General features: G+C 41.6%; 63 protein-coding genes, 3 tRNA genes, 1 other RNA gene and 4 pseudogenes (2 of these 71 cut by a window edge). 43 read left to right on the top strand and 28 right to left on the bottom strand.

Annotated features, from left to right (window positions below):
* The 5 genes from F967_RS10450 to F967_RS10430 all read left to right on the top strand — a co-directional run.
* Positions 1-709, top strand: the 3' portion of a protein-coding gene (locus tag F967_RS10450; RefSeq protein ID WP_004799760.1) for an ABC transporter substrate-binding protein. It extends 1109 nt beyond the left edge of the window; only the last 709 of its 1818 coding nucleotides appear in the window; the start codon falls outside the window, past its left edge; its stop codon occupies positions 707-709.
* A gap of 316 nt (positions 710-1025) precedes the next feature.
* The gene (locus tag F967_RS10445) at positions 1026-2984 is read left to right on the top strand and encodes a M3 family metallopeptidase (RefSeq protein ID WP_228127281.1); all 1959 of its coding nucleotides are present in this window, start codon (positions 1026-1028) and stop codon (positions 2982-2984) included.
* A gap of 12 nt (positions 2985-2996) precedes the next feature.
* Complete coding sequence (locus F967_RS10440; protein ID WP_004682879.1) at positions 2997-3935, top strand: ABC transporter permease; 939 nt, start codon at positions 2997-2999, stop codon at positions 3933-3935.
* Positions 3936-3945: 10 nt separating this feature from the next.
* Complete coding sequence (locus tag F967_RS10435) at positions 3946-5088, top strand: ABC transporter permease (RefSeq protein WP_004799756.1); 1143 nt, start codon at positions 3946-3948, stop codon at positions 5086-5088.
* Positions 5089-5100: 12 nt separating this feature from the next.
* Positions 5101-6834 carry an ABC transporter ATP-binding protein gene (locus F967_RS10430; protein ID WP_004799753.1) on the top strand — a complete coding sequence of 578 codons (1734 nt, stop codon included), beginning with the start codon at positions 5101-5103 and terminating at the stop codon, positions 6832-6834.
* Positions 6835-6891: 57 nt separating this feature from the next.
* On the opposite strand, the gene rluB is transcribed toward F967_RS10430, so the two are convergent.
* The 3 genes from rluB to F967_RS10415 are packed head-to-tail and all read right to left on the bottom strand — an operon-like array spanning position 6892 to position 9267.
* Entirely contained in the window at positions 6892-7836 is a 945-nt protein-coding gene (gene rluB, locus F967_RS10425) for a 23S rRNA pseudouridine(2605) synthase RluB (RefSeq protein ID WP_004799752.1), read from the bottom strand.
* 40 nt (positions 7837-7876) lie between these two features.
* Entirely contained in the window at positions 7877-8476 is a 600-nt protein-coding gene (scpB, locus tag F967_RS10420; RefSeq protein ID WP_004682874.1) for an SMC-Scp complex subunit ScpB, read from the bottom strand.
* Complete coding sequence (locus F967_RS10415) at positions 8473-9267, bottom strand: segregation and condensation protein A (RefSeq protein ID WP_004682872.1); 795 nt, start codon at positions 9265-9267, stop codon at positions 8473-8475. The genes scpB and F967_RS10415 overlap by 4 nt, the downstream gene beginning before the upstream one ends.
* Before the next feature lie 243 nt (positions 9268-9510).
* Between F967_RS10415 and F967_RS10410 the strand changes: the two are divergent.
* A pseudogene (locus F967_RS10410) lies at positions 9511-9959 on the top strand (hypothetical protein).
* A 10-nt stretch (positions 9960-9969) separates the two neighbouring features.
* Here the strand turns inward: F967_RS10410 and F967_RS10405 are convergent.
* Both F967_RS10405 and F967_RS10400 read right to left on the bottom strand, forming a co-directional pair.
* Entirely contained in the window at positions 9970-10587 is a 618-nt protein-coding gene (locus tag F967_RS10405; RefSeq protein WP_004799748.1) for an L-threonylcarbamoyladenylate synthase, read from the bottom strand.
* Positions 10588-10678: 91 nt separating this feature from the next.
* Positions 10679-11341 carry an elongation factor P hydroxylase gene (locus F967_RS10400; protein WP_004799746.1) on the bottom strand — a complete coding sequence of 221 codons (663 nt, stop codon included), beginning with the start codon at positions 11339-11341 and terminating at the stop codon, positions 10679-10681.
* A gap of 95 nt (positions 11342-11436) precedes the next feature.
* Here F967_RS10400 and F967_RS10395 point away from each other — a divergent pair, with 95 nt between their 5' ends.
* The 8 genes from F967_RS10395 (at position 11437) to F967_RS10360 (ending at position 16225) form a co-directional block, all read left to right on the top strand.
* Positions 11437-11997, top strand: coding sequence for a YceD family protein (locus F967_RS10395; protein ID WP_004799744.1), 561 nt, complete (start codon positions 11437-11439; stop codon positions 11995-11997).
* A 78-nt stretch (positions 11998-12075) separates the two neighbouring features.
* Positions 12076-12261, top strand: coding sequence for a 50S ribosomal protein L32 (gene rpmF, locus F967_RS10390; protein WP_004638135.1), 186 nt, complete (start codon positions 12076-12078; stop codon positions 12259-12261).
* Between the two features lie 196 nt (positions 12262-12457).
* Complete coding sequence (fabD, locus tag F967_RS10385) at positions 12458-13444, top strand: ACP S-malonyltransferase (RefSeq protein ID WP_004799742.1); 987 nt, start codon at positions 12458-12460, stop codon at positions 13442-13444.
* On the top strand, positions 13441-14175 hold the full coding sequence (gene fabG / locus F967_RS10380) for a 3-oxoacyl-ACP reductase FabG (RefSeq protein WP_004799739.1): 735 nt from the start codon (positions 13441-13443) through the stop codon (positions 14173-14175). Before fabD ends, fabG begins: the two co-directional genes overlap by 4 nt.
* 86 nt (positions 14176-14261) lie before the next feature.
* Entirely contained in the window at positions 14262-14498 is a 237-nt protein-coding gene (gene acpP / locus F967_RS10375) for an acyl carrier protein (RefSeq protein WP_004655272.1), read from the top strand.
* A gap of 186 nt (positions 14499-14684) precedes the next feature.
* The gene (gene acpP / locus F967_RS10370) at positions 14685-14927 is read left to right on the top strand and encodes an acyl carrier protein (RefSeq protein ID WP_004799737.1); all 243 of its coding nucleotides are present in this window, start codon (positions 14685-14687) and stop codon (positions 14925-14927) included.
* A gap of 180 nt (positions 14928-15107) precedes the next feature.
* Positions 15108-15581 carry a peptidoglycan-binding protein LysM gene (lysM, locus tag F967_RS10365; RefSeq protein ID WP_004799735.1) on the top strand — a complete coding sequence of 158 codons (474 nt, stop codon included), beginning with the start codon at positions 15108-15110 and terminating at the stop codon, positions 15579-15581.
* A 95-nt stretch (positions 15582-15676) separates the two neighbouring features.
* Positions 15677-16225: a DUF5625 family protein gene (locus F967_RS10360; protein ID WP_004682861.1), complete on the top strand. Its 549-nt coding sequence runs from the start codon at positions 15677-15679 to the stop codon at positions 16223-16225.
* Between the two features lie 2 nt (positions 16226-16227).
* Here F967_RS10360 and F967_RS10355 read toward each other — a convergent pair whose 3' ends face one another.
* A complete protein-coding gene (locus tag F967_RS10355; RefSeq protein ID WP_004682858.1) occupies positions 16228-16770 on the bottom strand; it encodes a TetR/AcrR family transcriptional regulator in 543 nt (180 codons plus the stop codon).
* A gap of 76 nt (positions 16771-16846) precedes the next feature.
* Between F967_RS10355 and F967_RS10350 the strand changes: the two genes are divergently transcribed.
* Positions 16847-17443, top strand: a complete 597-nt coding sequence (locus F967_RS10350) for a glutathione S-transferase family protein (RefSeq protein ID WP_004682857.1) — start codon at positions 16847-16849, stop codon at positions 17441-17443.
* A 10-nt stretch (positions 17444-17453) separates the two neighbouring features.
* On the top strand, positions 17454-18146 hold the full coding sequence (locus F967_RS10345; RefSeq protein ID WP_004682856.1) for an SDR family oxidoreductase: 693 nt from the start codon (positions 17454-17456) through the stop codon (positions 18144-18146).
* A 57-nt stretch (positions 18147-18203) separates the two neighbouring features.
* Here F967_RS10345 and F967_RS10340 read toward each other — a convergent pair whose 3' ends face one another.
* On the bottom strand, positions 18204-18971 hold the full coding sequence (locus F967_RS10340) for a hydroxymethylpyrimidine/phosphomethylpyrimidine kinase (RefSeq protein ID WP_004799732.1): 768 nt from the start codon (positions 18969-18971) through the stop codon (positions 18204-18206).
* Between the two features lie 93 nt (positions 18972-19064).
* On the opposite strand from F967_RS10340, the gene F967_RS10335 reads away from it, so the two are divergent.
* Positions 19065-19739 (top strand): HAD-IA family hydrolase, encoded by a 675-nt coding sequence (locus F967_RS10335; RefSeq protein ID WP_004799731.1) that lies wholly within the window; start codon positions 19065-19067, stop codon positions 19737-19739.
* Positions 19740-19793: 54 nt separating this feature from the next.
* On the opposite strand, the gene panD is transcribed toward F967_RS10335, so the two are convergent.
* The 10 genes from panD to F967_RS10285 all read right to left on the bottom strand — a co-directional run bounded on the left by panD (position 19794) and on the right by F967_RS10285 (position 26488).
* Positions 19794-20174 carry an aspartate 1-decarboxylase gene (panD, locus tag F967_RS10330; protein ID WP_004655255.1) on the bottom strand — a complete coding sequence of 127 codons (381 nt, stop codon included), beginning with the start codon at positions 20172-20174 and terminating at the stop codon, positions 19794-19796.
* Between the two features lie 145 nt (positions 20175-20319).
* The gene (gene pth, locus F967_RS10325; RefSeq protein ID WP_004799728.1) at positions 20320-20901 is read right to left on the bottom strand and encodes an aminoacyl-tRNA hydrolase; all 582 of its coding nucleotides are present in this window, start codon (positions 20899-20901) and stop codon (positions 20320-20322) included.
* 19 nt (positions 20902-20920) lie between these two features.
* Complete coding sequence (rplY, locus tag F967_RS10320) at positions 20921-21217, bottom strand: 50S ribosomal protein L25 (RefSeq protein ID WP_004799726.1); 297 nt, start codon at positions 21215-21217, stop codon at positions 20921-20923.
* Between the two features lie 97 nt (positions 21218-21314).
* Complete coding sequence (locus F967_RS10315) at positions 21315-22268, bottom strand: ribose-phosphate pyrophosphokinase (protein WP_004676510.1); 954 nt, start codon at positions 22266-22268, stop codon at positions 21315-21317.
* A 281-nt stretch (positions 22269-22549) separates the two neighbouring features.
* Positions 22550-22624: transfer RNA gene (locus tag F967_RS10310), tRNA-Gln, on the bottom strand.
* Entirely contained in the window at positions 22623-23456 is an 834-nt protein-coding gene (gene ispE, locus F967_RS10305) for a 4-(cytidine 5'-diphospho)-2-C-methyl-D-erythritol kinase (protein WP_026040051.1), read from the bottom strand. The genes F967_RS10310 and ispE overlap by 2 nt, the downstream gene beginning before the upstream one ends.
* 23 nt (positions 23457-23479) lie before the next feature.
* Positions 23480-23875, bottom strand: coding sequence for a type II toxin-antitoxin system tRNA(fMet)-specific endonuclease VapC (gene vapC / locus F967_RS10300; RefSeq protein WP_004682848.1), 396 nt, complete (start codon positions 23873-23875; stop codon positions 23480-23482).
* A 14-nt stretch (positions 23876-23889) separates the two neighbouring features.
* Positions 23890-24123, bottom strand: a complete 234-nt coding sequence (gene vapB / locus F967_RS10295; protein ID WP_004676517.1) for a type II toxin-antitoxin system VapB family antitoxin — start codon at positions 24121-24123, stop codon at positions 23890-23892.
* Between the two features lie 60 nt (positions 24124-24183).
* Positions 24184-24765: a lipoprotein insertase outer membrane protein LolB gene (gene lolB / locus F967_RS10290; protein ID WP_004682846.1), complete on the bottom strand. Its 582-nt coding sequence runs from the start codon at positions 24763-24765 to the stop codon at positions 24184-24186.
* 4 nt (positions 24766-24769) lie between these two features.
* On the bottom strand, positions 24770-26488 hold the full coding sequence (locus F967_RS10285) for a tetratricopeptide repeat protein (RefSeq protein WP_004799723.1): 1719 nt from the start codon (positions 26486-26488) through the stop codon (positions 24770-24772).
* A gap of 79 nt (positions 26489-26567) precedes the next feature.
* Here F967_RS10285 and hemA point away from each other — a divergent pair, with 79 nt between their 5' ends.
* Positions 26568-27851: a glutamyl-tRNA reductase gene (gene hemA, locus F967_RS10280; protein WP_004799721.1), complete on the top strand. Its 1284-nt coding sequence runs from the start codon at positions 26568-26570 to the stop codon at positions 27849-27851.
* Here hemA and F967_RS10275 read toward each other — a convergent pair whose 3' ends face one another.
* Entirely contained in the window at positions 27852-29732 is a 1881-nt protein-coding gene (locus F967_RS10275; protein ID WP_004799720.1) for a DNA primase, read from the bottom strand.
* A gap of 119 nt (positions 29733-29851) precedes the next feature.
* Entirely contained in the window at positions 29852-30904 is a 1053-nt protein-coding gene (locus tag F967_RS10270; RefSeq protein WP_004799718.1) for an outer membrane protein assembly factor BamD, read from the bottom strand.
* 70 nt (positions 30905-30974) lie between these two features.
* Here F967_RS10270 and rluD point away from each other — a divergent pair, with 70 nt between their 5' ends.
* The 10 genes and pseudogenes from rluD (at position 30975) to F967_RS13925 (ending at position 37009) form a co-directional block, all read left to right on the top strand.
* Positions 30975-32024, top strand: coding sequence for a 23S rRNA pseudouridine(1911/1915/1917) synthase RluD (gene rluD / locus F967_RS10265; protein ID WP_034431261.1), 1050 nt, complete (start codon positions 30975-30977; stop codon positions 32022-32024).
* A gap of 286 nt (positions 32025-32310) precedes the next feature.
* The gene (pgeF, locus tag F967_RS10260) at positions 32311-33051 is read left to right on the top strand and encodes a peptidoglycan editing factor PgeF (RefSeq protein WP_004799715.1); all 741 of its coding nucleotides are present in this window, start codon (positions 32311-32313) and stop codon (positions 33049-33051) included.
* A gap of 83 nt (positions 33052-33134) precedes the next feature.
* Positions 33135-33701 carry a flavodoxin family protein gene (locus F967_RS10255; RefSeq protein WP_004799713.1) on the top strand — a complete coding sequence of 189 codons (567 nt, stop codon included), beginning with the start codon at positions 33135-33137 and terminating at the stop codon, positions 33699-33701.
* Positions 33702-33795: 94 nt separating this feature from the next.
* Positions 33796-34084, top strand: a pseudogene (locus F967_RS10250) (IS4 family transposase); the annotation flags it as partial.
* A gap of 5 nt (positions 34085-34089) precedes the next feature.
* A complete protein-coding gene (locus F967_RS10245; protein ID WP_004799712.1) occupies positions 34090-34335 on the top strand; it encodes a hypothetical protein in 246 nt (81 codons plus the stop codon).
* Positions 34336-34522: 187 nt separating this feature from the next.
* Positions 34523-34807, top strand: coding sequence for a hypothetical protein (locus tag F967_RS10240; RefSeq protein ID WP_004676536.1), 285 nt, complete (start codon positions 34523-34525; stop codon positions 34805-34807).
* Between the two features lie 7 nt (positions 34808-34814).
* Positions 34815-35189 (top strand): DUF4124 domain-containing protein, encoded by a 375-nt coding sequence (locus F967_RS13930; RefSeq protein ID WP_004682833.1) that lies wholly within the window; start codon positions 34815-34817, stop codon positions 35187-35189.
* An 8-nt stretch (positions 35190-35197) separates the two neighbouring features.
* Positions 35198-35545, top strand: a complete 348-nt coding sequence (locus F967_RS10235; RefSeq protein ID WP_004799710.1) for a hypothetical protein — start codon at positions 35198-35200, stop codon at positions 35543-35545.
* Between the two features lie 453 nt (positions 35546-35998).
* Positions 35999-36556: a hypothetical protein gene (locus tag F967_RS10230; protein ID WP_004799708.1), complete on the top strand. Its 558-nt coding sequence runs from the start codon at positions 35999-36001 to the stop codon at positions 36554-36556.
* A 135-nt stretch (positions 36557-36691) separates the two neighbouring features.
* Positions 36692-37009 (top strand): hypothetical protein, encoded by a 318-nt coding sequence (locus tag F967_RS13925; protein ID WP_004799707.1) that lies wholly within the window; start codon positions 36692-36694, stop codon positions 37007-37009.
* On the opposite strand, the gene smpB is transcribed toward F967_RS13925, so the two are convergent.
* Positions 36938-37414, bottom strand: coding sequence for an SsrA-binding protein SmpB (gene smpB / locus F967_RS10225; protein ID WP_004682825.1), 477 nt, complete (start codon positions 37412-37414; stop codon positions 36938-36940). The two genes, F967_RS13925 and smpB, sit on opposite strands and share 72 nt — an antisense overlap.
* 129 nt (positions 37415-37543) lie before the next feature.
* On the opposite strand from smpB, the gene coaD reads away from it, so the two are divergent.
* The 5 genes from coaD (at position 37544) to F967_RS10205 (ending at position 39149) form a co-directional block, all read left to right on the top strand.
* Entirely contained in the window at positions 37544-38035 is a 492-nt protein-coding gene (coaD, locus tag F967_RS10220) for a pantetheine-phosphate adenylyltransferase (protein ID WP_004799704.1), read from the top strand.
* Positions 38036-38299 (top strand): YfhL family 4Fe-4S dicluster ferredoxin, encoded by a 264-nt coding sequence (locus tag F967_RS10215; protein WP_004761816.1) that lies wholly within the window; start codon positions 38036-38038, stop codon positions 38297-38299.
* A gap of 26 nt (positions 38300-38325) precedes the next feature.
* Positions 38326-38682, top strand: an RNA gene (gene rnpB, locus F967_RS13350) — RNase P RNA component class A.
* A 62-nt stretch (positions 38683-38744) separates the two neighbouring features.
* A tRNA-Met gene (locus tag F967_RS10210) sits at positions 38745-38821 on the top strand.
* 251 nt (positions 38822-39072) lie between these two features.
* Positions 39073-39149 (top strand) — tRNA-Met (locus F967_RS10205).
* A gap of 102 nt (positions 39150-39251) precedes the next feature.
* Here the strand turns inward: F967_RS10205 and F967_RS10200 are convergent.
* Entirely contained in the window at positions 39252-40283 is a 1032-nt protein-coding gene (locus tag F967_RS10200) for a hypothetical protein (RefSeq protein WP_004799702.1), read from the bottom strand.
* Entirely contained in the window at positions 40276-41901 is a 1626-nt protein-coding gene (locus F967_RS10195) for an NAD+ synthase (RefSeq protein WP_004757370.1), read from the bottom strand. Before F967_RS10195 ends, F967_RS10200 begins: the two co-directional genes overlap by 8 nt.
* A gap of 717 nt (positions 41902-42618) precedes the next feature.
* On the opposite strand from F967_RS10195, the gene F967_RS14360 reads away from it, so the two are divergent.
* Positions 42619-42780, top strand: coding sequence for a hypothetical protein (locus F967_RS14360; RefSeq protein WP_004676555.1), 162 nt, complete (start codon positions 42619-42621; stop codon positions 42778-42780).
* Between the two features lie 55 nt (positions 42781-42835).
* Here the strand turns inward: F967_RS14360 and F967_RS10190 are convergent, their stop codons facing one another.
* The 3 genes from F967_RS10190 to F967_RS10180 all read right to left on the bottom strand — a co-directional run bounded on the left by F967_RS10190 (position 42836) and on the right by F967_RS10180 (position 45124).
* Complete coding sequence (locus F967_RS10190; RefSeq protein WP_004761813.1) at positions 42836-43357, bottom strand: hypothetical protein; 522 nt, start codon at positions 43355-43357, stop codon at positions 42836-42838.
* A gap of 66 nt (positions 43358-43423) precedes the next feature.
* Entirely contained in the window at positions 43424-43876 is a 453-nt protein-coding gene (gene hemJ, locus F967_RS10185; RefSeq protein WP_004676559.1) for a protoporphyrinogen oxidase HemJ, read from the bottom strand.
* Between the two features lie 18 nt (positions 43877-43894).
* A complete protein-coding gene (locus F967_RS10180) occupies positions 43895-45124 on the bottom strand; it encodes a beta-ketoacyl-ACP synthase II (RefSeq protein WP_004799698.1) in 1230 nt (409 codons plus the stop codon).
* A gap of 290 nt (positions 45125-45414) precedes the next feature.
* On the opposite strand from F967_RS10180, the gene F967_RS10175 reads away from it, so the two are divergent.
* From F967_RS10175 to rimI, 9 genes and pseudogenes are all read left to right on the top strand, one after another.
* The gene (locus tag F967_RS10175; protein ID WP_004799696.1) at positions 45415-46764 is read left to right on the top strand and encodes an EcsC family protein; all 1350 of its coding nucleotides are present in this window, start codon (positions 45415-45417) and stop codon (positions 46762-46764) included.
* A gap of 170 nt (positions 46765-46934) precedes the next feature.
* Complete coding sequence (gene rpsL / locus F967_RS10170; protein WP_004638184.1) at positions 46935-47309, top strand: 30S ribosomal protein S12; 375 nt, start codon at positions 46935-46937, stop codon at positions 47307-47309.
* Positions 47310-47469: 160 nt separating this feature from the next.
* Entirely contained in the window at positions 47470-47940 is a 471-nt protein-coding gene (gene rpsG / locus F967_RS10165; protein WP_004799694.1) for a 30S ribosomal protein S7, read from the top strand.
* A 177-nt stretch (positions 47941-48117) separates the two neighbouring features.
* Entirely contained in the window at positions 48118-50256 is a 2139-nt protein-coding gene (fusA, locus tag F967_RS10160; RefSeq protein WP_004761810.1) for an elongation factor G, read from the top strand.
* A gap of 93 nt (positions 50257-50349) precedes the next feature.
* On the top strand, positions 50350-51540 hold the full coding sequence (gene tuf, locus F967_RS10155) for an elongation factor Tu (protein WP_004762323.1): 1191 nt from the start codon (positions 50350-50352) through the stop codon (positions 51538-51540).
* Positions 51541-51820: 280 nt separating this feature from the next.
* A pseudogene (locus F967_RS10150) lies at positions 51821-52003 on the top strand (metal-dependent hydrolase); the annotation flags it as partial.
* 320 nt (positions 52004-52323) lie between these two features.
* A pseudogene (locus tag F967_RS10145) lies at positions 52324-53034 on the top strand (metal-dependent hydrolase); the annotation flags it as partial.
* Positions 53035-53255: 221 nt separating this feature from the next.
* Positions 53256-54140 carry a metal-dependent hydrolase gene (locus F967_RS10140; protein ID WP_004757375.1) on the top strand — a complete coding sequence of 295 codons (885 nt, stop codon included), beginning with the start codon at positions 53256-53258 and terminating at the stop codon, positions 54138-54140.
* 101 nt (positions 54141-54241) lie between these two features.
* Entirely contained in the window at positions 54242-54700 is a 459-nt protein-coding gene (gene rimI / locus F967_RS10135; protein WP_010589318.1) for a ribosomal protein S18-alanine N-acetyltransferase, read from the top strand.
* A gap of 2 nt (positions 54701-54702) precedes the next feature.
* Here rimI and F967_RS10130 read toward each other — a convergent pair whose 3' ends face one another.
* The 3 genes from F967_RS10130 to F967_RS10120 form a co-directional block, all read right to left on the bottom strand.
* The gene (locus F967_RS10130; protein ID WP_004682808.1) at positions 54703-55518 is read right to left on the bottom strand and encodes an arginyltransferase; all 816 of its coding nucleotides are present in this window, start codon (positions 55516-55518) and stop codon (positions 54703-54705) included.
* A gap of 28 nt (positions 55519-55546) precedes the next feature.
* Complete coding sequence (aat, locus tag F967_RS10125; protein ID WP_004682807.1) at positions 55547-56278, bottom strand: leucyl/phenylalanyl-tRNA--protein transferase; 732 nt, start codon at positions 56276-56278, stop codon at positions 55547-55549.
* Positions 56279-56368: 90 nt separating this feature from the next.
* On the bottom strand, positions 56369-56708 hold the end of the coding sequence (locus F967_RS10120; protein ID WP_004757377.1) for a methyltransferase regulatory domain-containing protein. 1217 nt of this gene lie beyond the right edge of the window; only the last 340 of its 1557 coding nucleotides appear in the window; the start codon falls outside the window, past its right edge — the gene reads right to left on this strand; it ends in the stop codon at positions 56369-56371.

Genomic DNA, 56708 nt, shown 5'->3' with positions numbered 1-56708 from the left:
GATGGCCATGGCACATTCACCTGAAAAAGATATTCAGATTTTAATGAAAGGGGATGCCAAGCGTTTACAGTTCCCGATTCCTTACGGCGTGGCAGGGCATGATCCCGATTATAAGGGCAGTGTGCCGTATTCGGTGAAAGCGGCCAATTTATTGCTGGATCGGTATCATTATAAAATTGGCACGGATGGCTGGCGTAGTTTACCGAATGGTAAACCCTTGCTGATAGAGTTTATGCCATCCAGTAATAGCGCACGAAGTATGCAAATGGCTGAATTATTAAAGAAAGATTTAGCCAGTATTAAAGTGAATATGGTGTCCAAACCTGTGCCCTTTGCTGAGGGTTTAAAAGCAGAAAAGCAATGTAAAACCATGTTTAAGGGTTCTGCATGGATTGCGGATTATCCTGATGGTGATAATTTTATGCAGTTGTTTTATGGCAAAAATGTCAATGCCACCAATAATTCCTGTTTTAAGTTAGCTGAGTATGACCGTTTATATGAGCAAACATTAAAATTGTCAGATGGGTCTGAACGAGATCAGCTTTATCGGAAGATGGCACGGTTATTAGAGTTTTATTCGCCTGTACAAATGATTTCCAGTCGTTATCGTAATGTTCTGATTCAGCCCCGTGTGATTGGCTATAAAAAGCATCCGATTTTGCCTGCGGAATGGATGTATATTGATATTGAGGAAAGGAAGAAAAAGTAAAAACATTGGTCTCGAATTGGTTTTGCTATCGTGGAGGCGGCGTGGATGCCGCCCGTTGGGCTGTGCTATCAGGGATGTAGCATCAGCCTAACAAAGGATTTTTGTTTACTTTTCATCCCTGAAAAGTAAGGCCTGCGGCAGGCTAATGATGAAATTGGATGAGAACTCGGCACGACACCGATGTGATAAATATAAAACGACTTATACTGACTTAAGTTTAGATTTTGAAAATTGAGTATGGAAATGAACTGGAGAAAAGCGTGTGGCAAAAAAGACATTAACGAACTTGGGGCTATGCTTTATTGGTCTTTGTGGGATGAATCAAACGGTATGGGCAGAACCAGCACGCGCTACCTTACCTATTTTAAAACTCGCTGATCAACCGCAATGGTGTGATGCCAGTATTCAAAAACTCCAGCAACAAATCACTGAACTCGAAAAAAAACCAGTCAAAGCGGAGTCCAATGCCGCACCTGTTTTAGCAGAATGGGATGCCTTTATGGCGATGTTTGAGGACTTGACTAATCCGATCAGCTTATATCGTAATGTCTATCCTGATGAAAAGTTTCGTCAGGCGGCAGATGACTGTATTGTGAAAATGGAACAGCTACAGACCGATTTATATCAGAATCCAAAACTCTATCAACGCATTAAAAACAGCAAGGCGACTGATCCAATTGATGTGAAATACCGTCAGGATATTTTAACTGACTTTGAAAATACGGGCGTGCAATTACCGCCTGCAAAAAGAATACGCTTAAAGGAAATCCGTAACCTGCAAACCCAACTTTCACAGCAATTTACCCGTAATATCAATGATAATCCTGAAAAACTGGAATTTACCCCAGATGAGTTAAAAGGCTTGCCAGAAAGCTATCTTGCCAATGCCAAGAAAAATGATAAGGGTAACTATTTGCTGGGATTTGATTATCCTGCCTATCAGCCGTTTATGGAACTTTCTGAGAGTGATGCAGCACGTAAACGCTACCAGACTGCTTTTACTCGACGGGGTACAGCAAAGAATCTGGACTTGCTCAAACAGATTATTGACCTCCGTTATGAACAGGCACAGTTATTCGGTGAGCCAAGCTATGCCGATCTCGCCTTAAAAAAACGCATGGCGAAAAATCCAAAAACAGTGAATGATTTCCTGAATAATATTTACCAGATTGTGACGCCACTTGAGCAAAAGGAAATGCAGGAATTAAGGGAATTTAAGGCAAAAACTCTAAATATTCCTTTAGAACAGGCAGAGATTACACGCTGGAACGTGGGTTATTGGACAGAGAAATTACGTAAGGACAAATACCAGATTGATCAGGAAAAAATGCGTGATTATTTCCCAACTTTAGCGGCACAGAAATGGTTGTTTGCGATTTCCTCAAATCTGTATGGCATCGAGTTTAAGCCTGCCAAAGTGGATATCTGGCAGGATGAAGTTGAATATTACGATGTGACCGACCAGAAAACAGGACAACTGCTTGGCGGTTTGTATATGGATAAATTCCCGCGTGAGGGCAAATATGGGCATGCTGCGGTATGGGGCGTGTATGGCGGCAGTAGTTTAACAGGGCGTAAACCAATTTCGGTTTTAGTGACCAATTTTAATCGTAAAGGTTTAAACAGCAATGAGCTGGAAACCTTTGTGCATGAGTTTGGACATGCCTTGCATGGCATTTTGTCCGATACCCGTTATGTGGGACAGTCAGGTACTTCGGTAGAGCGTGACTTTGTTGAAGCACCCTCGCAGATGTATGAAGAATGGGCGAGACGTAAGGAAACCTTGTCTAAAGTCGCGGACTATTGTGATCCAGCCTGTCCACGTATTGATGATGCGCTGATTGAACGTTTAAATGCGGTACATAATTATGGACGTGGCGCACGCTATGCCCGCCAAACCCTGTATGCGCAATATGATATGGCATTGCATGATAAAGATCCTCGCCAGCTACAGCCACTAGATGTCTGGAAAAAAATGGAGTCAGCAACCGCATTGGGCTATGTGGAAAATACTCAGTTCCCAGGGCAGTTCGGGCATTTAATGGGCTATCAGGCGGGCTACTACGGTTATATGTGGTCAGAAGTGCTGGCACTGGATATGTTGTCTGCCTTTGGGGATAACCTGAATAATCCAGAAATTGGGCAACGTTATCGTCAAACGGTTTTGTCACAAGGCAGCCAGAAAAAAGCGGCTGAATTGGTGAAAGATTTTCTGGGTAGGGCGCCTGACAACAAGGCATTTCTGGATGAAATTACAGGACAACGAGTCAAATAAGGATGTGCCAAGATGTTCGCTTATGTCGTGCGTAGACTCTGGCAAATGATTCCAACCATGTTGGGTGTCATTTTGCTGATTTTTTTCCTGTTTAACTGGGTTGGTGGTGACCCTGCCTATATTCTGGCAGGCAAAATGTCCAATCCAGAACAGATTGAAAATATCCGTAAACAGTTGGGGGTAGATCAGCCGTACTATATGCAGTTGTGGATTTTTATCAAGCAGATTCTGACTTTTGATTATGGCGCAAGCTGGAGTACAGGCGAATCAGTATCGCAGATTATCTTGACTCGTTTGGGGCCATCGCTGACCTTGCTGGTTCCATTGGTGATTTTACAAACTGTGATCTCGATTGTACTGGCCTTGGCGGTGGCATCGGTACGTGGTTCACTGACAGACCGTATGGTGATGATGCTATGCACTGTCGGCATGTCGATCAGTATTCTGGTCTATATCATCATCTTCCAATATGTCTTGGCCTATCAGTTGGGCTGGTTTCCTGTGCAGGGCTGGAGCGACAGCTTTAGCGAAAATCTATTCTATTATTCCTTATTACCCATCCTGATTATGCTGGTGGTGAGCATTGCACCAACCTTACGTCTGTATCGTAGTTTTGTGCTGGATGAAATTCATCAGGACTATGTGCGGACGGCCCGTGCTAAAGGTGTGCCTGAAACACGGGTTTTGGGCATTCATGTGTTGCGTAATGCCTCGATTCCGATTGTCACCGAAGTGATGGCAAGCTTGCCAGCTTTATTAATTGGTGCATTTTTGATTGAGCGTTTCTTTGGGATTCCAGGGATTGGACGGGAAATTATTATTGCGGTGGAACGTAGTGATTTTCCTGTGATTAAGGCGATTACTGTTTATGTGGCAGCCGTCACCATGATTTTTAATTTGATTGCTGATCTGATCTACAAAGCCATCGACCCTCGTGTTCAGTTGAAATAGGAGGATGACGATGCTCAGTACAATTTTTAAAGGCAAAACCTCCTCAAATGAATCATCTGCGTCAACAGGACTCTGGCATTTGGCCTTGAATCGATTGAAATCAGATCGTATTGCAGTTGTTTCGTTTGTGATCATACTGTTTTATTTCATTTTGCTGGCTTTATCCATGACAGGCGTGATTGCTTCTAATTGGAATAAAGAAGTGGCAGTCAGTTATGCACCACCGACATTTTTAGGTGCTGATACTGAATCAGATCAAATTAAGGCAATTACAGAAAGCACAGTAACTTTGCCTGAAAATCCTGTTGATCCACTCAAAGACGTGATTCAACAACTCAATGCAGAAATTCAGGCGGAACAGCACGGCAGTTCAGCCATAGACAACTATGGCATGCTTGATCCGTTGGCTGCGGATATGCAGGCAATTAATCAGCAGTTGGGCGGACATTTACTTGATCAACAACAGCAACTAAAAACCACTTTGCCTTTTGGGGCGGATAAGTGGGGACAAGATGTGTTGTTAAAAACCATTAAGGGCGCTGAAACCTCAATTCTGGTCGGTTTGTTATCAGCTTTATTGGCAGTGGTGATTGGTACTTTTCTTGGCGCGATTGCAGGTTATTTTGGCGGTTGGATTGACGATGTCTTGAACTGGTTCTATAACATTTTCACTTCGATTCCTTATCTGTTATTAGTGCTGGCGATCGCTGCGGTACTCCAACAAAAAGGAATTTTGTCGATTGTTTTAATCTTAGGCTTAACGGGTTGGACTGGGGTATTTCGTTTGGTTCGGGCTGAATATATGAAGCATAAATCGCGTGAATATGTATTGGCTGCCAAAGCCATTGGCGTGAGCAATATGCGCCGTATGTTTGTACATATTTTCCCGAATGTCAGTCATATTGCCTTGGTACAGATTTCGATTCTGGTGGTGTCATTCATTAAATCAGAAGTGATCCTTAGCTTTCTGGGTTTTGGGGTGCCTGTGGGGGTCGTGTCATGGGGCAGTATGCTCAATGAAGCGCAAAGTGAATTGATTTTGGGGAAATGGTGGCAACTGGCTGCGGCATCGATTGCGATGGCGGTTTTGGTCACGGCATTTTCAATGTTTACCGATGCATTGCGTGATGCACTTGATCCCAAACTAAAATAGCGGAGCAATAAGATGCAAAATTATCATGAAACGCCATTATTGGAAGTCGAAAATCTGCATATCAGTTTTAAGGGTGAAAATAAGCAGTGGATTGAAACGGTCAAGGGCATTTCATTTACCATTCCCAAAAATAAAACGGTGGCTTTGGTGGGTGAGTCGGGCAGTGGTAAATCCGTGACTTCACTGGCGATTATGGGCTTGCTACCGAAAGGACAAAGCCAAATTGCTAATCAAAGCAAGATCAGCTTTGAGGGAAAGGATTTACTCAATTTATCTGCAAAGGAAATCCGCCAAATTTGCGGCAAAGACATTGCCATGATTTTTCAGGAACCAATGTCTTCATTGAATCCTGTATTTACAGTCGGTGACCAGATTGCCGAAGTGCTCAGGATTCATTTAGGTATGGGACGCAAGCAGGCTAGAGTACGAGTGCTTGAGTTACTTCGAGAAGTCGGTATCCCTGCACCTGAAACAAAAATAGATGCGTATCCAAGTCAGCTTTCTGGTGGTCAGCAGCAAAGGGTTATGATTGCCATGGCAATTGCTTGTGAACCAAAGCTATTGATTGCAGATGAACCAACCACGGCATTAGATGTCACTATTCAAAAGCAGATCATTGATCTATTAGAATCTTTGAGACAACGCCATCAAATGTCGATGCTATTCATCACCCATGATTTAGCACTGGTTGGTGAAATTGCTGATGAAGTGATCGTCATGCGTCATGGTGAAATCCGCGAATGTGGCGCCGTTGAACAAGTACTGGAACAGCCGAAAGATGTGTATACCCGTGCCTTATTGCACTGTAGACCTCAACTTTCAACCCGACCATATCGTTTACCCGTGACCAGCGATTTTATGAAACAGGACGAAAATGGACAATTGGTCGAAGCAACCAATTTGTCCGAATTGAATCTGAAACAGCGGTCGCGAGGACTGACAGGTGAAGAACCGATTATTCTGGATGTCAAAGACCTGAAAAAATCATTTTATAGCCGTAAAGGATTATGGGGCAAAGATGAGTTTCAGGCGGTTAAGGGTGTTTCATTCCAGTTGGCGAAAGGTAAAACTTTAGGGCTGGTTGGAGAGTCGGGTTCTGGGAAAACCACCATTGGTCTATTATTAATGCGTTTGCATGAGGCGACAGGTGGGCAGGCTTTGATTGGTGGTAAAGATATTCTTGCCATGACTGAGAAAGAATTTTCACAGTATCAGCGTAAAATTCAAATTATTTTCCAGAATCCATACGCTTCACTCAATCCACGCTTTACCGTCGGGCAGATTTTATTGGAGCCGATGCGTATTCATGGCATTGGACAGAATGATGCTGAACGCAAGAAAATTGCACTCGAGCTATTGGAAAGGGTGAGCTTGCCAATACAAGCTTATGACCGTTATCCACATGAATTTTCTGGTGGACAACGCCAGCGAATCGCGATTGCCCGTTGCCTCACCTTAAAGCCAGAAATTCTGATTTGCGATGAATCAGTCTCCGCGCTGGATGTGTCGGTACAAGCGCAGGTGCTGAATTTACTGCAAGATTTACAGGATGAATTTGGTCTGAGTTATATCTTTATTTCGCATGATTTATCCGTAGTGAAATATATTTCAGATCAAGTCATGGTCATGAATCATGGTGAATTAGTTGAAATTGCTAACTCGGACGAACTGTATTTACATCCACAACATGAATATACCAAGAAACTGCTCAATGCCATTCCGCAGGGGGTAAACCATCATCATTAATATTCAGCCATAAAAAAATGCTCTAATCAGAGCATTTTTTTATTTCAAGGCAAAGGATTAAAACTTCTTAAAGCCTTTATTGAAACCAATAGTTTTACGACCATTGTTGCTATTATTACCGTTATTACTAGAACGCTGCTGGTCTTGTTGTTCATCATCACGACGCTGTTGACGTAGATAGCCACCACGGCGTGCAGCCAATGGCTTCTCCGCCATTTTTTCAGTACGGCGTTTTGCCATACCAAACAGACCAGTACCCTGACGTGGCTTCAACTCAACCGATTTCGCCAAGTTATCAATATCAGTTTTATCTAATTCCATCCAACGACCTGTACGTAATTCACGTGGCAAAATGACAGTGCCATAACGGGTACGTAACAAGCGACTCACTTTTAAGCTTTGTGATTCAAAGATACGACGTACTTCGCGATTACGACCTTCTTTAACCACAACTTGATACCAACGGTTGATACCTTCACCGCCAATTTCAGAGAATGATTCGAATTTGGCTGGACCATCTTCAAGCTCAACACCTTTAAGCATGTTATTGCGAATTTGTGGCGTGACTTCACCCATCACACGTACCGCATATTCACGTTCAACTTCGTTGGATGGGTGCATTAAACGGTTAGCAAGTTCACCATCATTCGTGAATAATAATAAACCAGTACTGTTAATATCCAGACGCCCTACCATTACCCAACGGTCATTTGCAATTTGAGGCAAATGATCAAATACGGTAGGACGCTTTTCAGGGTCATTGCGCGAGCAAATCTCACCTTCAGGCTTGTAGTAAATCAGCACACGACGACGAATTTCATCTTCAATCTGGAACTGCACCTTACGGCCGTCAATACGCAGTTCATCGGTTGGTTCGATACGCTCACCCACCTGGGCAATACGACCATTGATGCTGACACGGCCAGCAGCAATCACCTCTTCCATATAACGACGTGAGCCTAACCCGACTCTCGCCAACACCTTTTGTAATTTTTCACTCATGACAGCACAACCTTAGACATAATGATCAACAGTTCACCTCTCAAGACTTCGGTGCATGTGCATCGAGAGCCATGAATGCTTCCTTGGCGTTCTGTAGGGGAGGCAATTGATTTAATGACACTAAACCAAAAGCATTTAAAAATTGGGGCGTTGTAATCAACAACGCAGGTCTTCCAGGCAAATCCCTGAAACCAGCTTCTTTAATCCAGTTCCAGTCAAATAAATTTCTTAAAATCTGGCTATTATTAGATACACCACGAATCTGTTCAATATCCGCACGCGTGACAGGCTGATGATAGGCAATCACGGCGACTGTTTCAAGCAGCGATGGCGATAGCTTGGTTGGACGTTCTGGCCACACCTGGGCAATAATATTACGGTACTTTGCCCGCACCTGAAAACGAAAGCCCTGTGCCGTTTCAATCAGTTCAATGGAACGGCCATGCTGTAACATCGCAAGCTGTTGTAAAAACGTGCGTAATTGCTGCTTGGAGTATTGGTTCTGAAAGGCTTCTTTTAACCGTGCAAGTGAAACGGCTGAGTCACTGGCAAATATAATTGCTTCAATCTGCAATAAAACGTCGTGATGAATGTCTTCAAGTGACATTCCCTCATTGGCATTGAACTGGTCTAAACTCATGCGGCAATCCCCTGAACAGTCAGAGGCGCTTCAATACCTGTATGGATGATTTGAATTTTTTGCTGGCGCGTGAGTTCCAGCACTGCCATAAAAGTCACCACCATCCCCATACGACCCTGCTTGGGATTGAGCAGTTCAATAAAACTTAAGTTTTCACCAGATGCAAGCTGGCTTTCAATATAGGCCATACGCTCTTCAAGCAATACAGGTTCTTGTGCAACCACATGGGTGATGGGTTCAGGACGGTTAAAGATACAGAATAATGCGTCACGCAGGGCATCGACATCATAACCCTCATAAATTGGGGCAATATGACCAATACTGACATTGGTACTAAAGGTATCCCGCTCAAAAATTGGCATTTGCCCCAGACGTTCAGCCGCCTGTTTAATGCGTAAATAGGTTTCCAGACGGTCAATTAGTTCCTGTTTTGGGTCTTTCTCAAACTGATCCGCAACTTTTGCTTTAGGAAGTAATAAACGTGATTTTAAGTCGGCAAGTAGTGCTGCCATCACCATATAATCCGCAGTCAACTCAATATTCAGCGACTTCATATTGTCCATATAGGAAAGATATTGGGTCGCGATTGGGGAGATGTCGAGCTGCAATAAATCAAAGCCATTTTTTTGAATCAGGTAAATCAGAAAATCCAGGGGACCTTCGAATTGTTCGAGTAGGATTTCAAACGCAGCAGGCGGTATGTACAAATCTTCGGGTATAGTCTCCTGCCACTCGTCAAGCACACGAATGGATGGAGTAGACTCCAGAACTGAGGGGAGAGTTTGATTCATTACCGTTATAAGCCACGCGAATTTTCAAAAGCATGAAAGATATAATTTTGTGTGCAAGGACGACACAATGCTACCAAGAGCTTGGCTATTCTAATCGAAATAGCACATTTAATAAATTACTCACTTACAAAAACCTTAAAGTTCTCAGGGTATTTTTTATTGTGATGCAATTTCACATTGAACAGAGCTAAAGCTATGTTTAAATGGGTTTCCAAAAAGGCTTTAATTAAACGATAACAGCCAATGAGAAATTATTTAAAAACACAACAGAATCAGTTTGGGCAAATGACTGGTTCTTCACTTGATGAAAATGTGACTGCTTTTACTGTTCAGGACGATATGTCAAGCTGGTCGATGGGGCTCATGGCATAACAGATCAGGCGGTAGGGCAGTTATGGGAAGCGGTATCGACAGAACCTGATGAACGATGCTGGACCTATCTGCCATATTCCGCACCGCAGAGCCAGCAAAGCCTAAAAGATTCATTAAAAAATTTGGTGATGTTTCAATACGAGGGATTGTTTCGTCAGGATCGTATAGTAAAAGGGCACAATCGAAATACGGCATGGTTCTCGATGATTGATGATGAGTGGCCAGAATTAAAAAATGCTTATCAGCAATGGCTGAGTCCTGATAATTTTGATCAGCAGGGTGTTCAGAAACAGAAGTTGTCTGATTTTTTGATTGAATAAGGGTCAGTCCTTATACAAAAGCACTGACATCACCAACACCACGACGGATAATTTCAGGATTTTCTCCCGATAAATCCACGATACTGGTGGTGGATAAGGTGCCAAAGCCGCTGTCAATAAACACATCAATACGTTTACCTAGTTGGTTTTCAATATCATAAGGATCATCAAGCGGATCTTTTTGATCAGGCAAGATCAATGTACTGGTTAATAACGGTTCACCCAGTTCTTGTAATAAAGCTTGTGCAACAGGATTACTTGGAATGCGCAGACCAATTGTTTTTTTCTTCGGGTGCATTAAACGCTTTGGCACTTCACTGGTGGCAGGCAAGATAAAGGTGGTGACAGCAGGGGTATTATTTTTTAACAGCCGATACATGGCATTGTCCACTTTGGCATAGGTCGCAATGTCAGATAAGTCACAGCACATAATGGCATATTGATGTTTTGAACCTAGACCGCGAATCTGTGCAATTCGCTCCATCGCACTTTTATTCCCAATCTGACAGCCAATCGCATAGGCTGCATCAGTTGGATAAACCACCACATCACCCGCACGAATACGTTCAACGGCTTGTGTGATTAAGCGAGCCTGTGGATTTTCAGGATGAATATGTAAATGTAACATTATTATTGTAACTCCCTGATCTTTATGGCTAGATTAAGTATGAAACTTGTTCTAGTAAAGATGCAAGTCTTAGATGTGTTAATTTTGTCATTCAATCAAGTAATTCACGTTTAAATTCATTTAGTTGTAATGGTAAGCCATGACGGGTACAAACACAGATACAGTGAATAAAAAGTGCAGCATCTCGTGGCAAAGTGGCTTCACCTGAAAAATAACGTTGTACTTGAGCAAAAACATGATCTTTAAATTGTGTTCCATTGCCGCCATCACCTGTCAAATTATCTAAAGAGACCCGAAACTTTCGACCAAAGGCAGTCGCAAATAACCATTCAATGGCTTGAGGCTTAATTTCAACTTGTTCAAATAAAGCTTGCTGTTCTGCAGTACGACCATCGGGTGCATACCAATAACCTAAATCAGGTAAAAGGCGACGTTTTTCACCTGAAATACTCCAATGACTAATTTCATGTAAGGCACTGTTAAAGAAACCATGTGCAAATTGGATTTTTGCAGGCTGTTGATTTATCGCTGGGAAATATTCTGGTTCAAAATCACCTTTAACAAGCGTGACATTATGGTGGGAAAACCAGTGATTAAAGTGTAAAATAAGCCAATCAACCTGTTCTGGTTCTGTTGTTAACGTTTGCCAAGATGAGCGTTGCACTTGATCTGGTGTTAACATAGGAGCAGTGATTGAATGGGGGCTAACAAGTGATGAAGTTGTTACTTCAAGTTGCGGCTGCAACAGATACATTGCTGTGTTACCACGAGTTCTGTCTAAAGAAGTGCAAAATTGTATCTTAATCTTTGACAGAGTACCGATGAATTTGTAGAATTGCCGCCTTAATTATGTCAGCAAATACTTTTCCAAGCCAAATCGAGCCATTTAAATGGGCTGAACAGGGCTATACATGGTCAGGAATACTGCCATTGTCTCGCTTTGCTCGTATTGCTCGAGAAGCTGTTGGTTCAATTGGTGATCAATTGATCAACATAGACTGTAAGCTATCAATGGATGCCTATCATCGTATTGTATGGTTAGATGGATATATTGATACTAAAGTTCCAAGGGAATGCCAACGTTGTTTGGGATCTGTTGAAATTGAATTAGTGTCAGAATTTCATTTAGCTTTAATTGATGATGAGTCACTGATAGAGCGATTGGATGAGGATGCTGATTTCATCGTTTTAGGTGAAAGTGAATCGTCGAAAAAAGGGAGTATTGATACACCTGCTTCGATTGATTTATTCGCATTGCTAGAAGATGAATTGTTATTGTTGATGCCTTTGTCTCCCAAACATGATGTTTGTGAGCATAAACATCAACCTGTCGTTCAGGACGTTGTCGAAGAAAAGCGGGATAACCCGTTTGATGTTTTGGCAAGTTTGAAAGGCAAACTTAACTCATAACACAATTTGTGTTATCATGTTGAGTTAAGACAACTGAATTTGTTCTGATCCATTTTTCGATCTTTGTAAGGAGCCATCATGGCCGTTCAGCAAAACCGTAAAAGTCGCTCTCGCCGTGACATGCGCCGTTCACATGACGCTTTAACCGAGAATGCATTATCTGTAGACCAAACTACTGGTGAAACTCATCGTCGTCACCACGTGACTAAAGACGGTATTTACCGTGGTCGTCAATTATTCGCTAAAGCAGCTGATGCTGAATAATTGAGTTATATGCATTAAGCGTTAGCTTAAAGTATAGAAAAATGGGAGCGAAAGCTCCCTTTTTTGTTGTTTTTCGCAATTAAAAAACGATTTAATCAATGGTAAATTGCCGCATCGGGAAAGAGTCTGTTGCCATTCTCATGTAGAATCATGAGTGTTGATAAAACTGGCGATAGACCATTTTAAGGATTTTTATATGTCGACTAAGCGACTTGAGCAGGCTGCTCAAGCAACAAAAACAGCATTTGTTTTTCCTGGTCAGGGTTCACAAAAAGTAGGGATGCTGGCTGAACTCGCAGAGCAGTTTAGTGTCGTTCGAGATACATTCACAGAAGCTTCAGAAGCAGTTGACTTTGACCTTTGGCAGATTGCACAAAGTGGTGAGGGGCTGGATCAAACGGAAAATACCCAGCCTGTATTACTCACGGCCAGCATTGCCTTATGGCGTGTCTGGCTGGAACTGGGCGGTATTGCACCAAAATTCCTTGCTGGCCATTCTCTAGGCGAATATAGTGCACTGGTTGCGGCAGAAGCCATGACCCTTATCGATGCGGTGAAACTGGTCAATTTACGCGGGAAATTGATGCAGAGTGCAGTTCCTCAAGGTGAGGGGGCAATGGCGGCAATTTTAGGCTTAGCCGATGAGAAAGTGATTGAGCTTTGTAAAAATGCATCTGCCGCTGGTCAGGGTTCAGTTGAAGCGGCGAATTATAATGCGCAAGGTCAGGTGGTGATTGCAGGCAGTACAGCTTTGGTTCAGCAAGTCATGGCTGAAGCAAAAGAGCAATCAGGTAAAGCGATTGCATTGCCTGTTTCTGTACCATCACATTGTACCTTGATGAAACCAGCAGCAGAAAAGTTTGCTGAAGCTTTGGAACAAACTGCCATTGAGCTACCCCGCATTCCTGTAATACAAAATGTCAACGCGGAAATCGCAACGGATGTTGCCCAGTTACGTCAGGCGCTCACTGCCCAGTTGTACCAGTCAGTGCAATGGACACGTAGCATGCAATATCTACAGGATCAAGGTATCCAGTATGTGGTTGAATGTGGGCCAGGTACGGTGCTCAGCAATCTTGCCAAGCGATTACCGAACATAGAAAAAGCATTTGCAATTGATAGCAAAGCACGTATGGAAGATGCCCTAAGCGCGATCTTGGTGGTAGAAGGAAAAATTGCATGACACAACAACGAAAGATTGCGTTGGTGACAGGAGCAAGCCGAGGAATTGGCGCAGCAATTGCACAGCAACTCATTCAAGACGGTTTTTTTGTGGTAGGCACAGCAACTTCTGAATCAGGCGCGCAAAAACTGACAGAAAGCTTTGCTGAACATGGGGCAGGTGCTGTACTCGATGTTCGTGATGGTGCAGCGATTGATGCACTTGTATCAGATATTGAACAAAAATATGGTTCAGTACTGATCTTAGTGAACAACGCAGGCATTACCAAAGATAACTTGTTGCTTCGTATGTCGGAAGATGATTGGGACGATATTCTTAATATCCATCTGAAAGCCGTATACCGCTTGTCTAAGCGCGTATTGAAAGGTATGACCAAAGCGCGTTTTGGCCGCATTATCAACATTAGCTCAGTGGTTGCACACTTTGCCAATCCAGGACAGGCCAATTACTCCGCAGCGAAGGCAGGCATTGAGGCATTCAGCCGTAGCCTAGCCAAGGAGATGGGCAGCCGCCAGATTACGGTCAACAGTGTGGCGCCTGGTTTTATTGCAACAGAAATGACTGATCAGTTAAGCGAAGATGTTCGTAAAAAGATGAGTGATCAAGTAGCTTTAAATCGTCTGGGTGAACCACAAGATATTGCGAATGCCGTGAGTTTCCTTGCCAGCGACAAGGCTAGTTACATTACTGGTACAGTTTTACACGTAAATGGTGGTTTATACATGGCCTAACTGGCGATGTATAAACTTTTAAAAATTTTTATATTCAATTAAACTAGTGGCAAATTAAAACGCCACAAGCAATGAGGAGAATTCCTGTGAGCGATATCGAACAACGCATCAAACAAGCTGTAGCTGAACAATTAGGTATGCGTGCTGAAGAGATCAAGAATGAAGCATCTTTCATGGATGATTTAGGTGCTGACTCTTTGGATCTGGTTGAACTTGTAATGTCTTTTGAAAATGATTTTGACATCACCATTCCAGATGAAGATTCAAATGAAATTACAACAGTTCAATCTGCAATTGATTATGTAACCAAAAAACTGGGTTAATCATCTTGCATGATCGAAAGCCACCGCAAGGTGGCTTTTTTATGAGTCTAACTTTTCGCTGGAGAGAATATACACATATTTTTACAAGAAAAAATAAAGTTTGAATATGAAAAAACGATTTAAGTGTATAAAATTTATGCGATTTAAAATAACGAATTAAATCATATAAAATAAAGGAAGAATTGTATGGATATAGCACAACGTATTAAACAAATCATCATGGAACAATTTCGTGTGGATGAGCAAGAGCTGAAGCCTGATGCAACTTTTACAGAGGATTTGGGAGCCGATTCATTGGGTGTGGTTGAGTTCATTATGGCACTTGAAGGAGAATTTGGTATTCAAATTCCTTATGAACAGGCCGAAAAAATTACCACAGTTCAGGCCGCAATTGACTATATGGCGAATATTATAGGCGAAACTGCATAAATCGCATAACGCCTTGAGCTGATCGACAGCCACTGTAAGGTGGCTTTTTTGTGACTCACTTAAAAATATACATAGATTTACAAGACCACTTTAAATTGAAACCTGAAAGCAAAAAATTTTCAGTATAACTAGAAATAGGTCTATTTTGACCATGCATAAATAATGATAGAGGAAATAACGATGGGTCTTTTTGATTTTGTTAAAGGTATTGGTAAGAAAAATACGGCTCCAGCAGAACCTCAGCCAGCACCAGCAACGCCTGCTGAACCTTCAGCTCAGGAAATCGCAAACAAATTATTAGGCTTGATTAAAAGTTTAGGTCTTGGTGTTGATGGTTTATCAGTAACCTACAATGGAAATACCGATACAGCCATTATTAAAGGGCGAGTCAAAAGCCAAGCAGATAAAGAAAAGATAATTCTTGCGGTTGGAAATGTTGACCATGTGGCACGGGTTGATGACCAGATGACAGTTGAAGCACCTGAACCTGAAAGTAAATTCTATACCGTAAAATCAGGTGATAATTTATCTAAGATTTCTAAAGAGTATTATGGCGATCCAAACCGATACAATAAAATTTTTGAAGCGAATAGACCATTACTCAAAAATGCGGATGATATTTTTCCTGGACAAGTTTTACGTATCCCTGAATAAATTGTAATGTGACAGAAGAGGCGCGTATTGCGCCTTTTTTATTTCAAAATAAAAGATAAAATCTATAAAATTGAAATTACTAAAACATTAAAAAAATGAATCCATTTACTTATGCTTTATGTCAAAAGCCCGTTTTAAGTGTGGCAATGTGGATGACTGGTCTTTGTGCATTTCCTCCATTATTTTCAAATCTTCCGATTGATTTAACTCATACAGGTGCATTAGCAACTACTGAATTTAAGATAAATGTACCAAAGTCGTACCACTTAAGCCTAACTGTTGAATTTGAATCAGCACAAAAGCGAGTTGATGATCTTGTTGTTGGAAATACTTTTAACCAATATTGTGATGGGACTATAAAATATAACAACATTCCTATAGAGAAGAGAAAAGAATTAGGTCAACCAATAACCTTGCAAGTTATTGTAAGAAAATCAAAAAATCATGAAATTGTTTTTAATCAGCAATTTCAGTCTTTATGTTCAACAGGACATGATGGTAAAAATCAAAGTTACAGAAGTATTGGCTGGATTCCTTTATCTCAAGATCTTTATGTGATTGAAGTTGTTAATTTACAACCACATAATCACTTAAAAAATGTCAAAACAACTTTAAGCTTAAATGCAAGTAATGGTGGTAAATAATCTTAAGATAATAATTGTTTAGGAAGTTTATCCATTAATTGTAAAAAAGGTTTTGGGCTTTGTAATGCTCTAGATAAGATTAAAGATCCTTGAATACGTATCACAGTATCTTGTGCTCGCTCGAAAGCTTGTTCTTCTGATATTCCCGCATCTTGTAAAACGACAGAGATACTTTCAATCAGTCTTGTAAATACGGGTTGAATTTGAGGTAAAAAGGTTTGGTGCGCTTCACTTAAGGTTAAAACTGCCAAAATACACGCTACATGGCCATTTTCATAAACTTGCTTTAATGAATAGGTCAGAGCTTCTAAACGTTCAATAGGTGATGCGTTGCTTTGTAGGTGAATAAAAATATGATCTTCGCGCCATTGTTCTAAATAGCTCAAAACATCTTGTGCCATTTGTTGTTTTCCATTTGGAAAGTGATGATACAAACTGGCTTTACCTAGACCTGTTCGTTCAGAAATTTTGGATAAAGAAGCACCTTCATAGCCATATTCTCTGAAAATACTTAATAAAGATCGAATTAAAGTCGGTTTATCCATAAAATTACTCATACCACTTGATTTTGTACCGATCGTTCGGTACATTAAAATTATATAACCACAAAAGAAGATGACAATGAAACTTTATAATACTGTAATCTCAGGAAATTGTTACAAAATCAGATTATTACTTTCATTTCTGAATTTAGACTACGAAAAAGTCTCTATAAATTTAGGTGACCAAGAGCAAAAGACAGAACATTTTCTAAAACTGAATCCTTTAGGGCAGATTCCTGTGCTAGAAGATCAGGGGAGGCATATCCATGATTCTCAAGCAATCTTGTGCTATCTCGCTAGAACATATGATGCTCATCAGCTTTGGTTTCCTCAAGAAACAATTGCAATGACACATGTTTTAGAGTGGTTATTTTTTGCCAATCAAAGAATTGCTTCTACTTTATCGGCAGCACGAGCATTTCATCTGATTAAAAAACCAAATATTGATATCGAAAATGCGACTGCAATGTCACATGTATCATTAGCAGTTGTAAATCAACATTTAAAAACAAGAAATTGGTTGGTTGGTGAATCAGCCACGATTGCAGATATTGCTTGTTATCCCTACATCGCTTTAGCGCATCAAGGAAAAATAGAATTAGACCTATATCCAGATGTTCAGGCTTGGTTAACACGTTTTCAACAATTGCCTCGTTTTATTGAATTAGATGAATAATAGGTTAGGCATGAAAAAAGTATTGATTACTGGAGCCAGTCAAGGAATTGGGCAAGCGATTGCCCAAAAATTCTTGGATGAGAATTATGAGGTGCATAATATTTCTCGACATACTCCACAATATTCACATCTTCATTTGCATCATTGGCAAGCGGATATGTTGCAATATGATCAAATTGAAAAGGTGATTCTGCAGATTGGGCAGTTTGATGTGCTGATTAATAATGCAGGTTATATGAATACACTTACAGCCGCTTCATATACGTGGGAAGAAATGCAAAAAATTATGAATGTAAATCTGATTCATACGATGCAGTTGAGTATTGATGTGGCTGAAAATATTTTTAAAAAACAGAAATTTGGACGCATTATTAGTATGGCATCCATTGCTGGACAAATTGGTCATCCTGATATCTGGTATGGTATCTCAAAAGCGGGGCTAATTAATGGGATGCGTAGTTTGGCTCGTAGTCATGCCCAGCATAATATTCAAACCTTTAGTCTCGCACCTGGCCCTGTTGAAACACGGATGATGCAAAAGATTCCTATTGAAAGACAAAAGCGGTTAAAAGAAGCGACGTTAAATCAGCAATTTTGCCAAACACAAGAAATTGCAGAAACAGCTTTTTGGCTGGCGCAAGTAGCTCCAAATTGTTTAAGTGGTGAGGTATTTGATTTGAATAATGGTGTGAATTGTCGTTAGATCATGTTGAATAAATGAATAGAAATATATGTATTTCTATTCATTATTATTTAAGTTTTAAAACCGCTTAGGAATTTTTTGCCCATTGGGTACAGGGGTCTCAGCTTGTTTTAATACACCAAATAACCACGTTTCAGCATGTTGGACAGCAGTTTTGAGTGAATCACCTAAGGCTAAACGTCCTGCAATAAAACTTGCCAAAGAACAGCCAGAACCATGATATTGTCCTTCTAAACGAGGGCAATGACTTTCAGCAATCATTTTGCCGTCAGCATAAAGTACATTACGAATATGATCAGGTGTATCTTCATGACCACCTTTAACGAGTACAGCCTTTGCGCCCATTTCAAATAGCTTTTGCGTGGCTTGTTCAAGGTCGTCAATACCTGTTAAAGCCCTTAATTCAACCGTATTTGGTGTGATCACTGTTGCCAAAGGAATCAGCTCAACAAAGGCTTTGACCAGTGTCGCCTGATCGCCAAGAGAACCACCGCTATTGGCAACCAGTACAGGGTCAAGTACGTATAAATAATCAGGATGCTCACGTAAAAACTCAGCCAAAGCAGCAATATTATCCGTTGTACCAAGCATGCCTGATTTAACGCATTTAATTGGTAAATCACCCACTACTGCATTTGCTTGAGCAAGTAGTAACTCTTTTGAAGTAGCTTCAAAACCAAACACTTGCTGTGAGTTTTGAATGGTGAGAGCGGTACACGCAATCGCGGCATGTGCGCCACTTTGCCCAATCGCTTCAATATCTGCCTGTAAACCTGCACCACCCGATGGGTCTAAACCTGAAAAACAAAGTACGGTTGGACGCACTGCAATTTCCTTTTATGTTCTCATTTAGGCTAGTATAGGGGAGTTTTGAGAAACTCTCGATACTGTGTTGTAAGGCTTTAAGAGATTGAACGAATGACGATCAAAAATATTCTGATAGATTTGGATGGAACATTAACAGACCCAAAAGTGGGGATTCATCGTTCAATTCGTTATGCTTTGGAAAAACTGGATCAACCTTTGGCCGATGAGGTTGATCTGGACTGGACCATTGGTCCGCCGCTGAAAGCATCATTGGCAAAATTATTGAATACTCAGGATGATGACTTGGCTGAGCAGGCATTGCTCGCTTATCGTGAACGTTTTTCGGTGACGGGTTTATTTGAAAATGAAGTCTATCCAACAGTTGCCGACACCTTGCAGCAATTAAAGGCTCAAGGTTATCAATTATTTTTAGCGACAGCGAAGCCTACGATTTTTGCCAAACAAATCCTTGTACATTTTCAACTCGACCAATATTTTACCGAAATGTATGGTAGTGAACTGACAGGTGAACGTACCCATAAGGCAGACCTGATTGCTTATATCCTTGAACAGGAAAATCTGGACGCTGCGGAATGTATCATGGTCGGTGACCGTCAATATGACATTATGGGCGCGCGTGCCAATGGCATTGAAACCATTGCCGTGAATTATGGTTATGGAACAGCAAGGGAATTGGTGCAAGCGCAACCAATTGTGCAAATTTCCCAGTTCCATGAATTAATTGCATGTATACATACGCTCAATGCAGAACGTAAGGTATCGTAAAAATTTGAGCAAATAAAAAGCCAGTCAGACTGGCTTTTAGGAATCTTTTAGAGCTTATGCAATTTGTACAGGAATACAGTTTGCTGTGTGATTTACTGTATTGTCTGGGTTTGCATAGACCAAACGTGGTTTGTGCAGGTTTGCCTCGACTTCGGTGAAATCACCAAAAGTTGCAATAATCACTAAATCACCAACATCAGCCTGATGAGCTGCGCCACCATTTACTGAAATAATACCTGAGTCATCTTCACCACGAATTGCGTAGGTTGTGAAACGTTTGCCGTTGGTTACGTTCCATACGTGGATTTCTTCGTATTCACGAATCCCTGCCAAGTCCATTAACACACCATCAATTGCACAGGAACCTTCATAATGAAGCTCTGCATGGGTCACAACTGCACGGTGAATTTTACATTTTAATAAACGAGATAGCATGGCTAGCGTCTCCTGAGTAAGACCTAAGACGGATATCTTATGGTTGACTTGTCACGTTTCCGCAGGCTGTAGGCGGTTTGATGCGCATTTTGCGCCTAAAACGACAATATGGCAAGCGTGATTGATCAACAATTTCAGTTTAAGTTTAAGCGGGTTTGTATGCATTAATGTGGTTCATGGCCTGTGGAACCTGTCCACTCACAAGCATCTTGACTTGTGATAAGGCATGAGCAATAGCTGCATCCATTAAAGCTTGTTCACTGCTAGGCGCTTTGCCAAGCACATGACCAGAAACGCGTTCTTTAGCGCCTGGATGCCCTATTCCAATTCTTAAACGGTGAAAGTTTGCGCCGATATGAGGAACGATATCACGAAGACCATTGTGTCCACCATGTCCGCCACCCGTTTTCAAGCGAATCACGCCAGGGTCCATATCGAGTTCATCATGGGCAATCAGGATTGACTCAGGTGCAACTTGATAGAATTTGGCGAAAGGAGCAACACTTAGACCAGAACGGTTCATAAAAGTGGTGGGGAGGAGTAAACGTACGTCATGGCCCTCAACTTGACCACGACCACTGTATCCATGAAACCTGGGATCAGCTTTTAAATTGATGCCATAACGATCTGCAAGCTGTTCAACAAACCAGAAACCTGCATTATGGCGAGTTTGGGCATATTCCTTTCCAGGATTGCCCAAACCAACAATTAGCGAAATATTTGACACTAATTTACGCCTTTAACACTTATGCGCGTTTGAAGTCGGCGTGCATAGGAGTGTTTTTAGCTGGGTGACGTTGTAATGCCTGGATTTTAACGTTTTCAACTTTGTCACCGATTTTAATTTCGATCACTTCTTCGAAGAAAGCGTTGTTTTCTAAAGCTTTAACAATTTCACGAAGCTCTAAGGTAACAGTTACAGGCTCAGCACTACCACCGTAGATAATCGCTGGAATTTGCGCTGCGTGACGAAGGCGGCGGCTCGCACCTTTCCCTTGTTGAGCAGCTTCACGTGCTTGAGCATTTAATACGAAGTTTGCCATGGGCATATCCTCATTGAGAGTTAAGAAACTAAACTTGCGACCAGTTTAGTGATAGAAAGCCCCACCATAAGGCAGGGCTTGAAAAAAAGCTGGGGTATTATAGATAACTATCGAACATTGCGCTAATGGATTCTTCGTTATTAATACGACGAATTGTTTCAGCAACCATGCTGGCAACAGAAACCTGACGAACTTTACCTAAGGTTAATGCCTCATCTGAAAGAGGAATGGTGTCAGTCACCACAAGTTCATCAATCACAGAATTACGCAGGTTATCAAGTGCCTTGCCAGATAAAACAGGGTGGGTTGCATAGGCAATCACACGGCGGGCACCAAACTGTTTCAATGCATCAGCCGCCTTGCAAAGCGTACCTGCTGTATCCACCATGTCATCAACAATCACACAGTCACGGTCCTTGACATCGCCAATCAAATGCATCACTTGGGATTCATTGGCTTTTTGACGGCGTTTGTCAATGATAGCCAGGTCGATGTCACCCAATTGCTTTGCAACAGCACGGGCACGAACAACGCCACCCACGTCAGGTGAAACCACCATGAGGTTGTCATGTTGCTGCTGACGCAGGTCAGCCAATAACGCTGGTGTACCGTAGATGTTGTCCACTGGAATATCGAAGAAACCCTGAATCTGGTCTGCATGCAGGTCAATCATAACCACGCGGTCAATTCCCACAGTGGTCAGCATGTCTGCAACAACCTTGGCGGTAATTGGCACACGAGCAGAACGTGGACGACGGTCTTGGCGTGCATAACCGAAGTAAGGGATGACAGCGGTGATGCGACCAGCACTTGCGCGACGCAAAGCATCTGCCATTACCAGGATTTCCATCAGGTTATCATTGGTTGGGGCACAAGTGGACTGAACGATGAATACGTCTTTACCACGTACATTTTCAGTGATTTCAACTGAAATTTCACCATCAGAGAACTTGCTTACAGCAGCGGCACCCAGAGGGATATGCAAATGGCTTACGACTTTTTGGGCGAACTGTGGATGAGCACTTCCACTAAAAACGACGAGATTGGGCATGAAGCACCTGAGCGAGGATTACGTGAAGCAACGCTTCACCCGAGCGCAAGTGAAAAATCTATGATTTTTCTAAAGAGGATTACGTGAAGCAACGCTTTGCCAAAATATAAAGGAAAAATTTATAATTCTTCAAAATGAAATCAAGTGAAACAACGCTTGATTCAAGTATGGAAAATCTATAACTCTTCCTCATAGAGGTTAAGCGAAACAACACCTCACCCAAGCGCAAAGAGGAAACTAAAAATTTCCCCAACGGGTAGTTTAAAGAATAATCTATTATATGGCAGGGGCGGCTGGATTCGAACCAACGGATGGCGGGATCAAAACCCGCTGCCTTACCACTTGGCGACGCCCCTAATCGGTAACCTTGAAATGCCGTAATGGCGATTCTGCCAAACCATTCACCAAGTATGCTTTACAAGGCGCATTTTGCAAAATTTGCTTTACATTCATTTCCTGAATTACTTCAGTGAAAACACAGGCACCTGTACCTGTAAGCTTTGCCTGACCAAACTGATCCAGATATTGCATTGCTTCCTCAACTTCAGGGTATAACTGTCGAGCCAGAGGTTCAAAGTTATTTCCGAAAAGAGAAGGTTCTAACTGATAGGCGCAAAATGTAGTGGGCTTGGTATCTCTTGTCAATGTTTTTTGTGAAAAAAGCAGTTGAGTGCTGATAAAACAGTCAGGTTTTAAAACAATGAATTGTTTTTGAGCTAAGTCTATGAATGATAAATGTTCACCCACTCCTTCAGCCCATGCATTTTGCCCAAAAATAAAAATTGGAACATCAGCGCCAAGCTGTACGCCATAGGCTGCAAGTTGCTCATCATTTAACCCACACTGCCATAATTGGTTCAGTACAATCAATGTGGTTGCGGCATTGGATGAGCCACCACCCAGACCCGCCCCCATCGGGATATTTTTTTCCACTGAGATCTTTAATCCGCAGGGTGTCTTGGCATGTGGACGCAGGTATTGTGCAGCCCGATAAATCAGGTTTTGTTCCAGTTTTACTTCGGCTAATCCCTCAATCTGAATCTGATTTTCTTCAATGGCCTCAAAACTGATCCAGTCATAAAGATCAATCAGTTGGAAAATACTCTGCAATTCATGGTAGCCATTGTCACGGCGACCCACGATATGCAGGAATAAATTAAGCTTGGCAGGGGATGGGACACGTAAAATGGTCATATTTGCTTCCGTAACATTTAAGACTGCACCCACCAATTCTCTAGACGTAATCCAGCCACACGTTCAAACTCACGTATGTTATTGGTGACACAAATGAATCCCTGACTACGGGCATGCCCTGCAATCATGGCATCATAACTGCCAATAGTTTTGCCTGTTTTTGATAGTTCAGCCCGAATTTGTGCGGTATGTGCTGCGGCATAATTGTCATAATCAAGGACGATCAGATTTGCCACAAATTTTTCAATTTCAGTCAGATTGGTTTGGGGATTGGATGATTTTTCTGCACCGTAATACAACTCCATTAAGGTGGTCGAGCTGATACAAAGATAATCCTGATACTTGGAAAACTGTTGGATGACTTCAATCGGCTTTTTCTTAATCGCATAGATGCAGATGTTGGTATCCAGCATGTATTTCAACATGATTAGAAACTTTCTCGTTCTTGCACAATCGGTTGCTCACGTTCCTGAAAACAATCTTCGGTCAGTTGTGATGGCGTATTCATCCATAATTCCCAGCGTTTTCCAATAGGGGTTAAAATTCGTGTATCTCCAATACTAATCACTTCTACCTGTTTGATATGTTCAGGAAAAGCAACCGCTTTGGGCAAACGTACCGCTTGGTTGCGATTATTTTTAAAGATCGTTGCTTTTTCCATCGTGATACACCTATTTGGAAGTATATGTTTTTAGTATATCCCAAAATGTTGAATGAAACACTATCTGTTCTGAATAACCATTGTAATACGGTTTTCTTGATCTTCCGCAAGTGCCTGCTTCAACAAAAGCTTGTTGGGCAAGGTCTGGGTGTCGTTATAACTAAAATCAACCGTCCAGCCATCTTCAATCAGTTGTTTTAAACGGTTGTTTTGATCTTTGGTGATCTGGGCGTTTGTTGTGGCTGGTTTGGCTTGAATCCAGTAGGTTAAATGCATAATCGGCGCTTGCCAACCTGTGGCTTTTTCCAGCAATTCTTCAGGAGAGGCTGCGGTAATTAAGCCCGTTTTGGCGCTATTCAATGTCACTTCGCCAGGCTTACCCTGAATCTGGGTTTTACCCACTCCCAAAATGCCTGTGAGTTCAATGTCGAACTGATCCTGTTGCTGTAGCCATGTAAAGAATGCACTACCTGACTGCTGTGGGGTGCGCACTCCAATTTTGCCCTGTAAGTTAAAATTTTTTTCATCTTGTAGCTGTGGTGAGGCAATCACTTTATTCGGTTGACTTAAATGTTGACACCCACTGAGAAACAACACACTACTGCTACACATGGCCAGACATATTTTTGCAAACAAACGCATGGGGTTAACTCTTTTTTACGGTTACAGGTAAGATTAAGCCATCAAGTTGTTGTAATTGTGGGGCATTTGCATGTTTTTGTTTCAGTTGCTGTAACACATCGCTAAATTGGGCGAGTGAACCCTGCATATACAGCGCCTTGGCATAGCGAATCCCAATATTCACATTCTGACTAATACTATAGGCTTGTTGTAGCGCCTGAACTGCGGTATCAAAATCATTTTGTAAAAAGGCAATATAACCAAGTGTATCCAGAATAGAGGCTTGTTCTGGTGCGTATTCCAGTGCCAGTTCAGCATATTTGCGCGCTTCCTTTAAGCGGCGATTCTGCAATGCCAAGGTATAGGCATAGGCATTCAGATAGGTTGGACTGTTTGGTTCGATTGCCAATAGCTGTTTGAGTGTTTTATCCAGTTTATCCCGATCTGTATATGGGTCGAGCAATAACACCTCAGCATAGATCAGCTCTGGGTCATCTGGAATGTTCTTGATCGCTTCATCCAGCAGGGTCAGGGCCGCTTTTTTATTGTCCATTTTCTTTAAAATGTCGGCTTGGGCCTGATAAAGAAAACTGGCGTGCTGAGGATAGTTGACCCGTTCCTGAGTCAGGAAACGCAATGCATCATTTAGTTGTTCCTGCTTCTCAAAAATCGCAATCATGTTTCGGCGGGACACGATATACAAGCTGCCATCAACAAGACGATAATAGGCCTTTGCCGTTTCATAATGCTGTTTGCGCTGTGCATTAATCGCAAGATAATAATAGGCTTCATTCTGGTATTTTGCCGAAGAGCGTAAATCAATCAGATATTGTTCCGCTTTCTCATATTGCTTGAGGTCAATACTGGTTAAGCCTGCAATAAACAGAGCCTCCTCAGCCTGAGGATGGTCTTTAATAATATTTTCAAGCTTGTCTAAAGCTTCCTGTTGCTGGTTGATTTGGATGTAGTAACGTGCTTCAGCCAAGCGGACATCAAGGTTATTCTTATTTTTACGGCTGGCCCGGGCAAACCATTTTTTTGTGGCGGTATCATCGCGTAAAGCCATGAGTAAGTTGGCTTTCATCAGGATAAAGCTGGTGGATTTTGAACGTTTGCGTAAGGCGCGGTTAATATTGCTCAGTGCTTGTTCATATAAGCCATCTTGTGCCTCTAATCCTGCGATTAACGCTAAAATAGAGGGGTTGTCCTTTTCCTTGCTTGCGCGTAAGGCATTGAGCAGGACTTCGCGATCTTGCGCCTGTTCAGGTGCAATACCTGCGAGAATTTGTTCCAAATCGGCGGTTGGGTCAATATTTAAAATCTTGTCCAGTGTCTTGGCCGCAAGTTCATATTCATGTGTTTTCAGGGCAATATGCGATAAATAGAACAAAGCAGGCACATCTTTAGGTTCCTGCTCAACCCAGTGGGTGGCAATGTCCAGGGCTGCCTGTAGATCATTATATTCCAGTGCAATATCTAAGGCACGTTGCTTAATGATGGTGGAATTGCTGCGAATGGCAAGCACGGTATAGTTGTGCAGGGCTGTTGCAATATCGTCATAGGCAAGGGAAAATTCGGCAACCATGCTCTGTTGTAGGGCATGTTCAAAGCTTTGGTCAGCATACATATCATGTATTGCTTGTGCGGAGACATAAGCGTTCATACTACCTAACAACAAGATTGTGGTAGAATACCGTCTAATCGTCTTGCCGTTAAAATAGGTACGGCGATGTAGCTGACGCAATTTTTATTGATCCAAAGTAATGCTTTTTATGACACCGATGTTGCACAATAACATAAATTTAGCGAAATGATGATCTGATATGTCTTTCTTTGCATTGGGTGTCAACCATCAGACAGCTTCTGTTGAGCTTCGCGAACAAATTGCTTTCAATGCAGAGCGATTAGCCCAGCTATTGCTTAAACAACGCCAGCATTCTTCACTGAAAGATATGGTGGTGGTCTCCACATGCAACCGAACCGAAGTGTATGCCATGACGGAAGATGCGGATAGCGTCCTGAATTGGCTGGCCCAGGTGAATAATATTGATGTAAAACAGTTAATTCATCATGTTTATCGTTACGAGAATGCCCAGGCGGTTACACATCTCATGCGTGTTGCCAGTGGTCTGGACTCACTGATGTTGGGTGAACCACAGATTTTAGGGCAGGTTAAAAGTGCATTGGCATTGTCCAAAGATGCGGAAACGGTATCGCCTGAGCTGAATAGTGTTTTTGAATATGCCTTTTATGCGGCAAAGCGGGTTCGCTCGGAAACTTCTGTAGGAAGCCATGCGGTTTCCATGGGCTATGCGGTTGCGCAATTGGCTTCACAAGTGTTTAGCCATCCAGAAAATCTCACCGTTATGGTGGTTGCGGCAGGGGAAATAAATAGTCTGGTTGCCAAGCATTTGGCGGAAATGGGGGTGGCCAAGATTATCATTTGTAACCGTAGTCGTGAACGCGCTGATTTGCTCGCGCAGGATATTGCGCATCAGGTGGATGTTGAAATTATATCTTTTACAGAACTTGCACAGAACCTGCATCGGGCCGATGTAGTTTCAAGCTGTACGGGCAGTTTGCATCAAGTGATTGGTTATGCGGATGTTAAGATAGCATTAAAAAAACGTCGTTATCAGCAAATGCTCATGGTTGATTTGGCTGTTCCGCGTGATATTGATCCAAAGGTTGAATCACTGGACAACGTTTATTTATATGGCGTTGATGACCTGCAAAGCGTGATTGATGAGAATCTGGCACAACGCCGTCAAGCGGCGGTAGAAGCTGAGATTATGGTCAATCAGTTGGCAACCCAATTGATGACCCAGCAAAAGGTCAAGGAGGCGAGTGGCACCATTCAGGCCTATCGCCAGCACAGTGAGGAAGTAAGCCAAAAAGAATTGCTGCATGCCTTGGAGTCGTTAAAGCATGGACATGATGCAGAGCAGGTACTACAGGAATTTGCGCATCGCTTAACACAAAAGCTCATGCATCCAACCTCTATCTTATTAAGAGAGGCTGCCAAGGCTGAAAATCCAGATTATTTTGAGTGGTTACAGCAACATCTACAGTATGTGTTTGAACATGAGCGTAAGCCGAGACAGTAGTTAAGACAACAACCTTAAACCAATCTGCTTGGTTAACTCATTGAGTTGCTGGCGTAAATTTCGGGACTCAATGAGAGAAATTGGTGATTTGAGTTTTAAGCGCAAATATTTTTCCTGAAGCCCTAAAGCGTATTCTTTCGCCAGTTTATCTGCAATTTCAGGTGCCTGTGTAAGTGACTGAATATCGGTACGCTGCATAATATCGGCAATTTCATGGCTGTAGTTGCTACAGGCACCCAGTACATAATAGGTTGCCAATTCCTGATCATCGGGTAAATCATCAAACACAATATTTAATGAGGCTAGAATTTTAGCCAACAGTTCAGTGTGGTCAATGACTGCACGTAATTCTTCAAAGTGAATATATAAAAATGGATGGTGCATTAAGATCGCAATGGCAAAATCCTCATCCTTGGTATGAATGTTAAAAGACAGGGATGCATCATGGCTGATTTGAGGCGTAAAACGTTTACCCAAACCCAGTTTTTCACGGAAAGATTGGGTCAGCAAATAACGAAATGAGCCATGTTTAGGTAACAGTTCGGTTAATTCACGCAGTTCACCCATCACCAGACTTTTACCCTCGGGAGAACTAACATCATGTTGCCCTGTTAAATGCGCAAACACAAAGTCTGACAATAAAGGAGCCTGTTGCAGTAGCTTTTGAAAGTTTTCCAAACCCTCCCGACGGATGAGTGAGTCTGGATCATGTTCATTCGGCAGTACAAAGAACTTTAATTCACGGCCATCGTTAAGCAGGGGCAGGGCAATTTCCAAAGTACGGCGTGCCGCTTTTTGCCCTGCTGCATCACCATCAAATGCAATGGTGATTCGTGAGTTTTGTTTAAATAGGGTAGTTAAATGATCGGCATTGCTGGCTGTTCCCAGGGTTGCCACCGCACCAGAGATGCCATATTGCTGTAGCGCAATCACATCCATATAACCTTCCACCATCAGCCAGTCATTGGCCTTAAGTTTACGCCCTTCATATAAACCATAAAGGAGCTGGTTTTTGTGGAACACTTCCGAGTCAGGTGAGTTGATATATTTGGGCTTGATTTCATCATTTAAGGCACGGCCACCAAAACCCACCACACGACCTTTATGGTCACGGATTGGGAAAATCACGCGGTCACGCAGTAAATCAAAATCCCGACCACTGTCACTGGAACGAATCAAGCCAAGTTGTTTTAACCCCTCAATATCTTGAGGAAAAGCTTTTTCCAGATGCTGCCAATCTTCTGGTGCATAACCCAAGCGCCAAAACTGAATGGTTTGGGCAGATAAGCCTCGTTGCCTGAAATAATTCTGTGCTTTCTGGCTGTTGGGAAGTTGGCGTTCGTAAAATAGTGCAATATTTTCCAGAAGATCATAGAGATTGCCTTCCTGCACCTGTTCATCCATCGTAAATGATGGGTCAAACTGTGCAAAAGGATCATCCATATAAAGATCTATATCCACAAAATGATTGTCGATGGATTCAGAGATGACTGTTGATGTTGGACTATTATTCTGCGCTGGTACGGGTTGTGGTGCAGCAACCTGTTGCGGACTACGCTTATAGGATAGTTTTTTATTGTCCTGATTGTCTTTGGGGAGGTCGATGCCTGTCTTGTTGGACAGTTCTTTGATCACATCAACAAAATTTCGACCATCAATATCCATCAGGAAACGAATGGCATTGCCATTGGCCTGACAGCCGAAGCAATGATAATACTGCTTGTCTCGGTAGACGTGGAATGAAGGTGATTTTTCCTGATGGAAAGGACAGCAGCCTGAATAAGTACGCCCAGTCTTTTTTAACTTCACACGTTGACCAATCAAATCGACAATGTCGGTTCGATCCAGAATTTGATCAATCGTATGCTGTGGAATTGCCATAGGGTTTAACCGTTTAAAACTGGGGGGACATCTTTATGATTTGTCAGCATCATTGTTGCATAAAATGAAAAACAGGCAAGGGTTGGCTTGCCTGTTTGGTGCATTCAGATGACTGCAAATTAATTTGCGGCATCTTCCTCGCTTGGATTGTTGTCAATAACAGCAGGTGCAGGATTGCTTGCAGGTGCAGGCACTGCCGATTCAACGGGCACTGATGTTTCAGGCTTATCCAGTAAACCAAAACTCAGACGGTTGGTGAGGCTGCGTTTTTCAGTCTCGGTACTGGCTTCTATATTTTTGCTATCCGAAGTTTTCGATTGACGACCCAATAAGCCCAAAGTTGCACGGTTGACCCAACTACTGTCTTTACGTGCCGCACGTAAATTAACTTCACCATTCGATTTAACTAAATTTGGATAGTTAAGCTTCAGGATGTCAACATATTGTTGGGAGGTCGCTTTATCACCAAGCTTTTGGTAACTATAGGCTAGGGTTGCCAAAGCTTCAGGTGTCTGTGGAGTTTGTGGATAATGCTCAACCACCCACTGCGCACGCTCAGCAGCAGCCAGCCAGGCTTTGCGTTGAATGTTGAAACGCGCCGCGTTCATCTCACTCTCAGCCAATTCCTGACCAATATATTTCATGCGTTGTGCCGCATCGACAGAATATTGGCTACTTGGGAAACGGCGGATCAAATCCACAAAGTTTTGATAGGCAACTTTGATGTAGCTGACATCACGGTGTGACTGTTGCAGTGAGGTATAACGAATCAGGCTATCGTAGTTCATTTCCATGTTGGCGACACCACGAACATAATAGGCATAATCAACATTTGGATGTTGTGGATTTAAACGAATGAAACGTTCCGCCAGTGCAATCGTGCCCTCATAATCTTTTTGTTTGAATTTGGCATAAAGAAGTTCAAGCTGTGCCTGCTGTGTATATTGCCCAGTTGGATAATAGGTATCTAGGGCTTCAAGCGACTTTACCGCATCGGTATATTGATTGCGCTCAAGTGATTTCTGTGCTTTTTCAAAATAAACCTGTTCACTGGATTGTGGCCCTTTATCAACCACATCTTTCTTGCTTGGATTGCTGCTACAGCCCACAAATGCAGACGCTACGCCTAAAGATAGTGCCAGTATCGTAATTTTATAATGGGGTAGCGACATAAAAATTCCTCTGTTTTTGGGACAATAAGCTACAATGGTGCTATTAAACCATTTTTGTACCGATCATCAAATGACTTCAGCACAATCTTCCAATTCAAATTTCTCTGAAACAGATTTCTTACTCGAAGATTCTGTCGATGCAGATAATCATAATTCTGATTCAACTGCAACACGTTTATCGTTGCAAATTCAACTTGATGAAACCTATTTAGGCCAACGTATCGATCAGGTTGCAGCGATGGTCTGGAGCGAGTTTTCCCGTGAAAAACTCAAGCAATGGATGAAAGATGGTCATCTGTTGGTAAATGGTAACATCGTAAAGCCGAAGTACCGTTGTGAGGGCAATGAACTGCTTACCCTTGAGGTTGAGCTTGAGGCACAAACTTCAAGCCAGCCTGAAAATATTCCACTCAATATTGTCTATGAAGATGACGATATTATCGTCATTAATAAAGAAGTGGGCATGGTGGTTCATCCAGGTGCAGGCAATCCAACAGGCACTTTAGTGAATGCCTTGCTTTACCATGCACCGAAACTGGCGGAACTGTCCCGCGCTGGCTTGGTACATCGTATTGATAAAGATACCAGTGGTTTGCTGGTGGTTGCCAAAAATCTTGAGGCCCAGTTTTCATTGAGTAAACAACTGGCAAAGAAAACCGTTTACCGTGTTTATGATCTGGTGGTATATGGCAATATTATTGCGGGTGGCACCATTGATGAGCCAATCAAGCGCCATCCTGTAGACCGTGTCAAAATGGCGATCTTGCCAGGTGGGCGTGATGCGGTAACACATTATAATGTCAAAGAACGCTTCCGTGACTTCACCCGTATTCAGGCACAACTGGAAACAGGGCGTACCCACCAGATTCGGGTGCACTTTAGTTACCTCGGACATGGTTTGATTGGGGACCCTGTTTATGTCAATCGTGTACGTTTTCCAGCAGGTGCATCGGAAGCATTAATTGATATGCTGCGCAGCTTTAAACGTCAGGCATTGCACGCAGCCAAACTTGGTCTGGTTCACCCACGTACAGGTGAGGAGATGATGTTTGAAGCACCGTGGCCAGAAGATTTCACTCAGTTGATTGAAGTATTACGTCGTGAAAATGAAGCTTACTAAGTAAACTGAATTCGACGTAAATATTAATTAACTTATTGAAAAATATATTAACGGAGTCTTGCTGAGTTCTCATTGAGTTTCAGGATAAGCTTTCCGCTGGACTTACTTTTGTTTTGGCAAAAGTAAGCAAACCCATTGTCATTCGCAAAACTCGTTCACGACTAGCAGCTAGTTTAATAGATCGCAGAAACAACATCTTATTCATGAAGTCCTGTCTCGAACAATTGCGAATGACGTTTCCGAATATCATATTTTTGTCAAAATCACGTTAAGCAAGGAATCATTGATGGAATTTGTACAAGGTTTGCCTAAAGGTGTGTATGTGGGGCAAACGCGTATTGAACATGCTCAGGCAATTGCGACCAGTAACCAAAACCTGACTGGCTTTAACTTGGCTTTGCATGTCAATGATGATCCGCAACGGGTTCAGCAGCATCGTATGATCTTGCTAAATGAATTATCTGCATATGGTGTTGATAAAATTACCTGGATGACGCAAACCCACAGCACCATTTGCCATACCGTGAATGAACAGATTTCATTTGTTGCGCTTGAGGGCGATGGTCTGGTCACCCAGCGCAGAGGTCATGCCTTAATGATGATGACTGCGGATTGTCTTCCTGTGGTCTTGGGCAATGCCGATGGCACCGAAGTTGCCAATCTTCATGCTGGTTGGCGTGGTTTGGCCAGTGGCATTATTGAAAATACGATTGCTGAAATGAAGTCTCAACCCGCTTGGGCATGGTTGGGTGCAGCCATTAGCCAGCCTTGTTTTGAGGTGGGAGCAGAAGTAAAAGTGGCTTTCTGTGAAAAATATCCTGAACTGGAAAGCGCTTTTATTTCAGGTCAAACTGAAGGTAAATATCAGGCTGATTTGTATGCAATTGCCCGATTTATTTTAAACAGTTTAGGGGTGGAGATAGTTCTTGGTGGTGATCAATGCTCGTATCAACAAGACCAAGATTACTTTTCTTATCGCCGTGATGCAAAAACTGGACGGATGGCAACGTTTGTATTTATGCAATAAATTGCATCCTTTGCGTGGTTGATTCGCCTTGACGTGTTTAAAAATGTTAAACTTGATCTAATTCATTGGTTTTTAAATTTCCCATGTCTGTTATTGAGCAAATTACTCCCCAAATCAAAGTTTGTGTGATCTACCATAGTCCTTATGGACATACAGCCAAAGTTGCACAATACATCGCTCAGGGTGCCGAGCAGGTAGGTGCAGAAGTGCATCTGCTTTCTGTGGCTGCGCCGCAGTGGGATTTATTAGACCAGGCTGATGTGATCGTGATGGGTTGTCCAACCTATATGGGAAGCTTAACTTCTGCCTTGAAACAGTTCATGGAAGATTCTTCTAAACGCTGGTTGGCTCGTACATGGCAGGGGAAATTGGCTGCTGGTTTTACTAACGGTGGTGGTCTCAGCGGAGACAAATTGGCGGTATTACAGCAAATTAATTTGTTTGCGATGCAACATGGCATGTTATGGGCAGGCTTGCCTTTTATGCCAACGGGACGAAGTCCACTGGATATTAACCGCATGTCGAGTTTCTTGGGCTTGATGACGCAATCTGATAATGCCAGTGTGGAAATCACACCGCCAGAAGGTGACCTGGAAACAGCGAGAAAGTTTGGGAAATATTTGGCGGAACTAAAAGTTAAAAGTAAGTAAAATCAATAGAGTATAAGAATAGTCGCTGTACACGACAAAAATAGATAACTCATTGAAATAATGTCACAATAATTGTTTTCTAACGACGAATACTATGACACATCTCAATGAGTTATATCTTAAACAAATCTCTAAAATGGAACAAGGCAGATTTAAAGTGCTTTGCGCTCATCATGCTTGCGATCATTTTAAAGCAAACATGCAATCTTTCTTCTGCATCTAAAGCCTTGCTCATCAAGTGCTCACCACAATCATTTTATCGACGTATGCAGCGCTTCTTTGCAGGTCAGTATTTTGATTATCGTCAAATTTCTCAGTTGATTTTCAATATGTTTTCATTCGACAAAGTGCAACTGACTTTAGATAGAACCAATTGGAAATGGAGAAGATGCTGACTTCACTTGATCCAGAAACTTTCTCAAAACATATTGCAAATCAGGATGCCATTGCTGAACTTGTTTTAAAAATCATTCAAGTGAATGAAGCATTTTTTAAGAAAGAGAAGCAACAAAGTAGAGCAAAAAATGAGGTCAATGAGTCCACCTGGTTTGATTCGATTCAATACTTGATTGGTTGCGGTCATAGACCAGATGATATTTTAACGATGTCATGGCGCATTTTTGAAATACATTGAAGCAGCTCAAAAAAATTAAAGACAAAATATTAAAACTACGGCTATAGCGGTGCGTATTGCGATGCAATTAAGTAAGCAAGAATGGGATAAGAGCATTAAACAATTAGAGAAATAATGAAAATCTGTTAATGACTTAATTTCGATCATTTGTTAAATTGTGTGAGATTAATAACAATCGGATAACACAATGAAAAAGTTTTTATTATTAGGGGTTGTTTCCTTTTTATTATCTACAAGTGTATTTGCGCGTGAAACTAATTCAATGCGTTCATCTACCGAACTTGTGACAGTTGGTGATAGTGAAGAAAGTTTGCTGCAAAAGATGGGCAAACCTAGACCAAGATTTTTTGTCTATGAAGATGGACGTTTTTCTTGTGCTGCTACAGAATATAAGTACGATATTGATATGCAAGCCTACACGGTTTGGGTGTGTAAAGGTCAGATATTTAAAATTGATGTGAAGAATAAGTGAGAAGAAGATGAAAAAACTAATAATTGGTTTTTCTTTAATCTTATTTTCTGCCACTTCTAATGCTCAAGTTTATCAATGCAAAGTTAATGGGAATTCAGTTTTTCAGGATAAGCCGTGTAAGGACATAAAAGCAAAACAAAAGGTTTCCTGTTTGAACTATGGGCAAGAAGTTAATTTTAAGGATAAATTAAAGGAAGAATGTATAGAATCATCATCGAATTATAGTGGTTATGGTTCTTCTGCTTCGAGTTATAGAACAAATTACACTGGCGCATCCTCAAGTTATAGCGGTGATAGTCGAAGTAAAAATCAGTATGTTTCTGGTTATTCAAGAAAAGATGGCACCTATGTACAGCCATATCATCGCGCATCAAAAAGGTAAATTATAAGATGTCAAATTGTCCTAGCTGTGATTCTAAAAATACTAAAACTTTAGCTATGATTTGGGCAGGTGGAAGTAGAACTGGTCAAAGTGGCTTCGGCGGTGTTAGTGTTTCTACAAGCGGTCGAATATCTGTTGGAGGTGGTCGTGGGCGATCTGCATCACAATCACATCTGGCTGCTGGGTGTGCGCCACCAAAAAATAGCTCAATGCCAAAGATTGTGGTTGTGGTATTATTTTTAATGTTCGCCATGCCATTACTAAAAGGGGCTTTAAGTGTTTTTTCAGAGCCTAAATTAATGGATGGTATTTTAAATTTTATTATCTGTGCTCCGCTGTTGGGTTTATCCGAATAGCCGTAAAACCTCGGGGTTTAGCCCGAGGATATAAGGCTGCAATCCGCTAGTCCCCCTTGTGGGGATTGGCTAGGATTGCTAAAAACATTTGAATCTAGTAATCCATGTGCTATGATAATTACGTTGTATATTTTTAGTCAGCAGACTGATACAACACGAAAAAAAACAGTTTTCCCCATTGTAATCCGTGCACTCTTTGCAATCCGAAAGGTAGGACTACATTGGAATAAGAAGCAGAGAACTATAGTATCTGTTTCGTGGCAGGACATTGCCATCTAGCAGTAGGAATCCCCGTCCTTTAGGTCGGGGAGGATGTCAATAATCTGGGGCTTAATTAAGCTTTATGCAAAAATGGAATCTCAAAACAAAACAGCACTATCCAACTATTCCAAAACATGGATGTGTTTGCGTTGTGGAACTCAGTTTAAGCCTTATGACTAATGATGCGGTGTTATGAATAGAATTTATATTATTTTGGGTGTTGTTGTACTGGTAATGATTGGTGTAGTTTGGAAATCAAATAGTGATCGAAAAGCTAGAGAAGAAGCTTTAGCTCAGCAAACACAGCAACATAATCAAAAAATGGCACAGATTGAAGCTGAAAATCAAGCAAGATTAGCTCAAGAGGCTAGGGATAAAGCCCAAAAAGAGCAAGCTCGTATTGAGAGCAACAAACAAGCAAAGATCGAACAGGCGAATTTTAATAAAGATCATCAAGTTGTTAGTAATCAAGCTACTGTTGAGAAGAAAGCTGAAGATGATAAGCCTGATAAGATTAAAGAAATTGAGAACAAGGTTAAAGAGTTAGCTTTTGATCCTGATTCAGCTAAGTTTAGAAATCAAAAGGGCAATTGTGGTGAAGTGAATGCAAAAAATAGGTTTGGTGGATATACAGGTTATAGACGTTTTATCTACAACTCAGAGACCGACACCGTATCTATTGAAGATGAAGATGATGGTCTTTATAACCCCAAAATGATGAATATTTTATGGCAAAAGAAATGCCCGTAATGTAATTTTGAAGTTATTGAATCAAGCCCGACCAATAGTCGGGTTTTTAATACCTAATTTACCCAACAAATCACATTACGTTTTAAACGAACCTGTCAGCAATGGCAGGTTTTTTTATGCCTAAAGGAAAGTTGTATGGCTACAAATAGCTTAGATTTCTTATTGAACTTACGAGCCAACACAACAGGCTTTGACCAAGGAATTAACGGCGCAAAGTTTGCTGTTAATGCGCTTGTGGGCGCTATGGCTGCGCTTGGTGTTGGTTTGGGCGTAAAGGAACTAGCAGAAGCAGCAGATAGCTACGCAATGCTCTCCGCAAAGATTCAACAATCAACAAAAGATAGTGGAAACTTAGAGGTGGTCCCACTTTTTTTTAGAAAATTACTTATGCAACATCCTTGCCTTATCCCTTTGCCAGTCACGATCTTTTTCGGTGGCACGCTTGTCATGTAACTGCTTACCTTTCACTAGCGCAATTTCCAGCTTAACCAAATGACCTTTCCAATAACAGGCAAGCGGCACACATGAATAACCTTTTTGATTCACTGCACCCAAAAGCTTTTCCAGCTCACGACGAGACAAAAGCAATTTACGGGTACGTGTTGATTCAGGAACCACATGCGTTGATGCAGACAATAACGGCTGAATTTGTGAACCAAATAAAAAGGCCTCACCATTTTTAAAGATGACATAGCTTTCGGAAAGTGTCATACGTCCAGCACGCAAGGACTTTACTTCCCAGCCTTGGAGAGACATACCTGCCTCAAATTTTTCTTCAATAAAGTAATCGTGGCGTGCTCTTTTATTTTGAGCAATCGTGCCACCACTATGTTTTTTTACGACTGTTGCTTTAACCATAATTCAAACTTCCACAATTGCATCTATTGTGCCGTAAAACGCAATCTTTTTCCATCGTTTAGGAATTTCGCGTTTAGCCCGAACATTTGTTAAAATACACCCCTTATCTCATTCACTAGAGTACAACGCATGTCTAAAACACGTGTGATTTATCCAGGGACTTTCGATCCAATTACCAATGGACATGTTGATTTGGTTGCAAGGGCATCAAAAATGTTTGATGAAGTTGTGGTGGCTATTGCAATTGGACATCATAAAAATCCAGTGTTTAGTTTAGAAGAGCGCGTAGAATTAGCAAAAGCTTCATTAAGCCATTTGTCTAATGTAGAGTTTGTGGGTTTTGATGGTTTGTTGGTCAATTTCTTTCGAGAACAACGTGCAACAGCGGTACTGCGTGGTTTAAGAGCAATTTCAGATTTTGAATATGAGTTCCAGTTGGCCAATATGAACCGTCAGCTCGATCCACATTTTGAATCTGTATTTTTAACACCCTCAGAGCAATTCTCATTTATTTCATCGACATTGGTGAGAGAGATTGCCCGTTTAAAAGGTGATGTGAACAAGTTTGTGCCTGCCGTTGTGGTTGAGGCATTTGAACGAAAACATCAACAAGGTTGGTAAATGTCCTTATATATTACAGATGAATGCATTAACTGTGATGTCTGTGAACCTGTATGTCCGAATGAAGCCATTTATATGGGTGAGCTGATTTATGAGATTAACCCTGCACTATGTACAGAGTGCGTAGGTCATCATGATCAGCCACAGTGCCAGTTGTTTTGCCCAGTCGATTGTATTCCCCTTGACCCTCAGCATGCTGAATCCCATGATGAGCTCATGGATAAATATAAGAAGCTGACTGCACAAAAAAATGCGAGCAATTAATTGCTAACTTTGATAAGATGCGCCACGAAGTGGGCTGGACGGTCGCCGCTGTGGAGGTCTTCGTGACTGAAGCAGGGGAGGAAAGTCTGGGCTTCAAAGGGTAAGGTGCTAGGTAACGCCTAGGCAGCGTGAGCTGACGACAAGTGCAGCAGAGAGTAGACCGCCTCATTCGTGAGGTAAGGGTGAAAGGGTGCGGTAAGAGCGCACCGCATGGCTGGCAACAGTTCATGGCATGGTAAACTCCACCTGAAGCAAGACCAAATAGGAATCCATTAGGTGTGACCCGCATCGGATTCGGGTAGGTCGCTTGAGCGTATGAGTGATTGTACGCCTAGAGGAATGATCGTCTTCGACAGAACCCAGCTTATAGGCCCACTTCCAAGATTTTTTGAAAAATACGCTTGACGTATGTAGTGAAAGTTAAGATAATGCGCCCACAGTTTTTGGCTATGTAGCTCAGTTGGTTAGAGCACCGCACTCATAATGCGGGGGTCACAGGTTCAAGTCCCGTCATAGCCACCATTTTATAGACCACGCTCCTGCGTGGTCTCTTTTTGTCTGTTGTTTTTAAAATATGCTGTGCTGTTCAGGATATCAATTTTCTCACTGTATAAAAGACATGCTTTCCCTGGATTTTTACGCTGATTTAAATGTTTGTTGAAATTTGATCAGTTGAAAATTAAAAGAATAAAAACTGCGCATATGTTTCGTATTTTCAAAACCATAGACTTGACCAGCTATACGGAACACTAGATAATGCGCTCACAGTTTATGGCTATGTAGCTCAGTTGGTTAGAGCACCGCACTCATAATGCGGGGGTCACAGGTTCAAGTCCCGTCATAGCCACCATTTTTAAAAACCACGCTCCTGCGTGGTTTCTTTTTATCTATATGATGCTGCCTGTTATTGTCGTTTCAAACCAAAACAGCGTTGTTCTGGTTTATGTACAGGCTATAAATGTTTTTCGATGGTCGCCAAGGTCTGTGGACTTTCGTAGAACGGTTTTAGAATTAATGTAATGATTGGCTCTAATACACCATGCTCGTCTAAAGCGGCTACAATTTTTGGATAAAAACGTACAGCCTCATTGAGTAAATCTGTGTCTTCCAGACCAATTGCTGCAAAAATATCTTCCAGACTTTCATCTTTATAGAAATCATAAAAGACTTTTACACCGTACAGGATCAGCTCTTGTATGAAAGAGGACTGGCGTAATTCTTTCCAGTATTCATAGATCATCACAAAGAATTCTTCAACATCCAATGGAGTCACCTGTTTGGTGTATTCTGATAGCGGCTTGGCCTTGTTATCATCCCAAACATTGCGGGCAAGACTTTCCAGGTCATCATTAGACAGTAGGCTTAAATCAGCCAGTTGCTCCTGAATAAATTTGCCTATGCTTTCTTCCAGTTTCTGCTCAATTCGTTGTTGCTGGCGGTATGAAAAGCTTTTTAGTTTTTGCTGCCATTCATACTTGCTTTCAGATATTCTGTCTTCATCAGCCTGTGAAAACAGTTTTGGCAACTTGTTCTGCAAGGTTGTGGTGGCAATGTACTGGCACAATTGCTCAATAGATGGACTTTCTTTAAGGAAGTGGTTGAGATAGTGGCGGATATTTTCCAGTTCCAGAAATTTGGAAAGCCATATTTCAAACTGCTGATCTGAAAATAAGTCTTGTAATTCTGCTGAAGACTGTAAAGAAAAAACATGCAGCCGTTGAGCAATCTCACCAATAAATTCCAGTAACCCTGCACCAAGCTGCATTTCAAAGGCATAACGCTTAACGACAGCCTGAATTTGCTCCAGTTCAACAACTTCCCTGAGTTGGATGTCTGGCGCATGTTGTATAAAAAGCTGGATAAACTGTTGAAAAAACTCAGCAGAAAGCTGGGTAGTCAGTTGGTTTTTATAAAATGCCACCTGCTCAAGCAAAAGTGCTTGAGCAAGGTGTTGTGACTTTTCAGAAACAATCTGTTCAGTCATTCGCAGTCCATCCATTGACGATAGGGTAACGGCGTTCACGACTGAACGCACGCGAGCTGATACGTGGTCCAATTGCCCCTTGGCGACGCTTGTATTCGTTACGGTCAACCAAACGAATAACTTTCTCGACCACTTCAGCTTCATAGCCTTTGGCAATGATGTCTGCCTGACTCAGGTCTTCCTCAATGTAGGCGTACAGGATTGCATCCAGTACATCATAGGCTGGTAAAGAATCCTGATCTTTCTGGTCTGGGCGTAACTCTGCTGATGGTGGACGTGTAATCACACGTTCAGGGATAACAGGTGTTTTACTCAAAGTATTGCGATATTTCGCCAACTCAAACACGATGGTTTTATACACATCCTTGAGTACAGAGAAACCACCCACCATATCACCATACAATGTGCAGTAACCCACTGAAATTTCCGACTTGTTACCTGTGGAAAGGACAAGGTTGCCAAACTTATTCGATAAGCCCATCAACAGAGTGCCACGGGTACGTGCCTGCAAATTTTCTTCGGTTGCATCGGCAGGGCTATTGCCAAAGAATGGATAAAGGGTTTGCATGAAACTGTTCACAATTGGATGGATTTCTGCAATACCAAAGGTTACACCCATACGGCGTGCCTGTTCAGTCGCATCCTCCACACTCATTTGAGAGGTATAAGTATAAGGCATCATCACAGCCTGTACCTTATCTGCGCCAATCGCATCCACCGCAATCGCAAGGGTGAGTGCGGAGTCAATACCACCCGATAGACCCAGAATCACGCCAGGGAAGCCTGAACGTTGCACATAGTCGCGGGTTGCCATGACCAATGCCTGATAAATTTCAGCAAAAGTGTCGAGGGGAGGCGTGGTTTTTGCGGTTTTAAACAGCTTCTGTTTTGCATCATATTCAGCGAAATAAACAGATTCCTGAAAACTTGGGGCCTGTAAGGCAAGCTGCCCATTATGATTGCTGACAAAACTCGACCCATCAAAAATCAGGTCATCTTGTCCACCCACCTGATTCACGTAAACAATATTCAGGCTAAGCTGTTTTGCCAGCTCATTCAGGGTTTGTACACGGTGCTGTGGTTTACCGACTTCATATGGTGAAGCATTTAAGATCAGCACAGTTTCAACATTGAGCTGGCTTAACTGTTTAACGGTATTGAGTGACCACACATCTTCACAGATCAAGACACCAAACTTATGCCCTAGATATTCAAAAACCAGATGCTGGTGACCCTCCTGAAAATAACGTTTCTCATCAAACACACCGTAGTTTGGCAAGTTATGTTTATTGTAAACACCTAAAACCTGACCATCTTTCATTACAGCGGCGGAGTTATAGCGATTCCCATCCTCAGTCTGGTGCACAAAACCGAACACCATCACAATATCTTTGACTTCGTTTAACTGGGCAAACGCCTTTTGGGTTCGTTTTTGTAGGTTCGGACGAAGTATAAGGTCTTCAGCAGGGTAGCCCAGCGTGGAGAGTTCTGGGAAGATGATCAAGTCAGCCTGTTGTTGTTTCGCTGAATTTGCCTGTTCAACCATCTTTTGAGTATTTGCATCAATATTGCCAATATGCGGAGAGAACTGAGCAAGGGCAACTTTAAAATTTTTCATTCAAACTTAATCCTGAGTTTTAACAAATTATGATATGCAAGTTTTTGATTTATATAGGTATGGTTTTAAAAAACATTGCTATATCATGGCGCCAGACATTCTATATCTTAAAGAAAAATGACAAGTTTACTAATATATACTAAATGCACATTTTTCTGCGTAGAAAAAACAAATTTTTCTGTGTAAAACGGCAACATTTCTCAATGTTTGCGTAGTTATGCTGCATGAGTGTGAAGAAATTTCATATAGCGCTATAAAGTTTTTTTCCGCTCATTTTGGTGTATGGACATGATATGTACTGATAATCCATTTTAAAGTTTAATTTGTACAATAAATATACATAAAATAATAAAAATGACTATATTTTACTTATTTGAGGTGGGGTTTTTATAAAATAATTTAATTAAATCAATTTGTTAAAATTTTATATACCGTTTGTCGGGAGTTACTTTGCTACGCTTGAGTGTACAACTGTACACTGCTATTATCTTAATTAATGTGAACATGTGTACACTATTGTTATCCAATGAAGCATCATGTTGTAATACATGATCAGAAAAAAGAGGTATTCGCTATGTCAGTAGTATGGTTTCCTGTAATTGCATTTGGTCTGGCTGTGGTTGTTGGTCGTATTGGTACAGTCATGTTCCGAGAACAAGAGCAGGAACTTAAATAAGTTCAGAAGAACCTGATTTTTAACATGAGAGGTAAGTAGTAATGATTCCAGTAATTTTATTTCCAGTGGTTGCATTTGGTTTGGTAATTGGCGTAGGGCGTGTTGGTACAATTGTTAAGGATGCAATGCGTGTGGATTTTACGACTGAAATGGATGATAGTCATGAACACAGCCCAGAAGCTCGCAAAGGCTCTATTGTTTAAAGTAGATTGCGATCCAATTACCTAAAAAGCCCTGTGGATAAAATCACGGGGCTTTTTATTTTTTAATGATATTTGGAATTTTCCTGAAAAAAATATCTCGTGCAATGTCACCCTGCTGTTCAATATTATAATCCTCAAAAGCTTTGCCCTGAATAAATTGATAACAGTAAGGATTGTATTTTTTAAAACTTAGATAATAGCCCAGTTGTAGGATTGCACCTTTCAGAATGACATTAGTCTGTTGCTGGTATTGTAAAATATGTGCCAGCTCATGAATAAAAACACCCTGTAATGCCATTGAGCATTTTGAATAGTCTGCACTGAAAGAGGGTTGACATGCGAATAAATTGCCATTCGGTGCGATAAAAATATTGGCTGGCTGCCAAGGTAAATAAGGGGTATTAAAAATTCTTACCTGATCATAGTTGATCAGGTTGCCAAAAACCTGCTGTGCAATCTCCACTTCACCCTGCGTGAGTCCACGACATTCAAATTCATTTATCCTGAAATGAACAATTAGGCTGGAAATAAATCTGGCTTCTAATCTCTGTATCAACGATTGTGTGGGCTGGGACATATTTGATGATATCTGGGATTAAAATTATTGTTGGGAATTATCTTCACTTGAAAAGAAAAACCCCAGTTAAAACTGAGGTTTTACCACAACTAAAATGACCACTGCAAGTAGGATCAGGGTGGGCATTTCATTAAAGAACCGCCAAAACTTATGTGATTTGTAGTGGGCATTACCAATCAGTTTTTTACGGTAATAACCACATACAAAATGGTAAATCACCAGTAAACCCACCAAACCGACTTTAAGATAAAACCATAACGCTTCATGATAGTGTCTGGTGGCATCCCCCCAGTCCACAAGGAAATGGGCGGTGATGAGTGTAGCAATCATGGATGGCCACATAATGCCACGGTACAATTTACGTTCCATGACCTCAAAGCGCTGATGACTGACAGTATCTTCACTCATCGCATGGTAAACATAAAGACGAGGCAGATAGAATAATGCAGCGAACCAACACACCACAGCGATAATATGTAATGCTTTCACCCACAAGAAAGCATCAGAAGGTGCATCCATCGATCATCCTAGGTGGGATTATGCATCCCACTTCTTGAAAATGAGGCAGGCGTTTACACCGCCAAAGCCAAAACTGTTACTCATGACAGTATTCAGTTTTGCATCACGTTTTTCAAGTACAATATCGAAACCCTGTGCGCCCTCATCCAGTTCTGTGACGTTGATATTTGGTGCAATAAAGTCATTTTGCATCATCAGTACAGAATAAATCGCTTCCTGAACACCAGCGGCACCCAGACTATGACCCGTCATGGATTTGGTTGAACTTAATGGTGGAACCTGACCCTCACCAAAAGCACGTTCGATTGCTTTAAGCTCCGTCACATCACCAGCAGGGGTGGAGGTACCATGCGTGTTGATATAATCAATCTGCTCAACACCATGTTGTTTGGCTTCTTCCAGTGCCATGAGGATACAGCGGGTCGCACCTTCACCACTTGGCGCAACCATGTCAGCACCATCACTATTTGCAGCATAACCGACAACTTCAGCTAAAATGTTAGCACCACGAGTCTGAGCATGTTCCAGTGATTCGAGAATAACGAAACCACCACCGCCTGCAATGACGAAACCATCACGGTCTTTTGAATAAGGACGTGAAGCTGTTTCTGGGCTATCATTATATTTAGAGCACAATGCGCCCATTGCATCAAACAGCAGGCTTTGAGACCAGTGATCCTCTTCACCACCACCTGCTAGCATCAGGTCTTGTTTGCCCAATTGGATCAGGTTGTAAGCATAGCCAATCGCATCGGCAGATGTTGCACATGCGCTGGTAATGGAGTGAGCGATACCCTGAAGTTTTAATGACACACCAACGTTTGCAGTAATGGTGTTGCTCATATTGCGTGGAACAAAGAAAGGCCCAATTTTACGTGCGCCTTTTTCCTCTAAAAGTTTCACCATTTCAGCAACAGAGGCGGTTGAATTACCGCCACTACCACCTGTAATCCCATAACGTGGGTTATTGGCCAGGTCTTCCTGTTTAAGGCCTGCATTTTCTACCGCCGCAATCGCCGCATTGTAGGCATACATGGCACAGACACCCATAAAACGTTTAATTTTACGGTCAATGCCATCAAAATCTTGAACAGCCGCCGCGCTGACATGGCTCTTGAAATTAAGTTCAGCATAAGTTGGGTTAAAACGTGTCCCAGAGATTCCATTTTTTAAAGAATGAGTAACCTCTTCCAAAGAGTTGCCGATGCATGAGTTGATGCCCATACCAGTGATTACAACACGTTTCATTTACAGATCCCTTTTATGGTAATGCTAAGCTATGTACGATAATCGTTATTTATAAATCAGGAGAATATAACGATTAAAACAGCTTATAAGTGAATGACACCATGATAGCAGAAAGGTTTTTTATTTCTTATGGCAAATTTTATGCCTATTTCCAGTTGTGTAAATATTAGTAAATATCAGTCATGTTGTGACGAAACGTAATGAAAGTACACACATAAAAGTTGAGATAAATAGATATTCAACCTAGTATCTACCTAGAAATGCACACAATTACAGAGCAGAGGTATTTGATGACAAAATCCCAAAATAAGCAATCTTCAGGTTTATTGGCACAGGCCTTTGGAGTGGCTAAAAAGCTCAGTTCAGAATTACAAAAACGTCAGGTTGCCCCAACGACTTCCGCAGCGGAACTCGCCCATTCATCAAATGTGATTGAGGGAAGTGCCCGCTTCAAACCTCCATTTGAGGTGGAGAGGTATGAAACACCACAACAGATGCTGCGCCAGCAATTGCCTAAACTGTCAAACCAGTTGCTGGGTCGTCATTACACGCGGGTCAATAATTTCGCCACCTTTATATCGCCAGACCTTGGGGAAAAAGTCTCTGAATACCTGTTTCAGTGGCTAAATGAGTTTAGTTCAAACACCTCTTTAACAGAAAAAATTCTTGAGGAGGCAGGGGTAAAGGAGATTGCTGAACTGACCAGGGATACAGGACGCTCCCAGCGTCTGAGTCAGGCCCTGATTGAACAGAACAAGCTTTTGGCTGCGGCGCAGGGTTTGATTACAGGTGCAACAGGGGTGTGGGGTGCGGCAATAGACATTCCTGCCTCAATAGTTCTGGCATTGAGAACTGCATATCAAACAGGTCGTTCCCATGGCTTTGACCTCAATGGCGACACAGACCAGGAAATTGTTGCATTTATTTTCAAGGAAATTGATTTGAGCCTTGTGGCGGAAAAGCAAACCCTGCTACTTACATTGAAAGCCGTGAAATCCATGCTGGAAACCCATGACCTGCAACAGTTCCAGCAATTGTTGGGTTCAAATAACGATATTGAAATGATCAGGAAATGGCTAGTTGATGATGAGGGACAATTTAAGTGGGGATGGCTCAACCGTATTCCCCAAGCCTCTGTGATTGGAAAATTGACTCCTGTGGCGGGTGCTGCATTGGGCAGCTTTTATAGCTGGAAACTGCTTGAGGATGTGGGCCATAAGTCACAGTCCGTATTTGGTGCCGCACGTTTCTATTTAAATGAGCATCCAGATGAAAAGATTTCCCCTTTGGCTGCTTATTACAAGGCCGAAGCCTTGCTTCGCAAGGCAAGTCCAAAACTGTTAAATCCAATTGAAACTGAACCACAAAAACCCTCTACAGCGGAAGCAACTAAAAATGATGTGATTACCCATGTTGATGTTCGGGCAAAAGAAAATGCTGCCGATCAGCCATCTGTGGAGGAAAAGGTGAAAACTGGTATCCAGCAACTGGCAAGCCAATATGTTGAAGAGCATGAACATGCTGAACAACAACCTGCCTTGACTGCACAGCAGGATGAGATAATCACAGAAGATGAACCTGAAATTGTGGCTGAACAAAAACCAATTGAGATGGAACCAGCTTCAAAAAAACACAGCTAATTTGTTTCATGATGTATTCATACATCAGAACGCAACAAAAACACTAGGAATGGTCAGCATTTGCTCTATTGTGCGATGTTGACCATTTTTACTTCTTAGCTTACAATTGTGTGCCCTCAAAAAGAGGTGTTTTTCTTTTTGAGGTTGTTTAATAACGGGAGAATTGCCAAATGGCAACAACAAATCAGTTGATCCGTAAGGGTCGTACAACTTTGATTGAAAAATCAAAAGTTCCTGCGTTGAAGGCTTGTCCACAACGTCGTGGTGTATGTACACGTGTATATACGACTACTCCTAAAAAACCTAACTCTGCAATGCGTAAGGTTTGCCGTGTTCGCTTAACTTCTGGTTTTGAAGTGTCTAGCTACATCGGTGGTGAAGGTCATAACCTACAAGAGCACAGCGTTGTTCTTATCCGTGGTGGTCGTGTTAAAGACTTACCAGGTGTACGTTACCATACCGTTCGTGGTTCTTTGGACTGTGCTGGCGTTAAAGATCGTAACCAGTCACGCTCTAAATACGGTGCGAAACGTCCTAAGAAGTAATTCTAGGAAAATAGCCCAAGTAATCCTTTAGCGTTTCGCTTGTTTGAATTCTTCATAGATTTGTAATTCAGGCGACGTATAGTAAGGCCAGCGTCATGTACACGACACTTAGTACAACTGCTGGATCATCCTGAAGTGTCATAATATTAGGTGTATTAAAATGCCAAGACGTCGCGTAGTCGCTGCTCGTGAGATCCTTCCAGATCCGAAATTTAGCAGCCAAACAATCGCTAAATTCATGAACCACGTTATGCAGGATGGTAAAAAATCTGTTGCTGAAGGCATCGTTTACGGTGCTTTGGAACGTGTTAAGGAAAAAAACAAAGTAGACCCAGTTGAATTTTTCGAGACTACTCTTGAGAAAGTTCGTCCTATGGTTGAAGTAAAGGCACGCCGTGTTGGTGGTGCTACTTATCAAGTACCTATGGAAGTGCGCCCATCCCGTCGTACTGCCTTGGCTATGCGTTGGTTAGTAGATGCTGCTGCTAAGCGTTCTGAAAAAACGATGGCTTTACGTCTTGCTGGTGAGTTGCTAGATGCGGCTGAAGGTAAAGGTGCTGCGATCAAAAAACGTGAAGACGTGCATCGTATGGCTGAAGCCAACAAAGCCTTCTCTCACTACCGTTTCTAAGCGGATAAAACAGTCCCTAATCAGGAGAATATTCATGCGTACCGCAGCTCGATTCAACATCGCTCTCTACCAAAGTGGGGGCTTTGCGGGTATTTAAGTTGCCTGCTTGAATATTTGTACGCATCAATTTAATTGATGCGTCCTGTTTTAAATATAACATTTAGGAATGTAGACATCATGGCTCGCCAAACCCCAATTAGTAATTACCGTAACATCGGTATCTCTGCGCACATTGACGCAGGTAAAACAACTACAACTGAACGTATTTTGTTCTACACAGGTGTATCTCACAAAATTGGTGAAGTACATGACGGTGCAGCAACAATGGACTGGATGGAACAAGAGCAAGAGCGTGGTATTACAATTACCTCTGCTGCGACAACTTGTTTCTGGTCTGGTATGGCTAACCAATTTCAACAACACCGTATCAACGTAATTGATACACCGGGACACGTAGACTTCACGATCGAAGTTGAACGTTCTATGCGTGTTCTTGATGGTGCGTGCATGGTTTACTGTGCTGTAGGTGGTGTACAACCTCAGTCTGAAACTGTATGGCGTCAGGCAAACAAATATAAAGTGCCTCGTTTAGCATTCGTCAACAAGATGGACCGTACAGGTGCAAACTTCTTCCGTGCTGTTGAGCAGGTTAAAACTCGTTTAGGTGGTAATCCTGTACCTATCGTTGTGCCAATCGGTGCTGAAGATACGTTTGCAGGTGTTGTTGATCTGATCGAGATGAAAGCGATTATCTGGGATGAAGCATCTCAAGGTATGAAGTTTGAATACGGCGATATTCCAGCTGACCTCGTTGATACTGCTGAAGAGTGGCGTACCAAGATGGTTGAAGCTGCTGCTGAAGCTTCAGAAGAATTAATGGACAAGTACCTAGAAGAAGGTGATCTTTCTAAAGAAGAAATCATCGCTGGTTTACGTGCTCGTACATTAGCATCTGAAATTCAAGTCATGCTTTGTGGTTCTGCATTCAAGAATAAAGGTGTTCAACGTATGTTGGATGCTGTCATTCAATTCTTGCCTTCTCCAACAGAAGTTAAAGCGATTGAAGGTATTCTTGACGATAAAGATGAAACTAAAGCATCTCGTGAAGCATCTGACGAAGCACCGTTCTCTGCACTTGCGTTCAAAATCATGAACGATAAGTTCGTAGGTAACTTAACTTTCGTACGTGTTTATTCTGGTGTTCTTAAACAAGGTGATCCAGTTTATAACCCTGTTAAGTCTAAGCGTGAACGTATTGGCCGTATCGTGCAAATGCACGCGAACGAGCGTCAAGACCTTGAAGAAATCCGTGCAGGTGATATTGCAGCGTGTGTTGGTCTTAAAGACGTTACTACGGGTGATACATTATGTGATGAGAAAAACATCATTACACTTGAACGTATGGAATTCCCAGAGCCAGTAATTTCATTGGCTGTTGAACCAAAAACTAAAGCTGACCAGGAAAAAATGTCTATCGCTTTAGGTCGTTTGGCGAAAGAAGATCCATCGTTCCGCGTTCGTACAGATGAAGAATCTGGTCAAACAATTATTGCTGGTATGGGTGAACTTCACCTTGACATCATCGTTGACCGTATGAAGCGTGAATTCGGTGTTGAAGCGAACATTGGTAAACCAATGGTTGCCTACCGCGAAACAATCAAAAAGACTGTTGAGCAAGAAGGTAAGTTTGTTCGTCAAACAGGTGGTAAAGGTAAATTCGGTCATGTATATGTTCGTTTAGAGCCTATGGATGTTGAAGAAGCTGGTAAAGAATATCAATTCGCTGAAGAAGTTGTAGGTGGTACTGTACCTAAAGAATTCTTCGGTGCGGTTGATAAAGGTATTCAGGAACGCATGAAGAATGGTGTCTTGGCTGGTTACCCTGTTGTGGGTATTAAGGCGACATTGTTTGATGGTTCTTACCATGATGTCGACTCTGATGAATTGTCGTTCAAAATGGCAGGTTCTTATGCATTCCGTGATGGTTTCATGAAAGCAGACCCTGTTCTTCTTGAGCCAATCATGAAAGTTGAAGTGGAAACTCCAGAAGACTACATGGGCGATATCATGGGTGACTTAAACCGTCGTCGTGGTATGGTTCAAGGTATGGACGATCTTCCTGGTGGAACTAAAGCAATTAAAGCAGAAGTTCCATTGGCTGAGATGTTTGGTTACGCGACTCAAATGCGTTCTATGTCTCAAGGTCGTGCGACATACTCGATGGAATTTGCTAAATATGCTGAAACTCCACGTAACGTGGCTGAAGGCATCATCGCTAAGTTCCAAGCTGGCGGTAAAAAAGGTGACGACGAGTAATCTTTCGATTACTATATTACCCAACTAAAATTTAGTTAAAAAACCAAGTGCTCATGGGCGACCCTCATGAGCAGTTTATAAAGGAAGATCATCATGGCTAAAGCCAAGTTTGAACGTAATAAACCACACGTAAACGTGGGTACAATTGGTCACGTTGACCATGGTAAAACAACTTTAACTGCTGCGATTGCAACTATCTGTGCAAAAACTTACGGCGGTGAAGCGAAAGATTACTCACAAATCGACTCAGCTCCTGAAGAAAAAGCACGTGGTATTACCATTAATACATCACACGTAGAATACGATTCTCCAATCCGTCACTACGCTCACGTAGACTGCCCAGGCCACGCCGATTATGTTAAAAACATGATCACTGGTGCTGCTCAGATGGATGGCGCGATCCTTGTATGTGCTGCGACTGATGGTCCAATGCCACAAACTCGTGAACACATCCTGCTTTCTCGTCAGGTAGGTGTACCTTACATCATCGTATTCTTAAACAAGTGTGACCTTGTTGATGATGAAGAATTACTTGAATTAGTAGAAATGGAAGTTCGTGAACTTCTTTCTACTTATGACTTCCCAGGTGATGACACTCCAATCATCCGTGGTTCAGCGCTTCAAGCATTGAACGGCAATGATGGCGAATATGGTGAGAAATCAGTTCTTGCACTTGTAGAAGCGCTTGACTCTTACATTCCAGAACCAGAGCGTGCAATCGATAAACCATTCTTGATGCCAATCGAAGACGTGTTCTCAATTTCTGGTCGTGGCACAGTGGTAACAGGTCGTGTTGAAGCTGGTATCGTTAAAGTTGGTGAATCTGTTGAAATCGTTGGTATCCGTGATACTCAAACGACTACAGTTACTGGCGTTGAAATGTTCCGTAAACTTCTTGACGAAGGTCGTGCGGGCGAGAACTGTGGTGTTCTTCTACGTGGTACTAAGCGTGAAGATGTACAACGTGGTCAGGTACTTGCTAAACCAGGTACAATCAAGCCACACACCAAATTCGATGCGGAAGTATACGTACTTTCTAAAGAAGAGGGTGGTCGTCACACTCCATTCCTTAACGGTTACCGTCCACAGTTCTACTTCCGTACAACTGACGTAACTGGCGCGATCAAACTACAAGATGGCGTAGAAATGGTTATGCCTGGTGACAACGTAGAAATGTCAGTAGAGTTAATCCACCCGATCGCAATGGACCCAGGTCTACGTTTTGCAATCCGTGAAGGTGGTCGTACTGTAGGTGCTGGTGTTGTTGCTAAAGTAACTGCATAATCGCCTAGAGTGATAAAAAAACACCCCTTTGGGGTGTTTTTTTTATGTCTATTGCTAGACAAAGTTTCCTTGCGTCGAGAAAAATGATTTCACTCATCATCCTTTTTCTCTCTTGCGTCGAAAAATTTAATACTTAATTAAATTTTCCTCCTCATGTCCTAAACTGATACCTTGCTGTCCTAAACTGCACTTAATTCATCGCAATAAAACCGTAATATAAACACAAGAAAATGAATAAAAGTAGTAAATGGAAATTTTCCATTTAAAAGGAGTCAGCAGCATGAATGCTAAAGTAAATATTTCAAATCGTGCAGGTGCAAGTTTTCCAGTACGTCGGATGAATTTTGATTTTGATCAAGTACCAGAATATTGGATGGATGGTTCGGCTGGCTTAACTCATTTCATGACTGGTTTGTCTGCATTATTTCCAGATGGCGAGAAATTATTTATCACCAGTCGCCGTAAAACCACCCACTTCAGGGGGTGGATATAAGGTGACATAATTGCTAGAATGAAGCATCTGTTAAATCAAACCATCTACAAAAAACAGCTAGGACAGTTAAATTGCGAGTACGCAGTTTCTTAACTGGTAGATGGTTCAACAAACACACTCTCAAGCTGGCTCGTGTCAATAGACAATCTTAACAGTAGAGTCAGTATTGAAATGAGAATCTTAGACGCAAGGTGTGACTTGCAAGGCGGTAGCCAACTCTAAGATTTGCGGTCGGGCTTGACCGTCTAGCTGTAGGAATCCCCTCGGTTTAGCGAGGGGAGGAAGTCAATGATGCTGTACGTGCTGTACGTTATCACCCAACTATTAAAGATAATGCAGAACTACAAAAAGAAATCAGTGCTTTTATTGGTCAAGAAGCAATGCACACTCAAGAGCATGTGAATTTTAATGCTTCTGCACAAAAGTATGGTCATGATGTTAGATCTTTAGAGCAGATTACGGGACGGTATATCCAATTTGCACTTAAGAATTTTTCAAAAATCGTCAAGCCCTTTGGTATGACCAGAGAGATGGTTGATCTAACGGCGACAACAGCGCTAGAACATTTTACTGCAACGATTGCCTCTGAATTATTACGCAATAAACACATCCAAGATTTAATGACAGATGAGACTATGTCATATATGTGGTTCTGGCATGCAGTTGAAGAAAATGAACATAAAGCAGTGGCTTACGATGTCTATGAGTCAGTATTTGGAACTGGATTGAAAGCATATAGTTTACGTACTACAGCACTTGTATTTGCTATGGCTTTAATCTTTATTCTTCAATCTTATTTTACTTTACGGCTACTTCAACAAGATAAAAAACTAAATCTGAAAGAATTAGGCATGATTTACAAATATGCTTATAGTCCATCAAAAGGGATTATTACAGGTATGGCGGGTGAAATGTTGGCTTACTTTAGACCACGTTTTCATCCAAATGATTTAGATACCGTACAATTACTTAAAGATTGGAAGGCGAAATTAGGTTTTTAACTTAAAACTTCCATTAGCTAACCCTATGTAAAAAGAGCAATAAAATTGCTCTTTTTAATTTTGAATATTACATTGAATAGACTTTTTTAAATCATACTGACATGTCCTAAGATGATGCTTTTCTGACCTTATCTGCACTTATTTAATACGTTCAAAGAAGCGTATAAATAAACCATAGATAATTTTTAAGCAAATATATCCATTGAGTAGGAGAAGAAAGTATGAATGCTAAAGTCAATATTTCAAACCGCGCTGGCGCTAGTTTTCCTGTACGCCGAATGGATTTTGAATTTGGCGAAGTGCCACGTTATTGGGCAAATGGAGATGCTGCTTTAACTCATTTTATGACTGCACTTTCAGCACTGTTTCCAGAGGGCGAACAATTTTTTGTGAATAGCACCCGTGCAGTTAGAAATGATCCAAAACTTGCTGATCCTCGATTACAAAAAGAAATTAGTGCTTTTATTGGACAAGAAGCAATGCATTCAAAGGAACACTTGGCTTTTAATGCAGCTGCTCAAGCTTATGGTTATGATGTGCGCAAATTGGAGGAACAAACAGGTAAAGTGATTCAGTATGGCGTTGCTATAAGTACTAAATTATTAAAACGATTTGGTTTTACAAAAGAGATGATTGGTTTAACGGGTACTTGTGCCTTGGAACATTTTACATCAACGATTGCTGAAGAATTATTGTCTAACCCAGATATTCAATCCATGTTTATGGATGAGACCATGTACCATTTATGGATGTGGCATGCAGTTGAAGAAAATGAGCATAAAGCGGTGGTATTTGACGTTTATGAAGCAATGTATGGGCAAGGATTTAAAGCTTATTTTATGCGTTCATTAGCTTTAGTGATTGCAATGGGTTTAATTTTTATTACCCAGTCATATTTCACTGCGACTCTTTTAAAAACTGATGGCAAACTTACATGGCGAGATACCAAATATATGCTCAAGTTCATGTATGGCTATAAAGGTTTTATGACGCGCCAGATTCCTACATTGCTTGCTTTTTTAAAACCTAAATTCCATCCAAATGATGATGATACTACTGAACTGTTAAATAAGTGGCGTGCTGAACTGGGTTTTAACCTGAATTAATGATAAATAGAAAATGGGCAAGCAAAATTGCCCATTTTTTTATTCAAATTTTGCATTAAATTGCTGATAATCTGCACCAGCATTTTATAAGGTAACAGTCCGTGATTCGATTGATGCAGGAAAGTGATATAGACCGTGTAGCTGAGATTGAGCGGTTGGTACAAACACATCCCTGGTCCAGACAGCAGTTTCAGGAATCCTTGACCTCCTACCAATGTACTGTTTATGAAAAAGCCAATCAGGTGGTGGGTTTTTGTATTTTGCAGCCTGTTCTAGATGAGGCCAATTTATTACTGATGGCGATTCATCCAAACCAACAGGGCAAAGGTTTTGGATACGAGTTGCTAGATTATTCAATTCAACAGTTAAAGAACAATCCAGTTCAGATTTTTCTGGAAGTGCGTGAAAGTAATATTCCTGCAATTCACCTATATGAAAAAACAGGTTTTCATCAGATTGATCTACGAAAAAATTATTATCCAAATATTGATGGTTCAAAGGAGCATGCCGTGATTATGGTCAAGACATGCACCGATGATTTTGCAGCCTTATTTCAATAAGGCTATTTAATAATCAGGTTATTCCATTCAGATGGAAGTGTGCTCATCAATGAGTTTCCAAGTTGCTGGATTTCGTTGTCAGAGAGTGGGCGGTTAAGTCTGCGCCATTGTCCATCAAGCAGCAACTCAAGCGGGGTATACTGGGATTTGTAATTCATCTTGGATGAATGCGGCACCCAATAGCCGAGGTAGAGATAATCAAGATTCAGCGTTTTAACGTATTCGATTTGCTTAAGAATCGCAAATACGCCCAAGGAGCGACGTTGTTCATCTGGATCGAAGAAAGTATAAACTGCAGATAAACCATCATCCATTAAATCACAGGTTGAAACACCAATTAATTTTTGGTCTTTCCATAATTCGATGAAAAAACTTTCTGTGCAACTGTGAATGAGGAATTTTTCAAACTGATCTAATGTTGCTGGATACATATCGCCATCTGCATGGCGTTCATTGATATAACGCTCATACAAATCATAATGCTGTTGACTGGCTTGCGAAGTTGGCAAAATACTCATTTTTAAATCTTGATTACGTTTCCATGCTTTCTTCTGGCTACTATTCATTTTAAATTCTTGAATCGGAACGCGACAAGATAAACATTGGCGACATAAGTGGCATTCTGGTCGATAGACAAAATCACCACTACGCCTAAAACCGACACGGGAAAGTTCAGATAAGGTGACGACATCAATCCGATGAATCGGGTCCAGAAACACCATGCGCGCGGACTTGTTATCGAGGTAACTACAGTCGTGCGGTGGCGTGATGTAATACTGTAAGTCATTTAAAAGGGACTTGGGTTGGTATGATTTCATGAATCTGTCCCTCCAAGGTGTTCGTCCATTAACCGTCTAATTTTGCATTAACTGCTATTGTTTTACTTGAAAATACACGTTCCTGATAGTTTTTCCAATTGATAGGGGGGGCAATAATTACATCTTGTAACGATTTTAGATATGTCTGGCGAGAAATTGTACTGGCTCCCAGACTCAGGAGATGATCGTTAACCAGTTGGCAGTCAATCCAAGGCAACTGATTTTCCTGTCCAATCAGCATCAGGGTGTAGAAAGCCATCTTGGAAACATCAGTTTCGGTGCTAAACATGGACTCACCAAAACAGCCTTTGCCGATGGTGACTCCATACAAGCCACCAACCAGTTTGTCCTGTTGCCAGACTTCAACACTATAGGCATAACCCGCCTTAAATAGAGAACAATAGCCTTCGATTATATCTTCACTAATCCAGGTTTCATTGGCATAGCTACGGGGCAGCGAGCAGGAACGAATCACATCTTCAAAGGCGTGATTGATGCTAATGCGATAGTCATGCTTTTTCATATTTCGCAGCAAGGATTTGCTAGGTTTATAGGAGTGTGGCTGAATAATGCAGCGTGGTTCAGGACTCCACCAGCAAATGGGTTCGTCTTCATTAAACCAGGGAAATAATCCGTGTGTATAGGCTTCAAATAAAGTCGATGGAGATAGGTCAGCACCAATGCAGATGAAACCATGACCCTCGGGATCAGCTTCAATAGGATCAGGAAAAATATATTGAGAGGGTGGAAGTTGATGCATAATAAAATGAATATGGAAAGGATTCAGATTAAACTAATCTAAGAAAGGTCGAATGGCAAATATAGTACTTCGCCATTCGATCATCAGTATTTAATTAAATAAACGCAATTGTTTCGCGATTTCCAACTTCTTACTTTCTAAAAATATTTGGGCTTTAGATTGGATAATTTCAATGCTTTTAACTTGATCTGAAACCATTTGACCATCTTTATCTAAAACTAACCACCCAAGCTGTTGGATGACATCTTGCACATAGTAAGCAAAATCTGTTGCAGTCGTTAAACCCTCTATAAAGTGAGCGCGATAAAATAATTGATGAAAATGTTCAGTCGGTATACCAATGCCTGTGATTGGACTAATTAAAACACCATAGTTTTGATGAAAACTCGCTTGTTTTAAAATGTAATGATTCAGATTATGGCAATGCTCG

It is taken from the genome of Acinetobacter sp. CIP 102637, assembly GCF_000368425.1.
In the GTDB taxonomy this organism is placed as follows: domain Bacteria; phylum Pseudomonadota; class Gammaproteobacteria; order Pseudomonadales; family Moraxellaceae; genus Acinetobacter; species Acinetobacter parvus.
Note: the sequence above shows the minus strand (reverse complement) of the source record. Positions and strands in the feature narration are given on the sequence as shown.

Bases quoted from the DNA above. Each gene is read 5' to 3' on its own strand.
- vapC (WP_004682848.1), bottom strand. From the start codon at position 23,875: ATGCTGGATACCAACATCTGCATCTATGCGATTAAGAAAAAGCCGATT.
- rluB (WP_004799752.1), bottom strand. From the start codon at position 7,836: ATGAGTGAAAAATTACAAAAGGTGTTGGCGAGAGTCGGGTTAGGCTCA.
- fabG (WP_004799739.1), top strand. From the start codon at position 13,441: ATGACACAACAACGAAAGATTGCGTTGGTGACAGGAGCAAGCCGAGGA.
- F967_RS10315 (WP_004676510.1), bottom strand. From the start codon at position 22,268: ATGCCCAATCTCGTCGTTTTTAGTGGAAGTGCTCATCCACAGTTCGCC.
- F967_RS10445 (WP_228127281.1), top strand. From the start codon at position 1,026: ATGAATCAAACGGTATGGGCAGAACCAGCACGCGCTACCTTACCTATT.
- rpsG (WP_004799694.1), top strand. From the start codon at position 47,470: ATGCCAAGACGTCGCGTAGTCGCTGCTCGTGAGATCCTTCCAGATCCG.
- hemA (WP_004799721.1), top strand. From the start codon at position 26,568: ATGTCTTTCTTTGCATTGGGTGTCAACCATCAGACAGCTTCTGTTGAG.
- F967_RS10245 (WP_004799712.1), top strand. From the start codon at position 34,090: ATGCTGACTTCACTTGATCCAGAAACTTTCTCAAAACATATTGCAAAT.
- F967_RS10350 (WP_004682857.1), top strand. From the start codon at position 16,847: ATGAAACTTTATAATACTGTAATCTCAGGAAATTGTTACAAAATCAGA.
- F967_RS10270 (WP_004799718.1), bottom strand. From the start codon at position 30,904: ATGTCGCTACCCCATTATAAAATTACGATACTGGCACTATCTTTAGGC.
- F967_RS10175 (WP_004799696.1), top strand. From the start codon at position 45,415: ATGACAAAATCCCAAAATAAGCAATCTTCAGGTTTATTGGCACAGGCC.
- rpsL (WP_004638184.1), top strand. From the start codon at position 46,935: ATGGCAACAACAAATCAGTTGATCCGTAAGGGTCGTACAACTTTGATT.
- F967_RS10240 (WP_004676536.1), top strand. From the start codon at position 34,523: ATGAAAAAGTTTTTATTATTAGGGGTTGTTTCCTTTTTATTATCTACA.
- F967_RS14360 (WP_004676555.1), top strand. From the start codon at position 42,619: ATGATTCCAGTAATTTTATTTCCAGTGGTTGCATTTGGTTTGGTAATT.
- F967_RS10360 (WP_004682861.1), top strand. From the start codon at position 15,677: ATGAATCCATTTACTTATGCTTTATGTCAAAAGCCCGTTTTAAGTGTG.
- acpP (WP_004799737.1), top strand. From the start codon at position 14,685: ATGGATATAGCACAACGTATTAAACAAATCATCATGGAACAATTTCGT.
- F967_RS10440 (WP_004682879.1), top strand. From the start codon at position 2,997: ATGTTCGCTTATGTCGTGCGTAGACTCTGGCAAATGATTCCAACCATG.
- F967_RS10335 (WP_004799731.1), top strand. From the start codon at position 19,065: ATGACGATCAAAAATATTCTGATAGATTTGGATGGAACATTAACAGAC.
- F967_RS10230 (WP_004799708.1), top strand. From the start codon at position 35,999: ATGAATAGAATTTATATTATTTTGGGTGTTGTTGTACTGGTAATGATT.
- F967_RS10215 (WP_004761816.1), top strand. From the start codon at position 38,036: ATGTCCTTATATATTACAGATGAATGCATTAACTGTGATGTCTGTGAA.
- F967_RS10435 (WP_004799756.1), top strand. From the start codon at position 3,946: ATGCTCAGTACAATTTTTAAAGGCAAAACCTCCTCAAATGAATCATCT.
- F967_RS10400 (WP_004799746.1), bottom strand. From the start codon at position 11,341: ATGTATCTGTTGCAGCCGCAACTTGAAGTAACAACTTCATCACTTGTT.
- F967_RS10415 (WP_004682872.1), bottom strand. From the start codon at position 9,267: ATGAATCAAACTCTCCCCTCAGTTCTGGAGTCTACTCCATCCATTCGT.
- F967_RS10130 (WP_004682808.1), bottom strand. From the start codon at position 55,518: ATGAAATCATACCAACCCAAGTCCCTTTTAAATGACTTACAGTATTAC.
- tuf (WP_004762323.1), top strand. From the start codon at position 50,350: ATGGCTAAAGCCAAGTTTGAACGTAATAAACCACACGTAAACGTGGGT.
- F967_RS10430 (WP_004799753.1), top strand. From the start codon at position 5,101: ATGCAAAATTATCATGAAACGCCATTATTGGAAGTCGAAAATCTGCAT.
- F967_RS10255 (WP_004799713.1), top strand. From the start codon at position 33,135: ATGTCTGTTATTGAGCAAATTACTCCCCAAATCAAAGTTTGTGTGATC.
- vapB (WP_004676517.1), bottom strand. From the start codon at position 24,123: ATGGAAAAAGCAACGATCTTTAAAAATAATCGCAACCAAGCGGTACGT.
- aat (WP_004682807.1), bottom strand. From the start codon at position 56,278: ATGCATCAACTTCCACCCTCTCAATATATTTTTCCTGATCCTATTGAA.
- F967_RS10395 (WP_004799744.1), top strand. From the start codon at position 11,437: ATGTCAGCAAATACTTTTCCAAGCCAAATCGAGCCATTTAAATGGGCT.
- panD (WP_004655255.1), bottom strand. From the start codon at position 20,174: ATGCTATCTCGTTTATTAAAATGTAAAATTCACCGTGCAGTTGTGACC.
- hemJ (WP_004676559.1), bottom strand. From the start codon at position 43,876: ATGGATGCACCTTCTGATGCTTTCTTGTGGGTGAAAGCATTACATATT.
- F967_RS10355 (WP_004682858.1), bottom strand. From the start codon at position 16,770: ATGGATAAACCGACTTTAATTCGATCTTTATTAAGTATTTTCAGAGAA.
- F967_RS10345 (WP_004682856.1), top strand. From the start codon at position 17,454: ATGAAAAAAGTATTGATTACTGGAGCCAGTCAAGGAATTGGGCAAGCG.
- F967_RS10190 (WP_004761813.1), bottom strand. From the start codon at position 43,357: ATGTCCCAGCCCACACAATCGTTGATACAGAGATTAGAAGCCAGATTT.
- F967_RS10235 (WP_004799710.1), top strand. From the start codon at position 35,198: ATGTCAAATTGTCCTAGCTGTGATTCTAAAAATACTAAAACTTTAGCT.
- fabD (WP_004799742.1), top strand. From the start codon at position 12,458: ATGTCGACTAAGCGACTTGAGCAGGCTGCTCAAGCAACAAAAACAGCA.
- lolB (WP_004682846.1), bottom strand. From the start codon at position 24,765: ATGCGTTTGTTTGCAAAAATATGTCTGGCCATGTGTAGCAGTAGTGTG.
- F967_RS10180 (WP_004799698.1), bottom strand. From the start codon at position 45,124: ATGAAACGTGTTGTAATCACTGGTATGGGCATCAACTCATGCATCGGC.
- F967_RS10195 (WP_004757370.1), bottom strand. From the start codon at position 41,901: ATGAAAAATTTTAAAGTTGCCCTTGCTCAGTTCTCTCCGCATATTGGC.
- coaD (WP_004799704.1), top strand. From the start codon at position 37,544: ATGTCTAAAACACGTGTGATTTATCCAGGGACTTTCGATCCAATTACC.
- F967_RS10405 (WP_004799748.1), bottom strand. From the start codon at position 10,587: ATGTTACATTTACATATTCATCCTGAAAATCCACAGGCTCGCTTAATC.
- F967_RS10275 (WP_004799720.1), bottom strand. From the start codon at position 29,732: ATGGCAATTCCACAGCATACGATTGATCAAATTCTGGATCGAACCGAC.
- rluD (WP_034431261.1), top strand. From the start codon at position 30,975: ATGACTTCAGCACAATCTTCCAATTCAAATTTCTCTGAAACAGATTTC.
- F967_RS13930 (WP_004682833.1), top strand. From the start codon at position 34,815: ATGAAAAAACTAATAATTGGTTTTTCTTTAATCTTATTTTCTGCCACT.
- rpmF (WP_004638135.1), top strand. From the start codon at position 12,076: ATGGCCGTTCAGCAAAACCGTAAAAGTCGCTCTCGCCGTGACATGCGC.
- F967_RS10200 (WP_004799702.1), bottom strand. From the start codon at position 40,283: ATGACTGAACAGATTGTTTCTGAAAAGTCACAACACCTTGCTCAAGCA.
- F967_RS10140 (WP_004757375.1), top strand. From the start codon at position 53,256: ATGAATGCTAAAGTCAATATTTCAAACCGCGCTGGCGCTAGTTTTCCT.
- scpB (WP_004682874.1), bottom strand. From the start codon at position 8,476: ATGAGTTTAGACCAGTTCAATGCCAATGAGGGAATGTCACTTGAAGAC.
- pgeF (WP_004799715.1), top strand. From the start codon at position 32,311: ATGGAATTTGTACAAGGTTTGCCTAAAGGTGTGTATGTGGGGCAAACG.
- F967_RS13925 (WP_004799707.1), top strand. From the start codon at position 36,692: ATGGCTACAAATAGCTTAGATTTCTTATTGAACTTACGAGCCAACACA.
- smpB (WP_004682825.1), bottom strand. From the start codon at position 37,414: ATGGTTAAAGCAACAGTCGTAAAAAAACATAGTGGTGGCACGATTGCT.
- fusA (WP_004761810.1), top strand. From the start codon at position 48,118: ATGGCTCGCCAAACCCCAATTAGTAATTACCGTAACATCGGTATCTCT.
- rplY (WP_004799726.1), bottom strand. From the start codon at position 21,217: ATGGCAAACTTCGTATTAAATGCTCAAGCACGTGAAGCTGCTCAACAA.
- lysM (WP_004799735.1), top strand. From the start codon at position 15,108: ATGGGTCTTTTTGATTTTGTTAAAGGTATTGGTAAGAAAAATACGGCT.